Below are 57,111 nucleotides of genomic sequence, written 5' to 3'. Positions count from 1 at the left end.
CTCGGTGGGGGGCGGCGGCGGGGGCGCAGGCGGTAGTAGGGGGGCTGGTGCCTGCTTGGCGGGGACTCGCCGTCGGCGTTGCGGAGGCGTCATACGGTCTGCCCGGTGTGGCGCGGCGGACTGGTCAGGTGTGAGCCGATGCGGACGACGAGGTCCCGCATCATGGCGCTCATGTGGCCGGGCTCGCAGCGCACGTCGGCGAGGACGGCGAGGTAGGCGTTGGCGCCGGCCGCCATGAGGTAGAAGTAGCCGCCGTTCATCTCGATGACGACGAGCTTCATGTCGCCGTCGGTGGTGGGGATCTCCTGGGCGACCGCCTGTGCGAGGCTCTGCAGTCCGGCACAGGCCGCGGCGACCCGGTCGGCGGCGTCCGGGTCACCGGCGTAGCGGGCGATGCGCAGTCCGTCGGCCGACAGCACCACGATCATCTCGATGCCCGGGACTCCGTCGTAGAGCTCCCTGAGCAGCCAGTCGAAGTTGGCGCGCTGCTGGATCACGTGAGGTCCCCCTCGTCGTCGGCCTCGGTGCGGGCCTTGTCCTTGTCTTCGATCAGGTGCAGGTACTTGGTGGGATTGCGGGTGAAGTCGGTCGGGTCCTCGGCGGGGTTGTCCTTCTTCAGGCCCTCCCAGAAGGCCTCGACCCACAGTCCGGGCGCCCGCTCCTCCTGCTCCGGCCGGGGCTCCGGCTCGGCACGCTGCTCCTGCCGCTTGGCGGCCTCGTCCCACATGTCCTCCTCGCCGCGCTTGGCGCGCTCCTGGGCGGCGTACGCCTCCCGGTAGCGGTCGGCGATCGAGACGGTGGCCTTGCTGCGTCGCTGCGGCAGCCCCTCCGGGGTCCACTCGGTGACCACGGGGACGTCGTCGTCCATGTTCACGTCGAGGGGGATCCTCGGGTTGGTGGGCCGGCGCTTCTTGGGCTTGCGCTGCGGGATGTCGGTGTCGGGCGGCAGCGTCTGGGTGGGCAGCGAGGCCGCCCCGATGCCGTGGGCGTAGATCGAGGTGGGACCGGCGGTGAGCATCTCGGTCGGGACGACCAGGACGGCGCGCACGCCGCCGTAGGCGGACTGGCGCAGCGCGACCTGCATGTTGAACGCCGTGCACAGCCGGCCGACGACGGCGAGGCCGAGGCGCGGGGTGTCGTTGATGTCCTGCATGTCGACGCCCTGCATGGCGTCCTCGATCATGCCCTCGACCTTGGCGCGGGTCTCCTCGCTGAGGCTGACGCCGGCGTCCTCGATCTCGATGGCGACGCCGGTCTGCACCTCGACGGCGTTGACGTGGACCTTGCTGGCCGGCGGCGAGTAGCGGGTGGCGTTGTCGAGGAGTTCGGCGCAGGCGTGGATCACCGGCTCGACGGAGATGCCGCGGATGTTGACCTTGGCGATGGAGTCCAGGTTGATCCGGCGGTACTCCAGGATGCGCGACATGGCGCCGCGCAGCACGCTGTACAGCGGCACCGGCGCGGGCCACTGGCGGCTGGGCCGGCCGCCGCCGAGGACGCCGATGGAGTCGGCGAGACGGCCGATCAGGGCGGTGCCGTGGTCGATGCGCAAGAGGTCGTCGAAGACCTCGGGGTTGCGCCCGTGGTCCTCCTCCATCTCCCGCAGCTCCTTGTTCTGCTGGTGGACGATGGCCTGGATACGGCGCGCCACGCTGACGAAGGAGCGCTGGGAGGAGTCACGCAGGTCCTGCTCGTGGTCGATGACCTTCATCAGGGCGCGCAACATGGCGACCTGGGAGTCGTCGAGTTCACGGAACTGGGCGTCGGTCCGCGCGATCTCCCGGATCACGTCCTCGGGGGACGCCCCGTTGCGCAGCGGGGGGACACACGCGGGCACGTAGACGTCCGCGATGCGCCGGTTGCGGGCGGTGTAGCCGGCGAGGCGGCCCTCCAGCTGGGCGAGACGCTGCTCCTTCTCGGCGCACTGCCGGCGCATCCGGCGTCCTCGGCGCACCGCTCCGGTCACCGTGGCCAGCACCACGGCGGTGGCCACGGCGCCGCAGACACCTACGGCGAGCCGGGTGGCCACCGGCACCAGGGCGGTGGCCGCCCCGGTCGCCGCGGCCATCAGTATCGCCGGCGGCAACAGCACGCGCGCGTAGGGAAGTTCACGGCGACCGCGTGGGGACTGAACACTCACCATGTGGGCCCTCTGTCGGGTTCGGTTCGCATCTTCTGTATGGGGGAACACTCAGGACATTGGATGGACTACGGGGAACAAACGCACGAATAACCTCAACTCGGTGCGCTGCGGGCGAGCTTAGTCCGACCGGATCATCGCTGTGTCATATTCAGCAACCGCCTGAAAGCCACCTCGCGCCTGCAGTACCCTCGGAAGCATTTGCACGCAGCGATCTCGTTCGAAGACAGAGAGTGATGACGTACGGGCGTACGAAAGGGGCGCGGGAAGAGTCCCGCGCCCCTGATCGTGCTCCTGTGCCTCAGCCCACCGACGAGTACGCCACCACGCCGCGCAGCAGCCCGTCGACGGCCTTGCGCGCGGCCCTGGGCACGGTGGAGCCCTCGGCGGGCGCCGCGGCCTGGATCTGCCCGAGGACGTCGATGACCTGCTTGCACCACCGGACGAAGTCACCCGCCGGCATCTCCGCCTCGCGCAGCACCTCGTCCAGCCCCTTGCCGGAGGCCCACATGTACGCCGCCCAGGCGAAGCCCAGATCGGGTTCGCGCTGGCCGACGCCCTCGGTCTGGCTGATGCGGAAGTCCTCCTCCAGAGCGTCCAGCCGGCCCCAGATCCGCACCATCTCGCCGAGCGCCGCCTTCGCCTTGCCGGACGGCAGCTTCGGGGCGAGCGCGTCGTCCGCGGCCCGCGCCTCGAAGACCAACGCCGAGACGCACGCGGCCAGTTCGGCAGGGGCGAGGTCCTCCCAGACTCCGGCCCGCAGGCACTCGCTGGCCAGCAGGTCCAGCTCGCCGTAGAGCCGGGCGAGCCGCTTGCCGTGCTCGGTGACCTCGTCGCCGCGCAGGTAGTCCAGTTCGGTCAGCAGCGCCACGATCCGGTCGAAGGTCCGCGCGATGGTGTTCGTCCGGCCTTCGATACGGCGCTCCAGCTGGGAGGTGTCCCGCAGCAGCCGGTAGTAGCGTTCGGCCCACCGGGCGTGGTCCTCGCGGTCGTTGCACCCGTGGCAGGGGTGGGCCCGCAGTGCCTTGCGCAGCCGGGCGATCTCCCGGTCGTCGGCCGCCTCGGCACGCCGCTTGCGGTGCCGCTCGGGCGCGATGTGCCCGGCCTTGGTGCGCAGCGCGGAGGCGAGGTCGCGGCGGGACTGCGGCGAGCGCGGGTTGAAGGACTTGGGGATCCGCATCCGCTCCAGCGGCTCCACGGGGACCGGGAAGTCGATCGACGCCAGCCGCTTGACCTGACGCTCGGCGGTGAGCACCAGCGGGCGCGGCCCGTCATGGTGCTCGAAGCCGCGGTGGCCGTTGACCCGCCCGGCGGGCAGGCCCGGGTCCAGGACCAGCGCCAGCCCCGCGTACTTGCCGGTCGGCACATGGATGACATCGCCCGGCTTGAGCCGCTCCAGGGCGACCGCGGCCTCCGCCCGGCGCTGCGCCGCGCCCTGCCGGGCCAGCTCGGTCTCCCGGTCCTTCAGCTCGCGCCGCAGCCGCGCGTACTCCTCGAAGTCGCCGAGGTGGCAGGTCATGGACTCCTTGTAGCCCTCCAGCCCCTCCTCGTTGCGCTGCACCTGCCGGGAGATCCCGACCACCGAGCGGTCGGCCTGGAACTGGGCGAAGGAGGTCTCCAGCAGCTCGCGCGAGCGGTGCCGCCCGAACTGCTCGACCAGATTGACCGCCATGTTGTACGACGGCTTGAAGCTGGACCGCAGCGGGTACGTGCGCGTGCCGGCGAGACCGGCCAGGTGGTCGGGGTTCATGCCGCGCTGCCACAGCACCACCGCATGGCCCTCCACGTCGATGCCCCGGCGGCCGGCCCGGCCCGTCAGCTGGGTGTACTCGCCCGGGGTGATGTCGGCGTGCTGCTCGCCGTTCCACTTGACGAGCTTCTCCAGGACCACCGAGCGGGCGGGCATGTTGATGCCCAGCGCCAGTGTCTCCGTGGCGAACACGGCCTTGACCAGGCCGCGGACGAACAGCTCCTCGACGACCTCCTTGAACGTCGGCAGCATGCCCGCGTGATGGGCGGCGATACCGCGCTCCAGGCCCTCCAGCCACTCGTAGTACCCGAGGACGTGCAGGTCCTCGGCGGGGATGGCGGCGGTGCGCTCCTCGACGAGCGCGCGGACCCGCTCCCGGGCCTCCTCGTCGTTGAGCCGCAGTCCGGCGTACAGACACTGCTGGACGGCGGCCTCGCAGGCGGCGCGGCTGAAGATGAAGGTGATGGCGGGCAGCAGACCCTCGGAGTCGAGCCGCTCGATGACCTCGGGGCGGCCCGGCGTCCACGCCCGCGAACGCTGCCGGCGCTCGCGCTCGCGGTCGGCCTCGCGCATGGACCGGCCGCGTCTGCGGTCCTGGTACGAGGGGCGGCTGGCCTCCATGCGGGCCAGCCGGGCCAGGTCGGGGTTGACCGCCCGTCGGTGGCCCTCCCCCTCCTCGAACAGGTCGTACATCCGCCGCCCGGCCAGGACGTGCTGGAACAACGGGACCGGGCGGTGCTCGGAGACGATCACCTCCGTGTCACCGCGCACGGTGTCCAGCCAGTCGCCGAACTCCTCGGCGTTGGACACGGTCGCCGACAGGGAGACGAGGGTGACCGACTCGGGGAGGTGGATGATCACCTCCTCCCACACGGCGCCGCGGAACCGGTCGGAGAGGTAGTGGACCTCGTCCATGACCACGTACCCCAGCCCGATCAGGGTCTGCGAACCGGCGTAGAGCATGTTGCGCAGCACCTCGGTGGTCATCACGACCACCGGGGCGTCGGAGTTGACGCTGTTGTCACCGGTGAGCAGGCCGACCTTCGCCGCTCCGTAACGGCGGCACAGGTCGGCGTACTTCTGGTTGGACAGCGCCTTGATCGGCGTGGTGTAGAAGCACTTCTTGCCCTGCAGCAGGGCGAGGTGGACGGCGAACTCGCCCACGATCGTCTTGCCCGAGCCGGTGGGCGCGGCCACCAGGACGCCCTTGCCCGCCTCGAGCGCCTGGCACGCCTCGATCTGGAAGGGGTCGAGGCCGAAGTCGTACATCTCGCGGAACGACGCGAGCGCGGTGGCCTGCTCGGCAGCGCGCCTGCGCGCAGCCGCGTACCGCTCGGCCGGTGAGAGGTCCTGTGTCATCGTGCTTTCGAGCGTACCGGGCCGCACTGACAACAGGACGATCATTATCCCGATCCATCCCGTACGAACCCGGGATCCACGCAGCTCAGCGACGTGCGGCAGCCAGGGCTCGGAGAACCGGGGGCACCTGCGTCCCGGAGCCGCGGTGCACGGTGCGGGACCCGCCCGGCCGAGTGCGGGCCCCGCACCTCACGGACCGATGACCCGAGCAGCGCCGGGCACGCAGCGGGCGGTCAGCGGAAGCGCGCCCAGCGGCTCCCCGTCGGCGTACCCCGTGATGCCGGGCGCCTCGATCTCCACCTGCGCGGCCCGGTACACGGTGACCTTGGGGTGTTCGACGTGGGTGCCGCGGTAGACGCGCGGGAAGACGCGCAGCAGTGTCGCGCGCGAGCAGTCTCCGACCACGGTGACGTCGAACAGCCCGTCGGTGGGATCGGCGCCGGGGCAGATGCGCATACCTCCGCCGTACGAGGAGCCGTTGCCGATCGCTACCAGTGTGGCCTCGATCTCGCGCACCTCGCCGCCGTCCAGCCGGATGCGGTACGCGAAGGGCCGGAACGCGGCCAGCTCGGCGAGCATCGCCAGGTCGTACTTGGTCCGCCCGGCGGGCCGACGCATGCGGTTGCCCCGGTCGTTGACGCGGGAGTCGAAGCCGGAGGCCAGGACGGTGCCGAACCAGCGGTCGCCGACCCGGCCGAGGTCGATGTCCCGGACGCGGGAGCCCTTGAGCGCGTCGGCGACCGCCCGGCCGGCGGCGGCCGGGTCGCGCACCGGGAGACCGAGGGCGCGGGCGAAGTCGTTGCCGGTGCCCACGGCGACCACTCCGAGCGGGGTGCGGGTGCCGGCCACGGCCTGCAGGGCGAGGTTGACCAGTCCGTCGCCGCCGACGGCGACCAGGGCGCCGGTGCCGTCGGCGACGGCGTCCCGCGCGCGGGCCAGGGCGTCGGGGGCGTCCACGCCGACCACCGTGCGCACGCGGTGGCCGGCGTCCCGGAGAGCGCAAGCGGCCGGCCGCGCCGCGTCGGCGCCCCGGCCGCGGCCCGCGGTGGGGTTGACGAAGAGGGTGATCTCGCTGGTCACGGGAGTGACCCTAAGAGTTCCCCGACGTCCCTCAGGTCACGTCGTCATAACCGTTGACCCGGTCCGTGCTCGACTGCTCGGGCAGGGAGCGGCTGGTGGTGACCGCCTCGACCTCGCCGATGTCCTCGGGGGTCAGGTCCAGCTCGGAGGCCTCGTCGTCGGCGGGTCCCAGGGCGTCGCGGCGGCGCCGGCGCCGGTCGTTCAGCAGCGAGAAGGCGACCGCGCCGAAGTACAGCACCCAGATCGGGCCGGCGAGCGCCAGCATCGAGATCGGGTCGGTGCTGGGCGTGGCGACGGCGGCGAAGACGGTGATGCCGATGATCATCGCGCGCCACCAGCCGAGCATCCGCTTGCCGGTGATGACGCCGGTGAGGTTGAGCATGACCAGCAGCAGGGGCAGCTCGAAGGAGAGGCCGAAGACGACGACCATGCGCGTCACGAGCTGGAGCAGGTCGTCGAGCGGCAGCAGGTTGTCGACGCCCGCGGGGGTGAACTCGATCAGCACGCTCGCGGTGGTCGGCAGGACGCGGTAGGCGAAGTAGGCGCCGCCGAGGAAGAGCGGCACACCGGTGCCGACGAACGCGTGGGCGTACTTCTTCTCGTGCTTGTGCAGACCGGGGGCGACGAACGCCCACAGCTGGTAGAGCCAGACCGGGGAGGCGAACACGACGCCGGCCATCAGCGACACCTGGAGGGCCAGCGTGAACGGCGTGAGAAGGCCGTTGATGGTGATCCGGGCGCACTGGTCCTCGCCCGAACTCTTCGCGAGCTCCTCGAAGCTCTTCGCACAGCCGACCGAGTCCAGGATCGGCTGGGTGAGGAAATTGATGATGTCCTTGTAGAAGAAGGCCGCGACGATCGTGACCAGGACGATGGCCAGCAGCGCCTTCGCGAGCCGGTTGCGGAGCTCACGGAGGTGTTCCGCGAGGGGCATCCGCCCCTCGGGATCCTTCTCCTTGTTGCGGGCAGGCTTCAGCAACCCACGTTCCCATCTCGTGCGGCGGGCCGGAGGTCACCGGCCCTGCGTCAGCGCTTGGTGGTGTCCGTCGGCTCGGTGACCGGCCGGGAGCTGGTCACGTCGCCGGGGGCGGCCTGGATGGTGCGCTGCGCGGGGGTGTCCTCGCCGGGGTTCGGGGGGCCGGCCGGGGCGGAGGAGGAGTTGCCGCCCTCGTCCTTCATCGCCTTGGCCTCGCTCTTCAGGATGCGCGCGGACTTGCCGAGGGAGCGGGCCATGTCCGGAAGCTTCTTCGCGCCGAACAGCAAGATGATGACGACGAGGATGAGAATGATCTCGGGAGCACCGAGCTTTCCGAACATAAGTCTTTACCTTCTCACCGAGGCGGCTGGGTGGGGGCGCTGTCCGAGCGGTCGGACATGCGTCCGAACGATCGTGTTGTCAGCGATCGTAACGCTCCGGGGTGAACGTGAGGCAATCCCCGTGCGTACTCCCGTCAGCGGCCCGGGCCTCGTTCTCCGGGCCGCGATCAGCAGCGTACCTGTCGCGCGCACCCGCCCGGGAGGGCGAAAGTCACCCAAATCGCTTTCCGGACAGGACTCACAGGGCTCTCTTACCGCGCGGCTCAGAGCGAGTCCGCCGCGCGCGCCGTGCTCACCGCCGCCCGCTCCAGATCGTCCGCCGCCCGGTTGATGCGCCGGGCGGACTCCGTGACCTGGAGGGCCAGCCGCCGCGCCTCCAGGAACACCCGCACGGCGAGCACCCCGAGGACGGCGAGTCCCACAAAACCCATGGCTACCGCGAACATCGCCCAGAACATGACGTCGAGCCTAGACCCTGCGCCGCAGGCCCTCGTGCCGGCCCGGCTCAGACGGTGGACCGCAGCCGCAGGGTCCGCACGCCGCCCCGCGTGAGCAGCTCCACGATCCGCTCCCCCGCCGGCTTGCGCACGGCCACGCCGCACTCCGGGCAGGTGAAGGAGTAGAAGGTGGTACGGCTCGTGGCACCGATGGCCAGCCGCAGCGCACTCGCCGCGAGCTCGAAGCGGCCCCGGCAGTCCGGGCAGCCGGCACGGAACACCACCGGGGCCACACTGCGCATCCCCGCGAACGCGGAGGCCACCGAGATACCCCGCCCACCGGACCTCGCCGACTCGCTCACAACCCCAGCTCCTGTCCCTCGAACCGTCCGACCGGCCCGGCCGGCGAAGCCGGCGCCGTACCGGGCCCCGTCCCCGCGTCCGCGGTCGTCCCGGTGCCGGCCGGGTCGAACGCGGGGCCGCCGCCGCTGCTGCCCAGCGACGGCCGCGCCGACGTGCCGTCGTAGGCGGCGAGCGCCTCGCGGGCCGCCCGGCGGGCGCTTTCGGCGAGCTCGCGCGGGGCGACGATCCGCCCGTCGCGGCCGAGCCGCAGCGCCAGCCGTCTGAGCGAGGCCGGGTCGGGTGTGCGCAGGCTGATCCGCAGCCCGCCGTCCGGCAGCTCCTCGGCGCTGTCGTGGGGGTAGTACTCGGCGACCCACCGGCCACCGGGCCCCACCTCCACGACGACCTCCGGGTCCTCGGCGGCCGGCTGCACCAGGCCCTCCGACAGGTCCCGCAGCTCCACCTCCGGCGGGGCGGACGGCTCGTCGAGGATCTTGATCTCGGCGACCCGGTCCAGCCGGAAGGTACGGCGCGCCTCGGAGCGGCGGCACCAGGCCTCCACATAGGTGTGCCCGACGCTGACCAGGCGGATGGGGTCGATCTCGCGCTCGGTGACCTCGTCCCGGGCGGGCGAGTAGTAGCGGATCCACAGGCGCCGCCGCTCGGAGATGGCGCGGTCGACATCGGCGAAGACGCCGCCCTCCGACTCGAAGGTCACCGACAGCCGGGAACTGGCGCCCGCCGCCTCGCCGGCCGCCGTCTCCACCTTCGCGGTGGCGCGCAGCAGGGCCTGCCGGTCGCTCTCGCGCAGCCCCGGCAGCGTGGCCACCGCCCGCGCCGCCACCAGCAACGCGGTCGCCTCGTCGGCGGCCAGCCTCAGCGGCTCGGCGGCCTCCGCCCCCAGCGCGGCCGGGTTGTGCCACCAGATGCGCTCACCGTCGGTGTCGATGTCGAGCAGATCACCGCCACGGAAACTGGTGCCGCACATGGGCAGCACGTCGAGGTCCGAGACCAGCTCGTCCTCGGTGATCCCGAAAGCGCGCGCGACATCCTCGATCCGTGCGCCGGGCCGCTCCCTGAGGTACGTCACCAGGGACAGCATCCGCCGCGTCTGGTCGATCGCGTTCGCCGGCCTGACCGGTTTGCCTGCCACTGTCTCGCTCCGCTCCCCCTCAGCCGTTGGCCACGGCACTCAGCCGGTCCACGACGTCCGCCCGCAACTCCGCGGGCTCCAGGACCACCACGTCCGGCCCGAACTCCACCAGCCAGGCATCCAGCCCGTGTCCGTACGGGATGTCCAACTCGTCCCAGCCGTCGCCGAGTTCCCGGACGACGGTGGCTTTCGCCCGAAGGGGGTAACCGGCACCGGCGCGCAGCCGGATCCGCGCGCTGCGGTCCGCGGTCTCGCCCGCCCAGCTCGCCACGGTCTCACGGACGGTGACGACATCGGGGACCGGCACGGTGAAGCGGCCGCCGCGCGAGCGGACCTTGCCGGTGATCCGGGACAGCCGGAACACCCGCTCGGCGCCACGGTCACGGTCGAAGCCCGCCAGATACCAGTGGCCCCGCCAGCACTCCAGGGCCCACGGCTCTACGTGCCGGGGCTCCGGGTGCGCGGCGTTGGCCTTGCGGTAGTCGAAGACGACCGGCCGACGGTCCCGGCAGGCGAGCATCAGCGGTTCGAACGCCACCTCGTGCACGGGAATCCGCGGCTCCAGCGCACCGTGCGCGCCGTACGGGTCGACGTCCTCGGGCAGACCGGCGGCGCGCAGCTTCTGCAGGGCACCGGAGGCGGCCCCGGCGAGCCGGGCCTGCTGCCACACCTTGGCGGCCAGGCCCAGGGCGGCGGCCTCCTCGGCGTCCAGGGTGATCGGCGGAAGGCGGTTGCTGTCCCGGCGGGCGAGATAGCCGACCTCACCGTCGATGCTCTCCACCGTCTCGATGACCAGGCCGAGCTCGCGCAGATCGTCCTTGTCCCGCTCGAACATGCGGTTGAAGGAGTCGTCCCCGGAAACCCCACGGTCGGACCCGGAGGCCGCACCCTTTCCGGGCCCGGAGGCGGCACCTCTGCCCGGCCCGAAGGCCGCGCCTCTCCCCGGCCCGAAGGCCGCGCCTCTCCCCGGCCCGAAGGCCGCGCCTCTCCCCGGCCCGAAGGCCTCGACGTATGCCTCGATGGATTCGCGCAGCTCCCGCTTGCTGAGAGGCCGGCGCGTCCCGAGCAGGCACAGCGCCAGGTTCATCAGCCGCTCGGCCTTGGCAATGGCCATCGACGCCCTTCGCCTTCCCTATGGTGCTTACGAACGATGACCGTACCGTCCCGAAGTCACGCGGCAAAAGCCGAGGGCCCATGCCCGGACAGGCATGGACCCCAGATGATCGACTCCGGTCGGCTACAGCTCAGACGCCGAGCAGGTCGACCACGAAGATCAGGGTCTCACCCGGCTTGATCGCCGGGGTGGGGCTCTGGTTGCCGTAGGCGAGGTGCGCCGGGATGGTCAGCTGGCGGCGGCCGCCGACCTTCATGCCCTGCACACCCTGGTCCCAGCCCTTGATGACGCGGCCGCCACCGAGCGGGAAGCGGAACGGAGTACCGCGGTTCCAGCTGGCGTCGAACTCCTCGCCCGTGCTGAAAGCGACACCCACGTAGTGGACGGTGACGGTCTGGCCCGCCTTCGCCACCTCGCCGTCGCCCTCCCAGATGTCCTTGATCTCGAGGTCCGCCGGAGGCTGGCCGCCGGGGAAGTCGATCTCGGGCTTGTCGATGCTCACGTGTCTAGCTCCTGCTTGTTGTCGGAAAGGCAACACGCACAGTCTTGCATCCCGGCCCCGTCACAGCTTCGCGAGGATGTCCACGGTGAACACCATCGTGGAGTCCTTCTCGATACCGCTGCCGCTCGGCGGGTTGTCTCCGTACCCGAGCTCCGGCGGGATCACGATGAGGACCCGGCTGCCGACCTTCTTGCCGGTCAGGCCCTGTGCCCATCCCTTGACGACCTCACCGAGCCCGAACGAGGCCAGCGTGTCGCGGGCGTAGCTGGAGTCGAACTCCTTGCCGGTGTCCCAGACCACGCCCTTGTACTGCACCAGGGCGCTGCTGTCGGCGGTCAGCTCCTCGCCGTCACCCTCCAGGACGTACGTCGCCACCAGCTTCTTCGGCGGGTCGGTCTTGGGGATCTCGATGGACGGCGCCTTGCCGTCGGTGTTGGTGCCGGCCTTGGGCAGCTGGGGGTCGTCCTGGGCCACCTTCTCGCCCTTGGCCGAGCTGTTGGTGGGGAACGTGTCCTTCACGTCGACCACGAACACCAGCGTGTCGGTGCCCTTGATGCCCGCCTGCTCGTTGCCGGTGGGGCCGTAGCCCCAGGTCGGCGGGACCGCCATCTCGACGCGGCTGCCCGCCTTCTTCCCCGCCAGCGCGTACCGCCAGCCGTCGATGATGCTGCCCTCGGCCAGCTGGATCGCCAGGCGGGCGTCGCGGTCGTAGGAGTTGTCGAAGACCTTGCCGCTGTCCCAGATCTGACCGAGGTAGTTCGCGACGACGAAGTCCTTCTCGGCGATCGTGCGGCCGCCGCCCGCGATCAGGGTCTTCACCGCGAGCTGATCGGACGGCTGCCCGCTGCCCTTGGCGACCGTCGGCTTCTCGTCGAACTTCGTGCCCGCCGTGACCGCCGGCAGCGGCCCGTCGACGATCTTCGGTGAGGGCGCCGCCGACGTCGCCGCAGCGGAGGGCGACGCGCTCTCGCTCCCCGTGCCGGAGTCGGACTTCTCGTCACCGCATCCGGCGAGCGTGGCCAGTCCTACGGGAACGGCAGCGAGGAGGAGGGAGCGTCGGCGCACGGTGGGGGCCTCGTAATCGGTCGATCTTGCAGATGGGAGTGCGCGCAACTCTACGGCGTGAGAAGGGCGCCGTACGGAGAACGTACGGCGCCCGTGTTGCGTTCCGGGACTCGGTGCCCGTTCCGCCGAACGGCTGGTCTCACATGCCCGCGATGAGCTTCTCCACCCGGTCGTCCACCGAACGGAACGGGTCCTTGCACAACACGGTCCGCTGTGCCTGGTCATTCAGTTTGAGGTGGACCCAGTCGACGGTGAAGTCGCGGCGCTGTTCCTGGGCCCTGCGGATGAAGTCGCCGCGCAGCCGGGCCCGAGTGGTCTGCGGCGGCACGGACTTGCCCTCGAAGATCTTCAAGTCGTCGCAGACCCGGGCCGCTTGCCCCTTCTTCTCCAGCAGGTAGTACAGGCCACGACGCCGGTGGATGTCGTGGTAGGCGAGGTCTATCTGCGCCACCCGCGGATGCGACATGGTCATGTTGTGCTTGGCGCGGTAGCGCTCGAGCAGCTTGTACTTGATCACCCAGTCGATCTCGGTGCCGACGCGGTCCAGGTCCTCCGTCTCGATCGCGTCCAGAGTGCGGCCCCACAGCTCCAGCACCCGCTCGACGGTGCCGGTGCGGATGCCGCGGCGCTCGCAGAAGTCCACGGCCTTCTCGTAGTACTCGCGCTGCACCTCCAGCGCGGAGGCCTCGCGGCCGCTCGCCAGCCGCACCTTGCGCCGCCCGGTGATGTCGTGGCTGACCTCGCGGATCGCGCGGATCGGGTTCTCCAGGGTGAGGTCGCGCATCACCGTGCCCGCCTCGATCATGCGCAGCACCAGGTCGGTCGCGCCGACCTTGAGCAGCATGGTCGTCTCGGACATGTTGGAGTCACCGACGATGACGTGCAGCCGCCGGTAGCGCTCGGCGTCCGCGTGCGGCTCGTCGCGGGTGTTGATGATGGGGCGCGAGCGGGTCGTCGCCGAGGAGACGCCCTCCCAGATGTGCTCGGCCCGCTGGCTGACGCAGTAGACGGCCCCGCGCGGCGTCTGCAGCACCTTGCCCGCACCGCACAGCAGCTGCCGTGTCACCAGGAACGGGATCAGGATGTCCGCGAGCCGTGAGAACTCCCCGTGCCGGGCCACCAGGTAGTTCTCGTGGCAGCCGTAGGAGTTGCCCGCCGAGTCGGTGTTGTTCTTGAAAAGGTAGACGTCGCCCGCGATCCCCTCCTCGTGCAGGCGGCGTTCCGCGTCGACCAGGAGCCCTTCGAGAATGCGCTCGCCGGCCTTGTCGTGGGTGACCAGTTCGATCACGTTGTCACATTCGGGTGTCGCGTATTCCGGGTGCGAGCCGACGTCCAGATAGAGACGGGCTCCGTTCCGCAGAAACACATTGCTGCTGCGGCCCCATGACACGACACGGCGGAAGAGGTACCGCGCCACCTCGTCAGGCGACAGACGGCGCTGTCCCCTGAACGTGCACGTGACGCCGTACTCGTTCTCCAGCCCGAAAATGCGGCGGTCCATGAGTGAACATTACGCCCGATCCCCGGAACTGAAACGGGGTTCGACGGCTCGGTTTGGATCATTTTCCGATGAAGACGCAACAACCGTGTGTGCGACGGGCGCTGCCATTACCCGCCCCGTGGCCAGCAGAACCAGCAGCGACACGCCGCCCGCGACACTCGGAACCGCGAAACCCCACTGCGCCCCGCCCGCCTCCACGACCGGCCCCGTCAGCCCCGTCCCCACCGACGCGCCGACCGTGAAGGTCGTCACCAGCCAGGAGAACGCCTCGGTGACCGTGCCGGCCGGCGCGTGCCGGTCCACGATGACGAACGCGCAGGCGATGGCCGGCGCGAGGAACACGCCGGCGAGCGCGGTCAGCGCCACCATGGCCGGCGCGCCCGGCATCAGCGTCAGCGGCACGTAACACACCGCCAGGAAGGCCACCAGGAACCGCAGTCGCCGCTCCGGCACCCCCGGCCAGGACCGCGCCCCGTACACCAGCCCGCCGGCCAGCGCGCCCAGGCCGAGGGCCGCCATCAGCCAGCCGTAGACCGCGTCCCCGCCGTGGTCGTCCGCGTACGGCACGGAGGCGACCGTGATCGAACCGAGCGCCATGCCCACGAACAGGAAGGCGCCGAGCAGCGCGAGCAGGCCCGGTGAGCGCAGCGCGCCGAGCCAGTGCGCCTCGCGCGGGGCGGAGCGCCACGCGCGCGACGGAGGCGACACCACCACGGTCAGCGCGCCGAGCACGCCGAGCGCGTTGAGCACCAGCAGCGCGGCCTGCGCCGACCACAGCGACACACACAGCGTCACCAGCAGCGGGCCGACGGTGAACATCACCTCCTGGGCCACCGCGTCCATGGCGTACGCCGTGTGCACCTGGTCCTCGCGGCGCAGCACGGACGGCCACAACGCCCGCAGACCGCCCTCCAGCGGGGGCGTGAACAGGCCGGCGGCCGCGACGGCCGCATGGGCGACGAGCAGCGGCTGCGGCCCCGTGAACGCGAAGACGGCCATCGCGAGCGCCGAGGCCAGCGCGGCGGGCAGTTGGACGCGCGGCTGGCCGCGCAGATCGACCAGTCGCCCGAGCAACGGCTGCCCGACGGCGTTGGCGACGCCGTACACCGCCGCGAGCGCTCCGGCGAGGCTGTAGCTGCCGCCCTCCGCGCGCACGAAGAGCACGATCGCGATGGCGGCCGTGGCGTTCGGCAGTCGGCCCACCAGAGTGCCGGTGAGCAGCCGTGCCGCGTGCGGCGCCTTGAGGATCTCCAGGTAGCCAGCGGCCATGGCCTTGCCTCCATCGGCTCGCCGGGGCTCTCGCCCACCCCGGAGTTTTACGTATAACGTCCACCGTCATACGTACCATGGCCGCTGTTCACCAGTCCAGACGCGCGCCGTCCGGTGCATCCCTTCTCCGCGCACCACCAGGACACCCGCGACCCACACGAAAGAGCAGGCCCCCGGTGCCACCAGGCAGCACCCGCCCCACCAGCCGTGATGTCGCACAGGCCGCCGGAGTCTCCCAGGCCGCCGTCTCCCTGGTCCTCGGCGACAAGTGGCGCGGCCGGGTCTCCCGGACCACCGCGGAACGCGTGCGCGAAGCCGCCCGGGAACTCGGCTACCGGCCGAACCTGGCCGCGCGCAACCTGCGCCTGGGCCGCACCCGCACCGTCCTGCTGGTGGTACCCGCGCTGACCACAGAGTTCTTCGCCGGCGTCTACACCGGCGCCGCCCGTGTCGCCGCCGACCACGGCTTCGGCGTCGTCCTCTACCCCTCACCCGAGGGCATCGGCCCCGCCCGCGACCCCTTCGCCTCCGCCCCGGCCGCCCTCGACGGCGTCATCGCCTCCTCCATGGCCGCCGACGCCCTCACCGCCATCCGCGGCGACCAGCTCCCCCTGGTCATGCTCGACAGCGATCCCGCCGGCAGCCTCGGCGCGGCCACCGTCAACCTCGACATCACCGACGGCGTCCGCCGGACCGCCGAACACCTGCTGGACCTCGGCCACCGCCGCTTCCTCCACGTGGCGGCCGACATCCCCTCCTGGACCTTCGAGGTGCGCGCGCGGGAACTCGCCGCCCGCCTCGCCGCGGTCCCGGGCACCACACTGCGCACCGCCCGCACCCCGATGAGCATCGACGGCGCCTTGTCCGCCGCGGAGGCCGCCCTCACCACCACCGGCCCCCTGCCCACCGCGGTCGTCTGCGACGACGACAAGCTGGCCGCGGGCGTCTACAAGGCCGTACGCCGACGCGGACTGCGCATCCCCGACGACATCTCCGTGACCGGGGTCGACGACATCGCTCTGGCCGCCGCCCTCGACCCCGAACTGACCACCGTCCGCCTGGACGCCGAGCTGTTCGGGGAACGCGGCATGCACGCCCTCCTGGCGGTCCTGGACGGCCGTACGCCGGACGCCGGGGACATCCCCGTCGACCTGGTCGTCCGAGGCTCCACCGGGGCGCCCAGAGCCTCCTGAGACGCTTCGTGCCCCAGCCGCAGAGACGGCCGGGGCACGACGGATGGAAGCGGACGGAAACGGTCGGGCGGCGGCGCCCCCTCCGGCCGGCCTCAGTCCTCCCCGGAGCCCTCCTCCTCGGAATCCTCCGCCTCGGACGCCGCGCCGCCGGACTCCAGCAGCCGCGACAGCCGCGCGCCGACGATCCGCTTGAACTTGCGCTTCTGCGGCCGCGTGCGGTCCAGCACCGCCACCTCCAGGCGCTCGGCGGGGATCTCCCGCTGCGTGCCGTTGGTGTCGCGCGAGAGTGCCTGCACCGCCAGCTTCAGGGCCTCGGCCAATGTCATGCCGTCCCGGTGCCGCTGGTCCAGATAGCCGCTGATCTGCTCGGCGTTGCCACCGACCGCCACCGAGCCGTGCTCGTCGACGATCGAACCGTCGTGCGGCAGCCGGTAGATCTGGTCGCCCTCCGGGGTCTCCCCCACCTCGGCCACCACCAGCTCCACCTCGTACGGCTTCTCCGCCGCCGAGGAGAAGATCGTGCCCAGCGTCTGGGCGTACACGTTGGCCAGGCCGCGAGCCGTGACATCGTCGCGGTCATAGGTGTAACCACGCAGGTCGGCGTAGCGGACACCGCCGATGCGGAGGTTCTCGTACTCGTTGTACTTGCCGGCGGCGGCGAAGCCGATCCGGTCGTAGATCTCGCTGAACTTGTGCAGCGCGCGGGACGGGTTCTCGCCGACGAACACGATGCCGTCGGCGTACTGCAGCACGACCAGGCTGCGGCCACGGGCGATGCCCTTGCGCGCGTACTCCGCGCGGTCGGCCATCGCCTGCTGGGGTGAGACATAGAACGGCGTCGACACCGGTTATCCGTCCCTTTCTGTGGAAGTCACTGGATCACCTTGCAACAGGGGCGGCCGGCTACAGCAGGGCGGCCCGCGGACCGTCCGGCTGCTCCAGCCGGCGCTCCAGCACCGAGCGGGCGATCTCGGAGGCCTCCTCTTCGGTGAGCCGGCGGAAACCGTCCTCGGTGATCACGGTGACGATCGGGTAGATCCGGCGCGCGACGTCGGGACCACCGGTCGCCGAGTCGTCGTCGGCCGCGTCGTACAGCGCCTGCACCACGAGCGTGGTGGCCTCGGACTCGCTCAGGTCGCCGCGGAACAGCTTCTTCATGGCGCCCCGGGCGAAGATCGAACCCGAGCCGGTGGCCGCGTAGCCATGCTCCTCCGACCGGCCGCCCGTCACGTCGTACGAGAAGATCCGCCCCTTGGCGCGGTCCACGTCGTACCCGGCGAACAGCGGCACGACGGCCAGGCCCTGCATCGCCATGCCCAGGTTGGACCGGATCATGGTCGACAGACGGTTCGCCTTGCCCTCCAGGGACAGCTGGGCGCCCTCGACCTTCTCGAAGTGCTCCAGCTCCAGCTGGAACAGCTTGACCATCTCGACGGCCAGGCCGGCGGTTCCGGCGATACCGACGGCGGAGTACTCATCGGCGGGGAACACCTTCTCGATGTCCCGCTGCGCGATCACGTTCCCCATGGTCGCCCGCCGGTCACCGGCCAGGACGACGCCCCCCGGGAAGGTCACCGCCACGATCGTCGTCCCGTGCGGCGCCTCGATCACCCCCTGCGTGGGCGGCAGCTGCCGGTTGCCGGGCAGCAGCTCCGGCTGGTGCTCCGACAGGAAGTCCATGAAGGACGAGGACCCAGGCGTCAGGAAGGCAGCTGGTAGACGCCCGGTGCTACGAGTGTTGGCTTCCACGCGATTCCTTCCAAGTATGCGGCGGCCCGGCGGGCGGCGTCGGGGTCGTCCCCCAACTTGCCGATGGCCGAATTGCAGTTGAAGCACATTACGCCACGGACCCTACCCGTCTCGTGGCAGTGATCCACATGAACGGCCGGGGCTCTCAGACAGATCACACAGAGCCCCTTCTGAGCGGCGACCATCTCGTCGCGCTGGGCTTCGGTGAGGCCGTACTGACGCTCCAAGTGGCCCGCTCGGCCCTCTGCGGCTCGGCAGGCCTTGCAGCGCGTCGACAGCCCGTCCGAGGCGGTCGCGTTGCGGTGCCACTCGCTCCACGGCCTGACCTCGCCGCACTTGAGAGTGACGCTTCCGGTGATAGTCCGACGCGCAATCCCGGCAGTGTTGCTGCAGACCATCCAGATTGGACCGCCTGCGGTGGAAGGCTGCGCGCGGCTTGTACTCACCACACCGCACACAGCACTTCAGGCCTTCTTCGCTTGCCAACTCAAGCGCCCCCGTTACCTTCCATTCGAAGGCTACTCGCCGCCTTTTTGAACGAAACTTCGAACGAAGTCCTCGGCGTTCTCCTCCAAGACGTCATCGATCTCGTCCAGGACGGAGTCCACGTCGTCGCTCAGCTTCTCCTGCCGCTCCTTGAGGTCCTCCGAAGCCTGCGCGTCCTGCGCCTGCTCCTCGACCTCCTCGGTGGAGCGCGTCGCCTTCTGCTGGCCGCCGCCGGTGTCCTTGGTCGCCATAACCCTCACCCCGCTCAGTTAGCCCGACATGGTCGACAGGTCGGCTTTCCTGCCGATCGGTGATGATCAGACCCTACAAGCCCGGTCTGACATCGGCCCCACGGTTGCTGCAACGCGTGGGGTTCCTCTCCATGATTCCCGGGCACGAGGGTTTCCACCCTGCGCGCCCGGACCGGCCGCGTACCCGTTCAGCCTCCCGACAGCACCCTGACCAGGTCTTCTGCCGTACGGCACCGGTCGAGGAGCGCTTTGACGTGATTTCGCGTTCCGCGAAGCGGTTCGAGGGTTGGAACGCGCTGGAGCGAGTCGCGGCCGGGGAGGTCGAAGATCACGGAGTCCCAGGAGGCCGCGGCCACGTCGTCGGCGTACTGCTCCAGGCAGCGGCCCCGGAAGTAGGCGCGGGTGTCCTCGGGCGGCGTGGTCTTGGCCCGCTCGACGTCCTCCTCGTCCAGCAGGCGCTTCATCCTGCCGCGTGCGGCGAGCCGGTTGTACAGGCCCTTCTCCGGCCGTACGTCGGCGTACTGGAGGTCTACGAGGTGCAGGCGCGCGGCGTCCCAGTCGAGTTCGTCGCGGCGCCGGTAGCCCTCCATGAGCTCTCGTTTGGCGACCCAGTCGAGTTCGCCGGCGAGGCTCATGGGGTCGTTCTCCAGGCGGGTCAGGGTGTCCTCCCAGCGCGCCAGGACGTCCTTGGTCTGGTCGTCGGCGTCGGCTCCGTAGCGCTCCTCCACGTACTTGCGGGAGAGCTCGAAGTACTCCATCTGCAGTTGCACCGCGGTGAGTGTGCGGCCGCTGCGGAGGGTGACCAGGCGCTTGAGGGAGGGGTCGTGGGAGACCTGGTGCAGGGTGCGCACGGGCTGTTCCACGGCCAGGTCGACGGCGATGAAGCCGTCCTCGATCATGGCCAGGACCAGGGAGGTCGTGCCCAGCTTGAGGTAGGTGGAGATCTCCGACAGGTTGGCGTCGCCGATGATCACGTGCAGGCGGCGGTACTTCTCCGCGTCGGCGTGGGGTTCGTCGCGGGTGTTGATGATCGGCCGTTTGAGGGTGGTCTCCAGGCCGACCTCGACCTCGAAGTAGTCGGCGCGCTGGCTGAGCTGGAAGCCGTGTTCGTGGCCGTCCTGCCCGATGCCGACGCGACCGGCGCCCGCGAAGACCTGGCGGGAGACGAAGAAGGGCGTCAGGTGGCGCACGATGTCCGAGAAGGCGGTCTCCCGCTTCATCAAATAGTTCTCGTGCGTGCCGTAGGAGGCGCCCTTGTTGTCGGTGTTGTTCTTGTAGAGGTGGATGGGCTGGGCGCCCGGGAGCGCGGCGGCCCGCTCGGCGGCCTCGGCCATGATCCGCTCGCCGGCCTTGTCCCAGAGGACGGCGTCGCGGGGGTTGGTGACCTCCGGGGCGCTGTACTCGGGGTGTGCGTGGTCGACGTAGAGGCGTGCCCCGTTGGTCAGGATGACGTTGGCGAGGCCGATGTCCTCGTCGGTGAGCTGACTGGCGTCGGCGGCCTCTCGGGCCAGGTCGAAGCCCCGGGCGTCCCGTAGCGGGTTCTCCTCCTCGAAGTCCCAGCGGGCCCGGCGGGCCCGGTGCATCGCCGCCGCGTAGGCGTTGACGATCTGGGACGAGGTGAGCATGGCATTGGCGTTGGGGTGGCCGGGGACGGAGATCCCGTACTCCGTCTCGATGCCCATTACTCGCCGTACGGTCATGCGGCCCTCCTTGCCCGGCGGCACCCTCGGTCGTGGGCGCCGCTCACGTACCGCTCGTGCTCGAGCGGCAGTGCGGTGCCCGTCCCCGCACTGCGCGACCCGGCGGTACGAAAGAGCCTAGAACGCCTTTGCGCTGGTGGGGAGATCATTTGCGTCATTGCGTCGGTCGCCCTTGGTCCGGTCGTGGCCGGAAAAACAGTCGGCTGCGGGTACCCGCTGAGGGCACCCGCAGCCGCCCGTGTCCTACAGGTACTGTCCGGTATTGGCCACCGTGTCGATGGAGCGTCCGGTGTCCGCGCCCTGCTTTCCGGTGATCAGGGTGCGGATGTAGACGATCCGCTCGCCCTTCTTTCCGGAGATCCGGGCCCAGTCGTCCGGGTTGGTGGTGTTGGGCAGGTCCTCGTTCTCCTTGAACTCGTCCACGCATGCCTGGAGGAGGTGGGAGACGCGGAGGCCCTTCTGGTTCTTCTCCAGGAAGTCCTTGATCGCCATTTTCTTGGCGCGGCCCACGATGTTCTCGATCATGGCGCCGGAATTGAAGTCCTTGAAGTAGAGGACTTCCTTGTCGCCGTTGGCGTAGGTGACCTCCAGGAAGCGGTTCTCCTCGGATTCGGCGTACATCTGTTCCACTGCGGTCTGGATCATGCCCTGGACCGTGGATCCCTTGTCGCCGGCGTGCTCGGCGACGTCGTCGGAGTGGAGCGGGAGGCGCTCGGTGAGGTACTTGCCGAAGATGTCCTTGGCGGCCTCGGCGTCCGGGCGCTCGATCTTGATCTTGACGTCGAGGCGGCCGGGGCGCAGGATCGCGGGGTCGATCATGTCCTCGCGGTTGGAGGCGCCGATCACGACCACGTTCTGCAGGCCCTCGACACCGTCGATCTCGGCGAGCAGCTGGGGGACGATGGTGTTCTCCACGTCCGAGCTGACGCCGGAGCCTCGGGTGCGGAAGAGGGACTCCATCTCGTCGAAGAAGACGATCACGGGGGTGCCCTCGCTGGCCTTCTCGCGGGCTCGCTGGAAGACCAGGCGGATCTGGCGCTCGGTTTCGCCGACGTACTTGTTGAGGAGCTCGGGCCCCTTGATGTTGAGGAAGAAGCTCTTGCCGGCGGCCTGGCCGGTGACCTCGGCGACCTTCTTGGCCAGCGAGTTGGCGACCGCCTTGGCGATGAGCGTCTTGCCGCATCCGGGGGGACCGTAGAGCAGGACGCCCTTGGGCGGGCGCAGTTCGTGCTCCTTGAACAGGTCGGGGTAGAGGTAGGGGAGCTCGACGGCGTCGCGGATCATCTCGATCTGGTTGCCCAGACCGCCGATCTGCTCGTAGCCGATGTCGGGCACCTCTTCGAGGACGAGTTCCTCGACCTCGCTCTTGGGGACGACCTCGTAGACGTAGCCGGAGCGGGGTTCGAGCAGCAGGGCGTCGCCGGCGCGGATGGTGACGTCGAGCAGGGGCTCGGCGAGCCGGACCACCCGTTCCTCGTCGGTGTGCCCGAGTACCAGGGCTCGCTCGCCGTCCTCGAGGATCTCCTTGAGGGTGACGATGTCCCCGACGCGCTCGAACTTCATGGCTTCGACCACGTTGAGCGCTTCGTTGAGCATGACTTCCTGGCCGCGGCGCAGGTCGTCGAGGTCGACGCTGGGGCTGACGTTCACCCGCAGTTTGCGGCCGCCGGTGAAGATGTCGGCGGTGCCGTCCTCGTTCGCCTGCAGGAAGACACCGAAGCCGGCCGGTGGCTGGGCGAGCCGGTCGACTTCCTCCTTGAGGGCCACGATCTGGTCGCGGGCCTCGCGGAGCGTGTTGGCGAGTCGCTCGTTCTGGGCGGACACGCCGGCCAGGTTGGTCTGCAGCTCGACGATCCGCTCTTCGAGAATCCTCGTGTGTCGCGGAGAGTCGGCGAGCTTGCGTCGCAGGACGGCGATCTCCTGCTCGAGATAGGCGATCTGCCCGGCCGGGTCGTCGGACCCGCGTCCCGGGCGGATGCCGCGGTTCATGTCGTCGTCGTGGGCTGCCACGGTCCTCACCTCCTCCAAGGGGAGCTGGACGCTTCCAGACCCTACCTGGGTGGGTGTCGATTGAAACCCCTAGATCACAAAGACTGTCGGGGTGTGTCCGATCTTCACCCTTGCGCTCTCCCTCACGCCAGGGGAATACCCACCGAACATGGTGGGGAAGCGGCCGAGGGTAGGGTCGAAGTGTTCAACACCCGTCAGAGCCTGCTTCGTTCCCGTGGGGCTCGACCGTAAACGGCAGGAGACATGAGCGTGCAGCAGGAGACCGGGGCCGGCGGTGAGGCGCTGGAGGTCTGGATCGATCAGGATCTCTGTACCGGTGACGGTATCTGCGCCCAGTACGCGCCGGAGGTGTTCGAGCTGGACATCGACGGTCTGGCGTACGTGAAGGGCGCCGACGACGAGCTTCTGCAGGACAGGGGGGCGACGACGCCGGTGCCGCTGCCGCTGCTGACGGACGTGGTGGACTCGGCGCGGGAGTGTCCGGGCGACTGCATCCATGTGCGGCGGGTTTCGGACAGGGTCGAGGTGTACGGCCCCGACGCCGGGTGACGGGACGGGCACGCTCGGTGACGCTTGTCTGATTTCTCACACCCTGTCTCGTTCGTCACATTCGCCGTTCACCGCATTCGCCGAGCTTCAGACGGCGTGGGTGCCCGCGGGGGTCGAGCGGACGAACGTGCCGTGCTGCCACCGCCACTGGACGGTGTCCTCGGTGTCCGGGCAGCAACTGGGCACGTCGGCCGACGAGTAGCCGAGGAGGGTGGCCCGGACGGCTCCGTCGGTGACGGAGAGTTCCGTGACGGTGGAGCGGTCCCCGGGGTCCACGAGGGTGGCGACCACGCGCGCGTGGACGGCGCCGTCCCCCCGGGTGAGCACGTACACGCCGTCGGGTGGGGTGCCCATGGGTGCGTCGCAGTGGACGACGGCGACCGTCTCGGGGCGGCCGTCGCCGTCGAGGTCGCCGGAGGCGGTGCGCATCACCAGGGCCTGGACCGGGCCGCACTCGACGGGGAAGTCGACTCCGGTGGTGGCGGGGGCGGCGGCGGGGGCGGGCGCCGACTTGGTGTGCGGGGCGTTCGACTGGGCGGCGCGGGCGGGGTCGGGCTGCAGGACCGAGGAGAGGGCCACCACGCCGGCGACCGCGGCCGCGGTCGCGACCCAGTGGATGGGCCGGGCGTGGGTGTGCGCCAGTTCCGGGACGACGGAGTGCTGCACTAGGCGTGTCTCCTGTGAGGGCGGTGCCGGTGGTGGGGGTGGCCAGCATGGTGCCACACGTCACAGGTCGTGGGAACGCCGGGGGTGCCAGGTCGGGCCGGGAACGCGGGGGTTCGGTCGGGTGCCCGGTGCGGCGTCGGGCGGTGTGCCGCGGCTGCGCGGGCGGGCGGTCAACGCTTCGACGCCGTGGCCGAGTTCCGCGGGGGTCCGGGAACTCGGCCACGGCGTCGTGTCGTTGCCGTGGTGTGCGGTGGGTGGGGGCGCGTCAGCGGCCCATGCCACCGTCGGCGTTGGGGCCGGAGTAGTCCTCGCCGTAGGCGCCCTTGGCGGGGCGGCGCCGGCGCATGGGCGGCTCGACTCCGTCGGCGAGGCGGCGGGCGGTGAGGAGGAAGCCGGTGTGGCCGATCATCCGGTGGTCGGGGCGGACGGCCAGGCCCTCGATGTGCCAGTTGCGGATCATGGTCTCCCAGGCGGTCGGCTCGTTGAAGCAGCCGATCTCGCGGATGGACTCCACGGTCCGGGCGAGCTGGGTGGTGGTGGCGACGTAGCAGCACACGATGCCGCCGGGGACGAGCGCCTTGGAGACGGCCTCCAGGCACTCCCAGGGGGCGAGCATGTCGAGGATGACGCGGTCGACGTCGGTGTCGGAGAGGTTGTCCTGGAGGTCGCCGACGGTGAGCTGCCAGGCGGGGTGGGGGCCGCCGAAGTAGCGCTCGACGTTCTGCCGGGCGATGTCGGCGAAGTCCTCGCGGCGCTCGTAGGAGTGCAGCATGCCCTGGTCGCCGATGGCGCGCAGCAGGAAGCTGCTGAGCGAGCCGGAGCCGACGCCGGCCTCGACGACGCGGGCGCCGGGGAAGATGTCGGCGAAGGCGAGGATCTGCCCCGCGTCCTTCGGGTAGACGACGGCTGCCCCGCGGGGCATGGACAGGACGTAGTCGGGGAGCAGGGGGCGCAGCGCGAGGTAGGCGACGTTCCCGGTGGTGCGGACAACGCTGCCCTCGGGAGCGCCGATCAGTTCGTCGTGCGGGAAGGAACCCTTGTGGGTGTGGAAGTTCTTCCCGGCCTCGAGCGTGAACGTGTAGTGGCGGCCCTTGGGGTCGGTCAGCTGTACCTGGTCCCCGACCTTGAAGGGCCCGCGCCTGCGGGCGGCACCGGTCGGTTCGGACATGTGACCAGAGTACCGGGGTTTGCGGGGGTGGCCGACCACGCGCGGGGTCAGCTGGGGCGGGCCATGGCCTTGACGAAGGCCCGCTCGACGTCGGCGGCGGACAGGACGCCGTAGATCTCGCCGGTCTCCTCGACGACCAGGTACTCGGTGGCGGGGGTGGCGCGCAGGGCGTCCAGGAGGTCTTCGCCCGCGAGTTCGGCGGAGACGCGCATGCCGTCGGTGAGGTCCGCCGCGAGACCGCTGACGGCGACCCAGGGCCGCCGGTGTTCCGGTACGCCGACGATGGCGGCCTCGCGGACGAGGGAGACGGGTTCGCCCTGGGCGTCGACGACGACCAGGGCGCGTGCGCCGGCGTCGTTGGCGCGGCGCAGGGCCTCGGAGAGGGGGGTGTGGGTCCCGACCGGTACGGCGCGGCGGGTGAGGTTGCGGGCGCGCAGTTCGGGGAGGTGTTCGCGCAGGCGGGCCATGCGCAGGCTGTTGCCGGCGCCGGTCCAGATGATCGCGGCGAGGATGGCGGCGAGCAGGGCGTCGGTGACGGTGTCCATGCCGACGCTGTCCTCGGCCGGGGAGCCGAGGGCGCCGGACTGGGTGAGCAGCGGCAGGCCGATCAGGACGGAGACGGCGAGCGCGCGGCCGACCCAGGCTGCGGCGACGGTGCCGCTCATGGGCCTGCCGGTGATCTTCCAGACGACGGCGCGGAGCATCCGGCCGCCGTCCAGGGGCAGGCCGGGGAGCAGGTTGAAGACCGCCACGATGAGATTGGAGATCATCAGGCCGGCGAGCAGTACGCCGGGGACGGTGCCGGGTTCCACGGGGCGCAGGGCGAGGTAGAAGAGGCCGGCCAGCAGGAGGGAGAACAGGGGGCCGACGAAGGCGAGCACGAACTCGCGTCCCGGGGTCTCGGCCTCCTTCTCGATCTCGGAGACGCCGCCGAAGAACTGCAGCTGGATGCGGCGGACGGGGAGCTTGAAGCGGAGGGCGGCGATCGTGTGCGCGAGTTCGTGGACGAGGACGGAGGCGTAGAACGCGACCGCGAAGAAGAGCGAGACCAGGTAGCGGGCGGCGCCGAGTTCCGGCAGCACCCGGTCGAGCTGGCCGCCGAAGACCCAGGTGATCAGCGCGGCGACGAGGAACCAGCTGGGGGCCACGTACACGGGGACGCCGAAGGGCCGTCCCATGAGCAGCCCGCCGCGCGGTTCGGGGGCCCGCTGCGGGGGCCGCGGTCTGGCCGCCGTCGCCTCGTCGCCGGCGCCGTGGGGGCGCGCGGGGGTGTGTGCGGGCGTGTGGGCGAGGGTCCGGTGGTGGTCGCCGGTGCGCTGGTGGTCGCCGGGGGCGGGGGCGGTGCCCGGGGCGGTGGGGCCGTCCGGTGACGGGTGGTCCGCGGGGGCCGGCGGCGGGTGAGGTGGGTCGGCGGGCCGCGGGGCGTCGGCGGCTGCGGTGTCGGGGTCGGAGGGGGAGTCGGCCGTGTCCGGATCGTGCTCACGGGGGGCGTCGGGGCCGGAGGCGTGGTCCTCGGTCGGCCGGGGTCCGGGCGTGGTGGGACCGGACCCGGTCGTCGTGTCCGCCGGCGGCTGCTGGGTGGGGCGCTCGTCCGCCGGGGGCTGGCCGGGTGTGCCGGTCGGCTGAGCCGCGGGCTCTGTGGGATGCCCGGTCGCCGGCTGTTCGTCGGCCCGGCGTGGCCGCCCGCTCCCGCCGCTTTCCACCACGGTGTCCCCTCGTTCGAAGCAACTCCCGCTCCTGCCGGGCGGAAGGGTCTTTGACCGATGGTATGCGGCGCTCGGGCGGTGTTCCGCCCGGCACCCCCCGTGTCTCACCGGCCGCCGCCCCGGTCGTGGCCCGTGGCCGGGTCACTGTCAGTGGCGACCCGTATGGTCTGTGGCATGGAGAGCAGCAGCGAGGAGATGACCGCGCCGGCCCCGGAGACGGTGCCGGGGTCCGGCGGGACGGCGGTGGACCCCGGCTCGGCGGGCGCCGTCGGCACCGCGACCGCGGCCGGTGCCGAGGCCGGCGCCGACGCGGTCAACGGGACCACCACCGACGCCGACGCCGACGCCGGCACCGGCACCGACGGCCTCCCCGTCTCCCCCGGGCCCTCCCCGTCGGGCGGTGCCCCGGCGATACGGCCCGCCTCGCTGTCCCCCTCCCGTGCCAGTGACTTCATGCAGTGCCCGCTGCTGTACCGGTTCCGGGTGATCGACCGGCTGCCGGAGAAGCCGAGCCCGGCGGCGACCAGGGGCACGCTGGTGCACGCGGTGCTGGAGCGGCTGTTCGACGCTCCGCCGGCCGAGCGGACCGTGCCGCGCGCCAGGTCGCTGGTTCCGGCGCAGTGGGACCGGCTGCGGGAGACCCGGCCGGAGGTGAGGGAGCTGTTCGCCGACGATCCGGACGGCGAGCGGCTGGCGACCTGGCTGAGCGAGGCGGAGCGGCTCGTGGAGCGCTGGTTCTCGCTGGAGGACCCGACGCGGCTGGAGCCGGCCGAGCGGGAGCTGTTCGTCGAGGCGGAGCTGGAGTCGGGGCTGACGCTGCGCGGCATCATCGACCGGGTGGACGTGGCGCCGACCGGCGAGGTCCGGATCGTCGACTACAAGACCGGAAAGGCGCCCCGGCCCGAGTACGCCGAGGGCGCCCTGTTCCAGATGAAGTTCTACGCGCTCGTCGTGTGGCGGCTGAAGCGGGTCGTCCCGCGCCGGCTGCAACTGGTCTACCTGGGCAGCGGTGACGTGCTGACGTACGACCCGGTGCCGGCGGACCTGCGGCAGGTGGAGCGCAAGTTGCTCGCGCTGTGGGACGCGATCCGGCTGGCGACGGAGACCGGGGACTGGCGGCCGCGCCCGACGAAGCTGTGCGGCTGGTGCGACCACCAGGCGCACTGCCCGGAGTTCGGCGGCACTCCCCCGCCGTATCCGCCGGCGTCGAGGGCGGCCGGGTCCGCGGAGGGTGCGCAGGGCAGAATGGGGCCGGACTAGCGAAGGAGACTTACGTGGCCATCCGTGTCCTACTGGTCGACGACCAGCCGCTGTTGCGCACCGGCTTCCGGATGATCCTGGAGGCCGAGCAGGACATCGCGGTCGTCGGCGAGGCCGGGGACGGCCTCCAGGCCCTGGACCAGGTGCGGGCCCTGCAGCCCGATGTGGTGCTGATGGACATCCGCATGCCGCGGATGGACGGGGTGGAGGCGACCCGGCAGATCACCGGCCCGGGCCGGGACGGCCCGGCGAAGGTGCTGGTGCTGACCACCTTCGACCTCGACGAGTACGTGGTGGAGGCGCTGCGCGCCGGTGCCAGCGGTTTCCTGCTGAAGGACGCGCCGGCCCATGAGCTGGTGCAGGCGATCCGGGTCGTGGCGGCCGGGGAGGCGTTGCTGGCGCCGAGCATCACGCGCCGGCTGCTGGACAAGTACGCCACGCATCTGCCGTCGGGTGAGGAGCCCGTGCCGGACACCCTGCACACGCTGACCGAGCGTGAGGTCGAGGTGCTGAAGCTGGTGGCCCGGGGCCTGTCGAACGCCGAGATCGCCGCGGACCTGTTCGTCAGTGAGACGACCGTGAAGACGCATGTGGGGCATGTGCTGACCAAGCTGGGTCTGCGTGACCGGGTGCAGGCGGCGGTGTACGCCTACGAGAGCGGGCTGGTGCGCCCCGGGGCGCAGTAGCGGCCGCCGGCCGGCCTCCGCACGGCGCGGGGCGCCCTCCCCTGAGGGTGGGCGCCCCGCGGACCGGCCGGGGGTGGCGTGGCTCAGATCTTCTTGAGCTCCCAGAAGCGGAACACCGTGGAGGCGTCCAGGCAGTACTCGAGGCCGCGGACGCCGTCCCGGACGACGGCGTACTGCTTGGCCTGCCAGATGGGCAGCACGGGCAGTTGCTCGGCCACGATGTTCTGCAGCTCGGCGAAGTCCTTGTCGGTGGAGGCGCGGTTGCTCTGGGCGGCGGTGCGCGGGATGAGCGTGTCGGTGATGGTGCGGTTGCTGTAGTTGTTGCTCAGCACGTTGCCCTCGCCGAAGAAGGGTGCGGTGAAGTTGTCCGCGTCCGGGTAGTCCGGGACCCAGCCCTTGACGTACACGCCGTACTTGCCGTCGGCGATGTCCTTCTCGTACTGGTCGTAGGCGACGGACTGCACGTCGGCGGCGAACAGTCCGCTGGCGTTGAGCTGGGCGGCGATCGCCTTCAGCGCCTGGTCGGTGGCGGGGCCGTAGCGGGACGGCGTGGACCACAGGGTGAGCTTCACCTTCTCGGTGATGCCCTCGTCCTCCAGTGCGGCGGCGGCCTTGGCCTTCGACGGGGTGTCGCCGTAGCGGTCGAAGAAGGCGGTGTTGTGGCCCGCGATGCCCGCCGGGATGATCGAGTAGAGGGGCTCGGCGGTGTCCTCGTAGACGTCCTTGATGAGGGCGCCGCGGTCGATGAGGTGGGCGACGGCCTTGCGGACGCCGAGCTTGCCGGCGACCGGGTCGTCCATGTTGAAGACGAGGTGCTGGACCTCGGCGCTGCTGCCCTCGACGACCTCGATGCCCGAAGCGCCGCCGTCCTTCTCCAGGTCGGCGATGTCCCCGGCCGTCAGGCCTCGGTAGGCGATGTCGACGTGGTTGTCCTGGACGGCGTCCTTCAGGGCGGTCTGGTCGCCGTGGAAGAACTTCAGGGTGACGCCGGAGTTCTCCACCTGGGCGCTGCCCTTGTAGTGGTCGTTGACGGTGAAGACGGCCTCGTCGTCGCCGAAGGAGTCGAGCTTGTAGGGGCCGGAGCCGACGGCCTTGCCGTCCTTGCGCAGGCCGTCGGCCTCGTACTCCCGGTGGTCGACGATGGCGCCGGCGCCGGAGGCGATCTTGCTGGGGAAGGTGGCGTCGGGCACCTTCAGGCGGAAGACGACGGTCTTGGCGTCCGGGGTCTCGACCTTGTCCAGCATCGGGAACATGATCGCGGGGCCGTTCTCGTCATTGATCTTCAGCATGCGATCGAAGGAGAACTTGACGTCCTCGGAGGTGAGGTCGTCGCCGTTGCTGAACTTGAGGCCGTCCTTGAGGGTGCACCGGTAGACGGTGGCGCCGGAGTCCGCGAAGGAGCACTCGCGAGCGGCGTCGGGCTCCGGTTCGGTGCCGCCCTTGGGGAAGCTGAGCAGCGACTGGAAGACGTTGTTGAACAACAGCCACGAGCCGGGGTCGTACCCGGAGGCGGGGTCGGTGGCGAGGACGTCGTCGGACATCCCCATCACCAGGGTGCCCGCGTTGCCGGAAGTCCCGGTCTCCGTGCCGCATCCGGTCAGCAGGCCGGAGGCCAGCCCCGCCACGATCGGCAGGACCGGCCACTGGTTGCGCATGTTCACGTGCTTGTGCCTTGTCGTCGGTTCTCGTGATCCCGGGGCCGTCTCCCGGGCGCCGGGGGCCGGGCCCGAGGGCCCGGAAGGTAGCGTCAGCCGCTCACACCGCGGCCGAGCTCCCAGAGCTGGAGCGTCGAGGAGGAATTCAACGCGTAGGCGGTGCCGGTGACGGTGTCCCGGGCGGCGACGTAGTCCTTGCCCTGCCACAGCGGGAGGACCGGGACGTCCTCGGCGACGATGTCCTGAATCTCCGTCAGGCTCTTCTCGGCGGCCAGCCGGTCGGCCTCGCGACGGGACTCGGGGATCAGCGTGTCGATGATCTCGCGGTTGGCGTACGGCGACTTCAGGAAGTTGTTCCTGCCGAGGAACGGTGCGAGGAAGTTGTCCGCGTCGGGGAAGTCGGGGAACCAGCCCATGCCGTAGGCGGCGTACTCGCCCTTGCGCTGGGCCGGGACGAACTTCGACCAGGGGGTGCCCTGGACGGTGACGTCGAACAGGCCGGTCCCGTTCAGCTGTCGGCGCAGTTCCTCGAACTCCTGCTTGGTGCCCGAACCGTAGTGGTCGGTGGTGTAGTGCAGGGTCAGCTTGACCGGGGTGTCGACGTCCGCCTTCTTCAGCAGCGACTTGGCCTTGCGGACGCTGGGGTCGCCGTACTTGTTGAAGAAGGAGTTGGAGTGTCCGGTGACCGAGGCGGGGACCAGCGAGTAGAGCGGTTCGGCCTGGGTGCCGTAGACCTTGGAGACCAGCTTGGTGCGGTCGATGACCTGGGCCATGGCCTGGCGGACGGCCTTGGTGCCGACGGTCGGCGCGTCGGTGTCGAAGGCGAGGTAGCGGATGCTGAGGCCGGGCACGTCGACCAGGTCGATGTCGTTGTCGGTGGACGCGCCGGTGACCATGGTGCGGATCTGGTCGGGCGTCATGGTGCGCGCCATCAGGTCGATGTCGCCCTGGTCGAGAGCCTCGCCCATGGCGCCGGCGTCCGCGAAGGAGACCAGCTCGACCTTGCTGTTGTTCACCTTCAGCGCACCCTGGTAGTGGGGGTTCTTGGTGAAGACCGCCTTGGTCATCTCCTCGCCGTCGACCTCGGCCCTGAGCATGTAGGGGCCGGAGCCGTCCACGGCGAACCCGTCGCGCAGCTTGTCCTTGGCGTAGTCGTCGGGGTTGACGATGCCCGCGACCGGGGTGGACAGCTTGTAGGGGAAGGTGGCGTCGGCGGTGTTGAGGTGGAAGATGACCTCGCGGTCGCCCTTGGTCTCGACGGTGTCGATGGTGTTCAGCAGTTCGGCGACCTCGGAGTCCGCCTTGATGGCGAGCGTGCGGTCGATGGAGAACTTCACGTCCTCGGCGGTGATGGGGTCGCCGTCGGAGAACTGCAGGCCCTTCCGCAGTGTGCAGGCGTAGCGCTCGTTGCCGGTGTCGGTGAAGGAGCAGCTTTCCGCGGCCTCGGGGACGGGCTGGCCGTCGCCCTTGGGCTGGATCATCAGGGTCTGCACGGTCTGGCGCAGGACGTTCCAGGTGTTGACGTCGTAGGCGTAGGCCGGGTCCAGCGGTGCGGGGACGTCGTCGGTAGCGGTGAACCGGTCGGTGGTGCCGACCACGATGGCGTCGCCGCCACCGCTGCCGCCGTCGGACCCGCCGCAGGCGGCGAGTACGGGCGCGAGCAGACCGAGGACGGCCGGCAGCACCAGGGTTTTGCGGTTCATGCTCGTGATTCTCCAGAGCGTCGGTCCGTGTATCCGGCACGCAGGGGTGGCGCGGCCGGTCACGGGGGCAGTGCGATGTTCTCGCGACGAGATTAGTGCGCGCCGGCAGGGGGTTTCGTACGCCCGAGAGTTGAGTGCCCATCACGCAGTGGAACCGGCTGCGGACGGTCCGAAAACCCGACAGCGGAAGGATTCGTGCAGGCATCCATGAATCGGGACACAAGGGTGCGCCGATCACCCCCGAACGGGGGTGGACAGGGCACTGACAGCCACTCCGGGCGTCTGCGGGGAGTGGTGAACGTCACATTCCGTGACGGGGGTGCGAGGGATGGAATTCGGCCGTGGGTGACGCGGGGAATTCCCCTGGCGGGACGGCGCCGAATTCCGCTCCTAAGGGGGATGCGGTCCCTCGCTAACGGGGGTGCACGCTGGGTGAACGCCTATCGCATTTCCGTCATCAGGTCGCGCAGAAATGTCACGTCGACCTGTTCCAGGGAGGTCACGACGGTGCGGCGGGTGGCCGGGGTGATGGGCGCCACGGAGGGTACGGCCACCACGTGGCAGCCGGCGGCCTCGGCGGCGGCGACGCCGGTCGCGGTGTCCTCGATGACGGCGCATCTGGCCGGATCCACTCCCAGCCCGGAGGCGGCCAGCAGGTAGGGGTCGGGGTGCGGCTTGGTGCGCGAGACCTCGTCGCCGGCGACGGTGAGGGTGAAGTGGTGGGCGCCGATCGAGGTGAGCACGCGGTCGATGATGCGCCGGTGCGAGGCGGACACCAGGGCCGTGGGCATCTGGTGCTCGGCGAGTTCGGCGAGCAGCCGGGCGGCGCCCGGCATCAGGGGCAGGGTGCGTCCGATGCGGTGCTCGAAGCCCTCGTTGAGCAGGACGCTGAGTTCGGCGAGGGTGACGTCGGCGCCGGTCGCCTCGATGAGGAAGCCCGCGCTGCGGCTCATGGGGCCGCCGACCACGACATGGCGCCAGGATTCGTCCAGGGTGTGGCCGAGTCCGGCGAAGACCTCGACTTCGACGTCCCACCAGAAGCCCTCGGTGTCCACCAGGGTGCCGTCCATGTCGAGGAAAACGGCCTGCAGGGCCGAGCCTTCGGCCGTGCGGGTTCCGAGTGCGGGGACCGTGCTGGTCATCCACGTACCTCCTTGGGGGACGAGCAGGCCGGTTGCACCATTCCACGAAGGGGGCAACCGGCCTGCGGTGGACCGACCAGTGTACGACTCGCGCGTCCGAAGCGCCTCGTTTGAAATCTCCGCCGGGGGGGGCACCCGGCGGATGGCGCCGGGGGCTCCTTCAGCGTGCGTTGAAGTACTTGGCCTCGGGGTGGTGGATCACGATGGCGTCCGTGGACTGCTCGGGGTGGAGCTGGAACTCCTCCGAGAGGTGGACGCCGATCCGTTCGGGCTGGAGGAGTTCGGCGATCTTGGCGCGGTCCTCCAGGTCGGGGCAGGCGCCGTAGCCCAGGGAGAAGCGGGCGCCGCGGTACTTCAGTTCGAACATGGCCTCGATCTCGGTGGGGTCCTCGCCAGCGAAGCCCAGCTCCGAACGCACCCGCGCGTGCCAGTACTCGGCCAGCGCCTCCGCCAGTTGCACGGACAGGCCGTGCAGTTCGAGGTAGTCCCGGTAGGCGTCGGACTCGAACAGCCGGGCGGTCTCCTCGCCGATCCGGGAGCCCACGGTGACGACCTGGAGGCCCACGACGTCCCTCTCCCCGGACTCCTCCGGGCGGAAGAAGTCGGCCAGGCACAGCCTGCGGCCTCGGCGCTGGCGCGGGAAGGTGAAGCGGGTGCGCTCGTTGCCGGCGTCGTCCAGGATGATCAGGTCGTCGTCCTTGGACACGCAGGGGAAGTAGCCGTAGACCACGGCCGCTTCGAGGAGGTTGTCGGTCTGCAGCCGGTCCAGCAGGCCGCGCAGGCGGGGGCGGCCCTCGGTCTCGACCAGTTCCTCGTACGTGGGCCCCTCACCGGTGCGGGCCTGCTTCAGGCCCCACTGGCCCTTGAACAGGGCGCCCTCGTCGAGCCAGCCGGCGTACTCCTTGAGCGGGATGCCCTTGTGGATCCGGGTGCCCCAGAACGGTGGGGCGGGCACCGGGTTGTCGGTGGCGACGTCGGAGCGGACGTGGCCCTCCTGAGGGCGCTCCTCGACCTGGACGGCGGCGGCGCTCCTGACCCGGCGCTGCCGCAGCTCGGGAAGCGCGGCGCCGGGCACGCCCCGCTTGACGCCGATGAGGGCGTCCATCAGGCGCAGGCCCTCGAAGGCGTCGCGGGCGTAGCGGACCTCGCCCTGGTAGATCTCGTGCAGGTCCTGCTCGACGTAGGCCCGGGTGAGGGCGGCGCCGCCGAGGATGACCGGGAAGCGGGCGGCGAGGCCGCGGGCGTTCAGCTCCTCCAGGTTCTCCTTCATGATCACTGTGGACTTCACCAGGAGCCCGGACATGCCGATCACGTCGGCCCGGTGCTCCTCGGCGGCGTCCAGGATCGCGGAGACCGGCTGCTTGATACCGAGGTTGACGACGTTGTAGCCGTTGTTGGACAGGATGATGTCGACGAGGTTCTTGCCGATGTCGTGGACGTCGCCGCGCACGGTCGCCAGGACGATCGTGCCCTTGCCCGCGTCCTCGCCGTCGTCGCTCTTCTCCATGTGGGGTTCGAGGTGGGCGACGGCCGCCTTCATGACCTCGGCGGACTGCAGGACGAACGGCAGCTGCATCTGGCCGGAGCCGAACAGCTCGCCGACGACCTTCATGCCGTCCAGCAGGGTCTCGTTGACGATGTCCAGGGCGGGCCGCTCCCGCAGGGCCTCGTCGAGGTCGGCCTCCAGGCCGTTGCGCTCGCCGTCGATGATGCGGCGCTTGAGGCGCTCCTCCAGGGGCAGCGCGGCCAGTTCCTCGGCCTTGCCGGCCTTGAGCGACTTCGCCGTGGCCCCCTCGAAGAGCTGCATGAGCTTCTGGAGCGGGTCGTAGCCCTCGGCGCGGCGGTCGTGGATCAGGTCCAGGGCGGTGCGGACCTGCTCCTCGTCGAACCGGGCGATGGGAAGGATCTTCGAGGCGTGGACGATGGCGGAGTCCAGGCCGGCCTTGACGCACTCGTCGAGGAAGACGGAGTTCAGCAGGATGCGCGCGGCCGGGTTGAGGCCGAAGGAGATGTTGGACAGTCCCAGGGTGGTCTGCACGTCGGGGTGGCGGCGCTTGAGTTCTCGGATCGCCTCGATGGTGGCGATGCCGTCCCCGCGGGACTCCTCCTGGCCTGTGCAGATGGTGAAGGTCAGGCAGTCGATGAGGATGTCCGACTCGTGGATGCCCCAGTTGCCGGTCAGGTCCGCGATCAGCCGTTCGGCGATCTCCACCTTCTTCTCGGCGGTGCGGGCCTGGCCCTCCTCGTCGATGGTCAGGGCGATCAGCGCGGCGCCGTGCTCCTGGGCGAGCCTGGTGACCTTGGCGAACCGGGACTCGGGGCCGTCGCCGTCCTCGTAGTTCACCGAGTTGATCACCGCGCGGCCGCCGAGCTTCTCCAGGCCGGCACGGATGACGTCGACCTCGGTGGAGTCCAGCACGATCGGCAGGGTGGAGGCGGTGGCCAGGCGCCCGGCCAGTTCCTCCATGTCGGCGACGCCGTCGCGGCCGACGTAGTCCACGCACAGGTCGAGCATGTGCGCGCCCTCGCGGATCTGCTCGCGGGCGATCTCCACGCAGTCGTCCCAGCGGCCCTCCAGCATGGCCTCGCGGAACTTCTTGGAGCCGTTGGCGTTGGTGCGCTCGCCGATCGCGAGGTAGGAGGTGTCCTGGCGGAACGGGACGGTCTGGTAGAGGGAGGCGGCGCCCGGCTCGGGCTGGGGGCTGCGCTCGGCCGGGGCCAGGCGGTGGGCCCGCTCGACGACCTGGCGCAGGTGCTCAGGGGTGGTGCCGCAGCAGCCGCCGATCAGGGAGAGGCCGTAGTCCTTGACGAAGTTCTCCTGGGCGTCCGCCAGACCCTCGGGGCCGAGCGGGAAGTGCGCGCCGTCCTTGGTGAGGACGGGCAGGCCGGCGTTCGGCATGCACAGCAGCGGGATCCTCGAGTGGCGGGCGAGGTAGCGCAGGTGCTCGCTCATCTCGGCGGGGCCGGTGGAACAGTTCAGGCCGATCATGTCGACGCCGAGCGGTTCCAGCGCGGTGAGCGCGGCACCGATCTCGGAGCCGAGCAGCATGGTGCCGGTGGTCTCGAACGCCATGGAGACCAGCAGCGGGACGTCGACGCCGGTGGCGTCCATGGCGCGGCGGGCACCGAGGATGGAGGCCTTGGTCTGCAGCAGGTCCTGGGTGGTCTCCACGATCAGGGCGTCGGCCCCGCCGGCGAGCAGGCCCTCGGCGTTCTGCTGGAAGCCGTCGCGGATCGTGGCGTACGGGACGTGGCCGAGCGTGGGCAGCTTGGTGCCGGGGCCGATGGAGCCCAGCACCCAGCGCTGCCGCCCGTCGCGCGCGGTGTAGGCGTCGGCGGTCTCGCGGGCGACGCGGGCGCCGGCCTCGGAGAGCTCGTGGACGCGGTCGGCGATGTCGTACTCGGCCATGGCCGCGTGGTTGGCGCCGAAGGTGTTGGTCTCGACGCAGTCCACACCGGCGTCGAAGTACGCCTCGTGGACGGAGCGCACGATGTCGGGCCGCGTGAGGTTGAGGATCTCGTTGCAGCCTTCGAGCTGCTCGAAGTCCTCGAGCGTGGGCTCCTGGGCCTGGAGCATCGTGCCCATGGCTCCGTCGGCCACGACCACACGGGTGGCAAGGGCCTCACGGAGCGCGGACACACGGGTCCGGCTGTCGGCGGAAGGGGTCAGCGGCACAGAGGCCATGAAAGGGCTCCCTCGGGTGCGACGGCTGTCGGCTTTGCGGTCCCCCGGAACGCGCGCGGACCGCGGCCCCGGGGAAGGGCACGCCGTCAGAGTAGCCGGGACCGAGGGCTTATGGTCAGGGCGTCCACGGGCCGGACGGGCGGCGCGGGGACCGCCGGGGCCGACCGGGTCGGCCGAAACGCATCGCCGGACCATTAGCGGGAGGTCGGCATGGACCGGTAGTGTTCGGCATTGCCGAACGATGACTCCACGGACTCACGTGGGACACGGACGGCCGGACGGGTCGAGGGGACGGAGGCAGGGGAGCGATGGCACGGAACATCCAGTCGCTCGAAAGGGCGGCCGCGATGCTGCGGCTGCTCGCGGGCGGCGAGCGACGGCTCGGCCTGTCGGACATCGCCTCGTCGCTGGGCCTGGCCAAGGGGACCGCGCACGGCATTCTGCGCACCCTGCAGCAGGAGGGCTTCGTCGAGCAAGACGAACCCTCCGGGCGCTACCAGCTGGGGGCGGAACTGCTGCGGCTGGGCACCACCTACCTCGACGTGCACGAACTCCGCGCGCGGGCCCTGGTGTGGACGGACGACCTGGCCCGGGCCAGCGGGGAGAGCGTCCACCTGGGGGTGCTGCACCAGCAGGGGGTGCTGGTGGTGCACCACGTCTTCCGCCCCGACGACAGCCGCCAGGTACTGGAGATCGGGGCCATGCAGCCGCTGCACTCCACGGCCCTGGGCAAGGTGCTGTCGGCCTACGACCCCGTGGCGCACAGCGAGGCCCTGGAGGCCGACCGCAAGGCCTTCACGGACCGGACGGTGTCCGACCTGGACGACTTCGAGCAGATCCTCGACCTCACCCGCGCGCGCGGGTGGGCCGCCGACGTGGAGGAGACCTGGGAGGGCGTGGCGTCCGTCGCCGCCCCCATCCACGACCGCCGGCGCATGCCGGTGGGGGCGGTCGGCATCACCGGCGCCGTGGAGCGGGTGTGCCGCGACGGTGAGCTGCGGCCGGAGCTGATAGCGGCGGTACGGGACTGCGCCCGCGCGGTGTCGCGGGACCTCGGTGCCGGGCGGTTCTAGACCCCCCTGCCCCTTTCTCCGGCCCGCTCCCCCGCCGCCCCGCCCTCCGCCACCCTCTCCCGTCCCTTCCGGCCTCCTCCGGCCTCCTCCGGCCCACACCGGGGCGCCCTACGGCGCCCCGGTTTTGCGTTGCCCGCTTGGTCATTTGGGGCGAATCTGTACACATCCCCAGCCGACCCACTGGCAGATCAATAACCCGCATCGATCAGTAACGATCAGGTTTTCGATAACAGAACTCTTGACGCACGTGTGACGCCGCGACAAGACTCCCGTCCATCGGTCGGCATTGTCGAACACCTACCGGCAATACGCGCTAGAGTGTGACAACGCCAAGGGCCGGCATCGCTCTCACCCCCGAGGGCGCCAGACCCCCGGAGGGACCCGGGGTTCGGTTACCCCTGGACGAAGGACAAAGGAGTCGCGGGTGTCCAGCTCCGACATCTTCATCGGCGAGACCATCGGTACCGCCATACTCATCCTGCTCGGCGGCGGCGTCGTCGCCGCTGTCGTACTCAAGGCCTCCAAGGCACGAAACGCCGGTTGGCTCGCCATCACCCTCGGGTGGGGCTTCGCGGTCATGACGGCCGTCTACATCTCGGCGCCCCTGTCCGGCGCCCACCTCAACCCGGCCGTGACGCTCGGCATCGCGATCAAGGACGGCGAGTGGAGCAACGTCCCCACCTACCTGGGCGGACAGCTGCTCGGCGCCATGATCGGCGCGACCCTCGTCTGGCTCGCCTACTACGGCCAGTTCCACGCACACCTGACCGACAAGGAGATCGTCGGCGGTCCGGGTGCGCAGGACACCAGGGCCAAGGCCGTCGAGGCCCAGGAGGAGGGCGCCGGCCCGGTCCTGGGTGTCTTCTCCACCGGCCCCGAGATCCGCAACGTGGCACAGAACCTGGCCACCGAGATCATCGGTACCTTCGTGCTCGTGCTCGCGGTCCTCACCCAGGGCCTGAACGACCAGGGCAACGGCCTGGGCACCCTGGGCGCCCTGATCACCGCTTTCGTGGTCGTCGGCATCGGCCTCTCGCTCGGCGGTCCGACCGGCTACGCCATCAACCCGGCGCGTGACCTCGGCCCGCGCATCGTCCACGCCCTCCTGCCCCTGCCCAACAAGGGCGGCTCCGACTGGGCCTACGCATGGATCCCGGTGGTCGGTCCGCTGATCGGCGGCGCCATCGCGGCAGGCATCTACAACGTCGCTTTCGCCTGAAGCAGCCGCTTTTAGCCCTGAGCACCAGTAGAAACAGTCCCCCCGACCACGGAACCCAGGAGCACACAGTGACCGACGCCCACGCCGGTATCTCCTCCCACGGGCACGGCCCGTTCATCGCAGCCATCGACCAGGGCACCACCTCCAGCCGCTGCATCGTCTTCGACCGGGACGGCCGCATCGTCTCCGTCGACCAGAAGGAGCACGAGCAGATCTTCCCGAAGCCGGGCTGGGTCGAGCACGACGCCAACGAGATCTGGGCCAACGTCCAGGAGGTCGTCGCCGGAGCCGTCGCCAAGGCCGGCATCACCCGCGACGACATCAAGGCCATCGGCATCACCAACCAGCGCGAGACCACGCTGCTGTGGGACAAGAACACCGGTGAGCCCGTCCACAACGCCCTCGTCTGGCAGGACACCCGCACCGACGCCCTCTGCAAGGAGCTCGGCCGCAACGTCGGCCAGGACCGCTTCCGCCGCGAGACCGGCCTGCCGCTGGCCTCCTACTTCGCCGGCCCCAAGGCGCGCTGGCTGCTGGACAACGTCGAGGGCCTGCGCGAGCGCGCCGAGGCCGGCGACATCCTCTTCGGCACCATGGACACCTGGGTCATCTGGAACCTGACCGGCGGTGTCAACGGCGGCAAGCACTACACCGACGTCACCAACGCCTCCCGCACCCTGATGATGAACCTCCACACGCTGGAGTGGGACGACAAGATCTGCGAGTCCATCGGCGTGCCGATGGCGATGCTGCCCGAGATCCGTTCCTCCGCCGAGGTCTACGGCGAGATCACCGGCGGCAAGCTGGGCGACCTGCTCGGCGGCATCCCGGTCGCCTCCGCGCTCGGCGACCAGCAGGCCGCGCTGTTCGGCCAGACCTGCTTCGCCGAGGGTGAGGCCAAGTCGACGTACGGCACCGGCACGTTCATGCTGATGAACACCGGTGAGAAGATCATCAACTCGTACAGCGGCCTGCTGACCACGGTCGGGTACCGCATCGGGGACCAGGCGCCGGTCTACGCCCTGGAGGGCTCGATCGCCGTCACCGGTTCGCTGGTGCAGTGGATGCGCGACCAGATGGGCCTGATCTCCACCGCCGCCGAGATCGAGACGCTCGCGCTCTCCGTCGAGGACAACGGCGGCGCCTACTTCGTGCCGGCCTTCTCCGGCCTGTTCGCGCCGTACTGGCGTCCGGACGCGCGCGGTGTGATCGCCGGCCTGACCCGGTACGTCACCAAGGCGCACCTCGCGCGCGCCGTACTGGAGGCCACCGCCTGGCAGACCCGGGAGATCTCCGACGCCATGACGAAGGACTCCGGCGTCGAGCTCGCCGCACTGAAGGTCGACGGCGGCATGACCTCCAACAACCTGCTGATGCAGACGCTCTCCGACGTCCTGGACGCGCCCGTGGTGCGCCCGATGGTCGCCGAGACCACCTGCCTCGGCGCCGCCTACGCCGCCGGTCTCGCCGTCGGCTTCTGGACCAGCACCGACGACCTGCGCGCCAACTGGCGGCGGGCCGCCGAGTGGACCCCCCGCATGGACGCGGACACCCGCGACCGTGAGTACAAGAGTTGGCTCAAGGCCGTCGAGCGGACCATGGGCTGGCTCGAGGACGACGAGAGCTGACGACAGCCTACGAACGCTCTTCTAGGCGAGCTCTGATGAGGAGTACAAACCCGACATGACCAGTCAGTCCACCCTGCAGTCCATACCTGCCCTGGGCACGCGCCCGGCCTCCGGCTCCCTGCCGAGCCGCGCCGAGACCCGGGAGCGGCTCTCCAAGGCGTCGTACGACCTTCTCGTCATCGGCGGCGGCATCCTGGGCATCTCCACCGCCTGGCACGCCGCGCAGTCCGGTCTCAGGGTGGCACTGGTCGACGCCGGCGACTTCGCCGGCGCCACCTCCTCCGCCTCCTCGAAGCTGCTCCACGGCGGTCTGCGCTACCTGCAGACCGGCGCGGTGAAGCTGGTGGCGGAGAACCACTTCGAGCGCCGTGCGGTCTCCCGCCAGGTGGCCCCCCACCTGGCGAACCCGCTCACCTTCTACCTCCCGGTGTACAAGGGCGGGCCGCACGGCGCGGCGAAGCTCGGGGCGGGCGTCTTCGCCTACTCCGCGCTCTCCGCCTTCGGTGACGGGGTGGGCCACCTGCTCTCCCCCGCGAAGGCGGCGCAGGACGTGCCCGAGCTGCGCACCGACAACCTCAAGGCCGTCGCCGTCTACGGCGACGACCAGATGAACGACGCGCGCATGGCGCTGATGACGGTCCGTGCGGCCGTCGACGCCGGTGCCGCCGTCCTCAACCACGCCGAGGTCACCGGGCTGCGCTTCACCCGCGGCCGGGTGACGGGCGCCGAGCTCCGGGACCGCCTGTCCGGCGACGAGTTCGGCGTCGACGCGCGGCTGGTGCTCAACGCCACCGGCCCCTGGGTCGACCACCTGCGGCGCATGGAGGACCCGAACGCCGCGCCGTCGATCCGGCTGTCGAAGGGCGCCCACCTGGTCCTGAAGCGGACCGCCCCGTGGCGGGCCGCGCTGGCCACGCCGATCGACAAGTACCGCATCACCTTCGCCCTCCCCTGGGAGGACATGCTGCTGCTCGGCACCACGGACGAGGAGTACGAGGGCGACCCGGCCGAGGTCGCGGTCAACGACAAGGACATCGCCCAGATCCTGGACGAGGCCGCCTTCTCCATCCGCGACCAGCAACTGGACCGCGACCTGATCACCTACGCGTTCGCCGGTCTGCGGGTGCTGCCGGGCGGCCCCGGCGACACGGCGAAGGCCAAGCGCGAGACGGTGGTCACCGAGGGGCGGGGCGGCATGCTGTCCGTCGCGGGCGGCAAGTGGACCACCTTCCGGCACATCGGCCGTACGGTGATGCAGAAGCTGGAGTCGCTGCCGGGCCACCCGCTCGGCGACGACTTCGAGCCGATCTCCTCGCTGCCGAAGAAGCTGCCGCTGCCCGGTGTCGCCAACCCGCGCGCGGTCGCCCACCGGCTGCTGGTCGACAACCCGGCGCCGGGCCCGCGGATGGCGGCCGACACCGCGAAGCACCTGGCGACCCACTACGGCTCGCTGGCCTTCGACATCGCGCGCCTGGCGAACGAGCACCCCGAGCTGAGCGAGCGCGTCCACCCCGACGCGCCCGAGATCTGGGCGCAGGTCGTCTACGCCCGCGACCACGAGTGGGCCGAGACGGCGGACGACGTGCTGCGCCGCCGTACGACGCTGACGATCCGGGGTCTGGCCACGGACGAGGTCCGTGCGAAGGTCCAGGACCTGCTCGACAAGAAGTGACGGCGCCTGCCGGCCCACCTCCCTGACCGGGGCCGGCATCGCGAAGGGGGCGGCTCCCCGCCGGCGGAGCCGCCCCCTTGGCACGCCCGGGGCCGTGCCCGCGGCCTGGAACGGCGACGTGGTCGCCGCACGGCCCGTCCCTGCAGCCTCCATAATGACCTGATACATCCGATGTCTGAGTCAGCGGGAGGCCCGTCATGGCAGTCACCGACGAGGCGATCGAGAAGATCAAGGGCATGATCGTCTCCGGCGCGCTGCGCCCCGGCGACCGGCTCCCCAAGGAGAGCGAGCTCGCCGCCGACCTGGGCCTGTCCCGCAACTCCCTGCGTGAGGCCGTACGGGCTCTGTCGCTCATCCGCATCCTGGACGTGCGCCAGGGCGACGGGACGTACGTGACCAGCCTGGACCCCCAGCTGCTGCTGGAGGCGCTGAGCTTCGTCGTGGACTTCCACCGCGACGACACCGTGCTGGAGTTCCTGGCGGTGCGCCGCATCCTGGAGCCGGCCGCCACCGCCATGGCGGCCCTGCGGGTCAGCGAGCGGCAGCTGGACGCCCTGGACGCCCGGCTGGACCGGCTCGGCGAGCGGCCGTCCGTGGAGGAACTGGTCTCCGCCGACCTGGAGTTCCACCGGGACATCGTGCGCGGCGCCGGCAACTCGGTGCTCTGTTCGCTGCTCGACGGTCTGTCCGGCCCCACCACGCGGGCCCGGATCTGGCGGGGTCTCACCCAGCGGGACGCGGTCGCCCGCACTCTGAGCGAGCACCGCGCGATCCTGGCCGCCCTGCGTGACCGGGACGCGGAGGCGGCGCGCTCCTGGGCGACCGTGCACATCGCGAGCGTGGAGCGGTGGCTGCGCGGCTCGCTGGGAGCGGCACCGTGATCGTCGGGGTGTCCGGGGGTGGCGAGCGGGGCAGTGATCCGTTCACTCCCCCGCGCAAGGGGGATGCGGGCGCCCCCGCGCCACGCCGTAAGGTTGGGTGGTCAAGCGAGGGCACGTCGGAAGGAGGCGCTGGGTGATCGAGCTGGAGGGGGTTCCCGAGCTGATCGACCCAGTCATGGTGGCCGCGTTCGAGGGCTGGAACGATGCCGGCGACGCCGCCTCCACCGCGGTCGCGCACCTGGAGCGGGAGTGGAAGGGCGAGGTGTTCGCCGCGCTCGACGCCGAGGACTACTACGACTTCCAGGTCAACCGGCCCACGGTGTGGATGGACGCCGGAGTACGCAAGATCACCTGGCCGACGACGCGGTTGTCGGTGGTGCGGGTCGGCGGCGACAAGCCGCGCGACCTGGTGCTCGTCCGCGGGATCGAACCGTCGATGCGCTGGCGTTCGTTCTGCAACGAGCTGCTGGGCTTCGCGCACGAGCTGGGCGTGGAGCTGGTGGTGGTCCTGGGCGCCCTGCTCGGCGACACCCCGCACACACGTCCGGTGCCGATCAGCGGCACCACGTCCGACGCGGACCTGGCCCGCCGCATGGACCTGGAGGAGACCAAGTACGAGGGCCCCACGGGCATCGTCGGCGTCCTCCAGGAGGCCTGCACCCATGCCGGCGTGCCGGCCGTCAGTCTCTGGGCGGCCGTGCCGCACTACGTCTCGCAGCCGCCCAACCCCAAGGCCACGCTGGCGCTGCTCAACCGGCTGGAGGACCTGATCGACGTGCGCATCCCCCTGGGCGAGCTGCCCGAGGACGCGCGCGCCTGGCAGGTCGGCGTGGACCAGCTGGCCGCGGAGGACAGCGAGGTCGCCGAGTACGTGCAGACGCTGGAGGAGGCCCGGGACACCGCGGAGCTGCCGGAGGCCTCGGGCGAGGCCATCGCCCGGGAGTTCGAGCGGTACCTGCGGCGCCGGGACGGCGGCGGCCCGCCCGGCGGCCACGCCACGGCCGACGGCGAGGGCACCTCGTACCTGCGGGACACCCCCGGCGAGCGGAGCCGGCCGCCGAAACCGCCCAAGCCGAGCGGCGAGGACGAGGATTCGTCGGAGGACTGAGCAGGAGGGGCGCGCTTCCCGGGTCGGGAGGCGCGCCCCTCGCTGTGGGTCCGGCGTCGCTACAGCGCCACGCCCAGGAGAGCGTCGACGGCGCGTGAGACCACGCCGGGCGCGCTGATGTCGGTACCGCCCCGCTCCTCCTGGAGGGCGACCCAGCGGTCCACGGCGGCGAGGGCGGCCGGGGCGTCGAGGTCGTCGGCCAGGGCCTCGCGGATCTCCTCCACGAGGGCGTCGGCGGACGGGCCGTCGGGCCGCGACACGGCGGCGCGCCAGCGCCCGAGTCGGGCGACCGCGTCGGCCAGCACCTGGTCGGTCCACTCCCAGTCGGCCCGGTAGTGGTGGGCGAGCAGGGTCAGCCGGACGGCGGCGGGGTCGACGCCGTCGCGGCGCAGCGTGGAGACGAAGACGAGGTTGCCCTTGGACTTGGACATCTTCGCGCCGTGCAGGGCGACCATCCCGGCGTGCACGTAGGCCTTGGCCATGGGGAACGCGCCGGTGAGGACCTGGGCGTGCGAGGCGCCCATCTCGTGGTGCGGGAAGGCGAGGTCGGAGCCGCCGCCCTGGACGTCGAAGCCCATGCCGAGGTGGTCCAGCGCGATGGCGACGCACTCGATGTGCCAGCCGGGCCGGCCGGGGCCGAGAGAGGCGCCGTCCCAGCTGGGCTCGCCGGGCCGGGCGGCCATCCACAGCATCGGGTCCACCGGGTTCTTCTTGCCGGGCCGGTCGGGGTCGCCGCCGCGCTCGGCGGACAGCAGGCGCATGGCGGCGGCGTCGAGTCCGGAGACCCTGCCGAAGTTCGGGTCGGACTCGACGGAGAAGTAGATGTCCCCTTCGAGTTCGTAGGCGGCACCGAGATCGCGCAGTCGTTCGACGAGCGGCACGATGCCGGGTATCGCCTCGACGGCGCCGACGTAGTGCTGGGGCGGGAGCATCCGCAGAGCGGTCATGTCCTCGCGGAAGAGGGCGGTCTCCTTCTCGGCGAGGGCCACCCAGTCGAGGTCGTCGCGCCGGGCGCGTTCCAGCAGCGGGTCGTCGACGTCGGTGACGTTCTGGACGTAGTGAACCTGCCGCTTGGTGTCGAGCCACACGCGCTGCACGAGGTCGAACGCGTTGTACGTCGCCGCGTGCCCCATGTGGGTGGCGTCGTACGGGGTGATGCCGCACACGTAGATGCGGGCGACCGGACCGGGGTCGAGAGTGACCAGGCCGCCGGTCGCGGTGTCGTGGATCCTCAGGTCGCGGCCCTGACCGGGCAGGGCGGGGACCTCGGAAGCGGGCCAGGCATGCATGTCATGAGCCTAACCGGACCGGAGTTCGGTATACGAACCGGAGTGGGCCGAGTTGGCCGGGAAGGCCCTCTTGCGGGTTTCCGGGTGGTGTGCGGTCCACTCGCCGGCCGGACGGGCGGTGGGCCCCTCAGACCGGCGGCCAGGGGATGGCGGGCCACTCACCGCTCGGCTCCGGATGGGTCCCGGTGGTGAGCAGCGCGTCGACACGCGCGCGTGTGGCGTCGGTCTCGGCGGCGGTGATCAGGGGGGCCAGGGCCGCCGTCAGCTCCCCGCCGGGCTCCAGGGCCTCCCTGAGGCCCCTGAGGACCGTCAGGGCCTCCGCGGTCAGGGGCTCCCCCGCCCAGCCCCACAGCAGGGTGCGCAGCTTGTTCTCGACGTTGAAGGTGACGCCGTGGTCGATGCCGTAGAGCCGCCCGTCACCGGCGGGCAGCAGATGGCCGCCCTTGCGGTCGGCGTTGTTGATCACCGCGTCGAGGACGGCGAGCCGCCGCAGCCGTTCGTCGTCGGCGTGCACCAGCAGCGCGGTGCGGCCCTCCCCGACCTCGGCGAACCCGACCGCCTTCCAGCCCGGCGCGGGCTCCTCGCCGTCGACGAGGGCCAGCAGCTCGCCGCCGGGCTCGGCGTCGATCCACAGCTGGCACATGCCCTCGCCGTACGGGCCGTCGCGCAGCACGGTGGGCGGCACCAGGCCCCAGCCGGTCGCCTCGGAGACCGCGTGGGCGGCGGCCTCACGGCCGGCCAGCGTGCCGTCGGGAAAGTCCCACAGCGGCCGCTCGCCGGCGACCGGCTTGTAGACGCAGGCGGCCTCGCGGCCCTCGTACGCCACCGTGCAGTACAGGGCCGCGTTGGAGGCTTCCCGGATGCGCCCGCGCACGGTGAGCACGCCCTCGGCGAGCAGTCGCGCGGCGCTCACGCGCCGCGGCGGTATCCGTTCTGGCGCGGACATACGTGTCCTTCCGGGTCGAGCGGCAGACTGCACAGCGGGCACGGCGGCCGGCCGGCGTTGACGACGTCGAGGGCGCGTTTGGCGAAGGCCCTGGCCTGGGCGCCGGTGAGGCGGACCCGCAGCATCGGCGGGCCGTTCTCCTCGTCCTGCAGCAGCCGCTCCTCGGCCGCGGCGAGGTCCTCCTCGGTCTCGACGTCGAGCTCCACGAGGGCCTGCGCCTCGACGATCATGCGCTGTTCCTCGCCGTCCCAGGCGAGGGCCATGGTGCCGACCCGGAACTCCTCCTCGATCGGGGTGTCGAGGGGAGCGGTGTCGGTGATCTCCGAGGGGGCCACGGCGGGCACGGAGGCACTGCCCCCGCTGCGCCGCACGACCTCGTCCAAAAGCTCTTCCATGCGCTCCGCGAGCGCGGCGACCTGGGTCTTCTCCAACGCCACGCTGGTCACTCGGGGACCGGCCGTGGCCTGGAGGAAGAAGGTACGGCGCCCGGGCAGTCCGACCGTACCGGCCACGAAGCGGTCCGGGGGGTCGTAGAGGAACACCTGACGGGACACGTCCTGTCTCCATGGGATTCGTGGGTGCGTGCGGGGTTGGTGCGGCCGTCCATGCGGGCACGCGCGGGTGCGGACCGCTTCACCCTACTGCGGGACGATCACGGTGCGCCCGCGCCGCCCCCGACCGTGGCGTCCTCGGCGGGCGGCTCCTCGCGCGGCGCGAGGGAGGCGAAGTCGCCGGTGTCGCCCAGCCGCAGCAGAAAGGGGCGGGTCCGGGTGTAACGGATCGCTGTGATGGAACACGGTTCCACTGACACCCGCTGGAAGAGGTCGAGATGCAGTCCGAGCGCGTCCGCCACGAGCGACTTGATGATGTCGCCGTGCGAACACATCAGATAGACGGCGTCGGGGCCGTGGTCACGCTCCACGCGCGCGTTCCACTCACGCACCGCCTCGGCGGCGCGGGTCTGCATGGCCCGCATGGACTCGCCGCCGGGGAACGCGGCAGCGGACGGGTGCGCCTGGACGACCTGCATGAGCGGTTCGTCGTTCAGCTCGGCGAGTTTGCGGCCGCTCCAGTCGCCGTAGTCGCACTCGGTGATCCCCTCCTCGGTGTGCGGGCGCAGTGCCGGACGGGCGTCGAGGAGGGGCCCGATGGTCTCCCGGCAGCGCTGCAGGGGGCTGGTGACGACCTCGGCCAGAGGCAGGGCGGCGAGCCGTCCGGGCAGCGCGGCGGCCTGGGCGGCGCCGCGTTCGTCGAGGGCGACGCCGGGCGTACGGCCGGCGAGCACGCCCGAGGTGTTGGCGGTGGACCGGCCGTGCCGGACCAGGATCAGCGTGGGCATGCCGCCCAGGGTAGGCACACTCCCGGGTGCGGAGGCGGCCGGTCGGCGGGACAATTCGCTCCGTGATCGTCGACTGTGCCCTCTACCGCGAAGGACACCGCGCCGAGGCGGCCGGGGACCTCTCGGCCGCGCTGGCGGCGGCCCGGGCCACCGGCGGCTTCGTGTGGATCGGCCTGCACGAGCCGACGGAGCCGGAGTTCGACCGGGTCACCGAGGAGTTCGCGCTGCACCCGCTGGCCGTCGAGGACGCCCTCAAGGCGCACCAGCGGCCGAAGCTGGAGGTCTACGAGGACTCGCTGTTCCTGGTGCTCAAGCCGGTCGTGTACGAGCCGCACAGCGACACCGTGTCCTCCGGCGAGGTCATGGTGTTCCTCGGTGACTCCTTCGTGGTCACCGTCCGGCACGGAGAGGGGGCGCCGCTGGCCGCCGTGCGGCGCCGGCTGGAGGCCGACCCCGACATGCTCGCCGAGGGGCCCACGGCCGTGCTGTACGCGATCAGCGACGCCGTGGTCGACCACTACCTGGAGGTGGCGCGCGAGCTGCAGACCGACCTGGAGGAGCTGGAGGCGGAGGTGTTCTCCCCGGAGGTGGGCGGGTCGCGGAACACCGCCTCGCGGATCTACGGCTTCAAGCGGCAGGTCCTGGAGTTCCGCCGGGCGACCGGCCCGCTGGGGATGCCGCTGACGCGGCTGGCGGGCGGCGGGGGCCTCGGCGGTGCGGTGCCGTACGTGCGGGACACGGCGCGACCCTTCTTCCGGGACGTGCACGACCACCTGAACCGGGTCAACGACTCGGTGGAGGGCCTGGACCGGCTGGTCTCCGACGTGCTCTCGGCGCATCTGGCGCAGACCGGCGTACGGCAGAACGACGACATGCGGAAGATCTCCGCGTGGGCGGCCATGGCCGCGGTGCCCACGATGCTGGCCGGCGTCTACGGCATGAACTTCGAGCACATGCCGGAGCTGCGCTGGCCCTGGTCGTACCCGGCGCTGATCGCGCTGATGGCCGCCCTGGAGGTGCTGCTGTACCGGACCTTCAAGAGCCGGGGCTGGCTGTAGAGCCGGGGCCGGCCGTAGGTCAGACGAACTTGGCGGCCGGTGCCACAGGGCGGCCGAGCGGGTCGCGGCGCTCGGGCATCTCCAGGGACACCATGCGCCGCCAGCCCGCGAAGCGCTCCCACGCGTACACGGCGCGGACGCCGGCCGCGAGCACCGCCGACTTGGCCCGGGGCCAGCCGAGGAGGCGGCCCATGTGAGCGGTGACGGCGAGGCTGACGTCCCGGTAGACGCGGATCTCGGCGAGCGCGCACGCGCGCAGGGCGCCCTGGACGGCGCGGCCGTGCCCGGCGTGCGCGAGGCGCAGCAGTTCCTCGTGGCAGTAGGCGAGGTGGTTGTCCTCGTCGGCGGAGATCATGCGCACCGCGCGGCCGATGTCGGGGTGGTCGGCGAAGTGCTTGCGCAGCAGTTCCATCTGCTCCGAGGCGCGCTGTTCGGTGACCCTGCTGTGAGCGAGGTAGGTGACGATGTCCTGGACGGTGAGCGGGTGGTCGGCCCTGAGCCTCTCGTGCGCGAGGCCGATGCCCGCCCGTTCCAGGAGCATGGTGTAGTCGGTGTCGGGCGGGACCGGGACGGGTTCGAGACCGCGCTTCTTCAGCAGTGCGTTGAAGATGCGCCCGTGCTTTTCCTCGTCGGCGCCGTGGCGGGCGATCCTGGGGGCGAGGTCGCGCTCGTCCGGCGGGACGAGGGCGGCGATCCGGGCGTTCTCCCAGCCGCCCTGGGCCTCACCGCCGGCGGCGATCGAGCAGAACAGCGCGAAGGACTCGTCGTGGTCGAGGATCTCCTGGAACAGGCTCTTGGCCGACAGCATGGTGGGCACCTCTCTGCGTTCCGCAGGCTTCCGCGAAGACCGAGTCAAATGCGGCGGGGCGGGCCCTGCAACAGCAGGGTGCCGGCGGCTGGGCCGAAAGAAGGACGTGCCGGGTGCCGTCGGGGCGTAACCGGGCTCGCCCGGGCGCGTTGTTCCCGGTGACGGCCGTGGCGGGGAAGACCCCCGAGCCCCCACCACGGCCGCAGTGACCTTCCTCCCCGCTACGCCAGTCCGGCGCGCTCCAGCGCCGTCACGCCCGCGCGCAGGGAGGCGAGCCGCTCGTCGAGCGTGAAGCCGGCGGGGGCGAGGGTGAGGGTGGTGACGCCGGCCGCGGCGTAGGCGGCCATCCGGTCGGCGATCCGGTCGACCGAGCCCAGCAGCGTGGTGGCGTCGATCAGGTCGTGCGGTACGGCGGCGGCGGCGCCCTCCTTGTCGCCGGACAGGTACTTCTCCTGGATGTCGGCGGCGGCCTTCTCGTAGCCCATGCGACGGGCGAGCTGGTTGTAGAAGTTCTGCTTGAAACTGCCCATGCCGCCGACGTAGAGGGCGGTGTAGGGCCGGAAGGTGTCGGCGAGCCGCGCCACGTCCTGGTCGTCGCCGACGGCGAGCGGGAGCGTCGGGCAGACGTCGAAGCCTTCCATCGTCAGGCCCGCCTTCTCCCGGCCGGCCCGCAGGTGCTTCAGGGCGGTGTCCTCCAGGTGCTCGGCAGACGGGAAGATCAGCAGGGCTCCGTCGGCGATCTCGCCGGTCTGCTCCAGGTTCTTCGGGCCGATCGCGGCGATGTACAGCGGAATGTGCTCGCGCTGCGGGTGCACGGTGAGCTTGATCGGCTTGCCCGGCCCGCCCGGCAGGGGCAGCGTCCAGTGCTCGCCCTCGTGGGACAGGCGCTCGCGGGCCATGGCCTTGCGGACGATCTCGACGTACTCGCGGGTGCGGGACAGCGGCTTGTCGAACTTGACGCCGTACCACCCCTCGGAGACCTGCGGCCCGGAGACGCCGAGGCCGAGGCGGAAGCGGCCGCCGGAGAGGGAGTCGAGGGTCGCCGCCGTCATCGCGGTCATGGCGGGCTGGCGGGCGGGGATCTGGAAGATGGCCGAGCCGACGTCGATCCGCTCGGTCTGGGCGGCGACCCAGCTGAGCACGGTGGCCGCGTCCGAGCCGTAGGCCTCGGCGGCCCAGCAGACGGCGTACCCGAGGCGGTCGGCCTCCTGGGCGACGGCGAGGTTGTCCGCGTCCATCCCGGCACCCCAGTAGCCGAGGTTGATCCCTAGCTGCATGGCCGATTCCCCTTACTGATCAGTAACGACGCTGTCGTTCCGCACCCTAGCGCGGGCGGCTCCCGGGGACCGGCCCGGTGCGCCGCAGCGGGGCCCACCGGGCGGGAATTCCGTTGTCCACAGGCAACCCACGGCGCATATCTGGCCAGTAATCTCGGCGTTCATGGAGCAGAGGCATCTCGGCCGGACCGGCCTGCGCGTGTCCCGCATCGGGCTCGGCACCCTCACCTGGGGCCGGGACACCGACGAGCATGACGCCGCGGACCTGTTGAAGACCTTCTGGGAGGCCGGCGGCACCCTCGTCGACACGGCGGACGTGTACGGCGACGGGGAGGCCGAGTATCTGCTCGGGCGGCTGATCGACGGGCTGGTTCCGCGCCGGGAGGTGGTCATCGCCACCAAGGCGGGCAGCGTGCCCGACCCGGACCGCCGCGTCGACGGCTCCCGCGGGCATCTCCTCGCGGCCCTGGACGCCTCGCTGGACCGGCTGGGCACGGACCACGTCGACGTGTGGCACGTGCATGCCTTCGATCCGCACACCCCGTTGGAGGAGACCCTCCAGGCGCTGGACATAGCGGTCGCGAGCGGCCGCGCGCGCTACGCCGGCGTGTCCGGCTTCTGCGGCTGGCAGCTCGCCAAGGCGGGCACCTGGCAGCTGGCCGCGCCGGGGGCGCGGACCCGGCTGGCCAGTACGCAGATGGAGTACTCGCTGCTGCAGCGCGGCGTGGAGCGCGAGGTGCTGCCGGCCGCGCGGGACCTCGGGATCGGGCTGCTGCCGTCCTCCCCGCTGGGCCGGGGCGTGCTCACCGGGAAGTACCGGGGCGACGCCCTGCCGCCCGACTCGCGGGGCGCCTCGGAGCACTTCGCGCCGTTCGTGGAGCCGTATCTGGACGACACCGCGAGCCGGATCGTGGACGCGGTGACGACCGCGGCGGACGGGCTCGCGGTCACCCCGCTGCAGGTCGCGCTCGCCTGGGTGCGGGACCGGCCCGGAGTGACCGCCCCGGTCGTCGGCGCGCGCAACGCGCAGCAGCTCACGGCGGCTTTGTCAGTGGAGGCGCTTAGTCTTCCTGACGAGATCTGCCGGGCGCTCGACGATGTGTCGGCGCCCGTGCACCGCTATCCCGATCACGACTGGAGCACGCTGTGAGCACGGAACCGGAGACCACGCGGGACACGGAGCCGGAGGCCCCGGGGCTGCCGGAACCCGCGACCGGCGGCGGCGACAGGGCTCCGAGGGACACGTCCGACGCGTCGGACTCGGCGGACTCGCCGGACGCAGCGGACCCGCCGGAGGAGCCCGGCGCGGCGGGGACAGCCGGCGCGGCGGGCGCCGGGTCGGCCGCGGGGGACGGCGGCGCGGCGCAGCTCTCCGAGGCGGAGGCCGAACTCGCCGCCCAGCGGCTGGAGCGGGAACGCATCGAGCGGCGCAAGGCCGAGAAGGCGGGGCCCATCGCGAGCGGGACCGCACTGAGCGGGACGGCCGCCGATCTGCTCGCGGCCGTGCGGGCCGTGGAGAGCGGGGCGAAACCGCCGAGCACCGTGTTCGCCGAGCCACAGCCCGCGCCGCGCCGCCCCGCCCCCGCGCCGGAGCCGGCACGGCGCCCGCAGCCGGTGGCCGCCGGAGCCGCGGCCGCCCCCGCGCCCGCCGCGCAGACCGTCGCCGCGGTACGGGCGGTGCTGGCGTCCGGCGGAGCACCCGAGGCACTGGCCCCGCAGGTCGCCGCCGCGCTCGGTGATGGCGCCGACGACGCGCTGCGGTCGGACCCCTGGCAGTTGCTGCGGGTCGCCGGTGTGCGGCCCGAACAGGCCGACGGGTTCGCGCGGGCCCTGCTCGGCGCGGAGTGCCGCCCGGACGACGAGCGCAGGGGCCGCGCGGTGACGGTGTGGCTGCTGGAGCAGGCGGCCCTCGCCGGGCACACCGCGCTGGAGCTGCCCGCGCTGACCGCCGCGCTGGGCCGGCAGGGCGTTCCGGACGCCGACGCGGCCGTACAGAGCACCCTTGCGGAGGGCGAGGCGCTGGTCTTCCAGGACGCGCTGGACGAACCCGGTACGCCGACCGCACCCGCCCCGCGGCCGTCCGAGGGCTCCGAGCGGCCCGGGGACCGCGAACGGACCCCCGTCGGCGGAGGAGACGGAGGCGACGCGGGCTACGAGGGCGACACGGACCACGAGGACGGCGAGGACGGCGAGGCCCGCCCGGTCCGGGTGCTGGTCGGTCTGGAGCGGTACGCGCTCGCGGAGGAGAGCCTCGCCGACGGCCTGACCCGGATCGCCAACTCGCTCAGCGAGGAGGACACCGCCCGGTGGGAGCGGGCGGCGTCCGACGCGTCCGGCAGCGCGGCGGAGCTGATCCGGGCCGTCGCCGGACACGGCCTCGTGCTGCACACCGGCGGCGAGGCGGCGCGTGCCGAACCGGCCGCGCTGGTCGCCGCGGCCCGTTCCCTGGGCCTGCGCGCGGTCGCGGCCTGCCACACCCCGGACGGCGCGCGGCGGCTCACGGATCTGCTCGACGGGGCCGAGGACGGCACCGTCGTCACCGTGCACGACCTGCTCTCCGGAGCCGAGGGACCCGGCCGGGACGCCGACGGGGCGCTGGCCGTGGACCTCCTGGTGGTGCTGGACGCGCCCCAGCTGGACGTGGAGGGCGCGGCCGTGATCGCGGAGTCGCTGCCGGACGGGGCCCGGCTGGTGTTCAGCGGGGACCCGGCGCTGCTGTGGTCGGCCGGTCCGGGCCGGGTGTTCGCCGATCTGCTCACCGCGCGCGCGTGCCCGCAGATCGCCTCCCGCACCCCCGACCCGGGGCCGGTCGGTGAACTGGTCTCCGGGATCGGCGTCGGTGAGCTGAACCAGGTGGCGGCTCCCGGCAAGGAGATCGTGATCGTGCCGGTGCGGGACGCCGGTGAGGCCGTGCACCGGACGGTGCAGCTCGTTGCCGACTCGGTGCCCCGGGCCCTCGGGGTGCCACCGGAGCAGACGGTGGTGATCACGCCGGGCCACGGAGGCGCGGCGGGCACCCGGGCGCTCAACGCCGCGCTGAAAGAACGGCTGAATCCCGGCCCCGGCCGGTTCGCCGGCTTCGACCCCGGCGACCGGATCGCCTACTCCCCCGCGCCGGGCCGTACGGTCCCGGGTCAGGTCGTGGGGGCCGACGCGGAGGGACTGCGCCTGACGTGCGCGGGGACCTCCGTCGTCGTACCGAAGGAGCGGGTGGAGCAGTCCGTGCGGCACGGGTGGGCGCTGACCGCGCACCAGGCGGTCGGCGGCCGCTGGCCGGCGGCCGTTGTGGTGCTGCCCGGCGATGCGGCCCCGTTGCTGTCCCGCCCCTGGGTGTACACGGCCTTCGGCCGCGCCGAACGCCATCTGTCCGTCGTGCACGGTGTCGAGCAGGCCCTTGCCGCGGCGGTCGCCGGAGTTGCGGCCAAGCCCCGCACCACCCGCCTGCCGGCCCTTCTGCGCACCCAGCCCTGAGAGAAAGACCGGGAGCGCCCCTTCCGGGGCGCCCCTCGCGCCTACGGCTCCTCGACGTCCGCCACGTCCTCGCCGTCCACGGCGTCCTCGTCGTCCAGGGCGTCGCCGTCGTCCTCGGTGTCCGCCTCGTCCCCGTCCTCGTCGTCGAGGGCCCGCTCCAGCCCGTCGTCCGCGTCGTCGAACACCGCGCTGACGTCGAACCGGCAGATCACGCGCTGCGGATCGAGCTGTTCGAAGGGCGTCTCCAGCCACTCGCCGGGCTCGGCGGCCTCCTCCGCGGCGAGCACCCAGAGAGTGGAGTCGCCCTCCTCCAGGCCGAACTCCTTGTGCCGGGAGGCGATCTCGTCCGGCTCGTACTCGCCGAAGAGCACCCCCAGCGCCCCGGGCACGGTGTCCGTGTCCGCGCCGTCCTCGTCGTCCGCCGCCTCCACGCGCTGCGCCTGGGCCAGCAGGCGCTGCGGTTCGCCCACGGTGTAGTCGCGGCGGATCAGGACGCTCAGCGCACTCGGTTCCTCGGGCCCCGCGTAGGGCGGCAGCGCGTCCTCCGCCGCGGGGATCTCGAAGGGCGTGACCTCGTCGTACCGGTCGTAGAGGAGCTCGTCGTACACCTCGGCGGCCGCGGCCAGCTCGTTGAACGCCTCGTAGACGGCCGGGTCGTCCTCGCCCGACCGGCGTTCGACCGCGGCCAGGTGGCGGTCGAGCGCGGTCTTGACCGCCTCGGCGGCGGCGCGTACCTCGGCAGCGGTGGGCTGCGCAGCATCAGACATAGTGCAGACGCTATCCGTACCGGGGGCCGGCCCGCACAATAGATGCGATGCCGGAATACGAATTTGTCGACGTGTTCGTACCGCGCGGGGTCTCCCGCAAGGAGGCGACACGTCTGCTGACGGACCATGCGGAGTACGGACACTGGGAGTTGCACCGTCTGAGCCTGCTGCGCGACGGCAGCCGCAAGGTGCGGTTGCGCCGGCGGATCATCCGCCAGGTGCGCGCCACGTGGTGAGCCGAGACGGGAGCGGGGCCCGGCCGAAGTGGCCGGACCCCGCTTCGTCGTGTGCCGTGCTACACGGACTGGCGGGCCCGGCGGTAGAGGATCGTGCCCGCGAGCAGTGCGCCCGCGCCGGCGGGCAGGACGAGCCCCAGCGGGACGTCGCCGCCGGTGTGCGCGAGCTGCTCCGGACCGGTCTCCCGAGCCGCGGAGGAGGCACCGGTGGGCGTCAGATGCCGGGGGGCGGGGGCGTCGGCCTGGACCGGCTCGCCCTGGCTGCCGACTCCGCCGGGGGCGTCGTGACCGCCCGGGGTGCCGGGCTGGTGCTTCGAGCCGCCCGGCGGCGTGCCGTGGTGGACGCCCGGGCCGCTCTCGCAGTCGTTGCCGAACGCCCCGTTGCCGACGCCGACCACGTTCACGCTGTTGCCGCACACGTTCACCGGCACGTCGATCGGGGCCTGGACGTGGTTTCCGGAGCCGATGCCGGGGGAACCGCCGGTGTGTCCGCCCGCCTGCGCGCCCCCGGAGCCGCCGTGCGCCCCGGAGCCGCCGTGCGTGCCTGAGCCGCCGTGCGTGCCTGAGCCGCCGTGCGTGCCTGAGCCGCCCTGCTCACTCTGGCTGCCGGAGCCGCTGCCGGAGCTGCCGGATCCGCTGCCGCCGGTGCCGGTGTGCGCCGAGCCGGTGTTGGCGCACGAGTTGCCGACCGCCGGGTTGAGGATGCCGACGACGTCCACGGTGTTCCCGCAGACGTTGACCGGGGCGTTCACCGGCGCCTGCACGGTGTTGCCGGAGAGCACGCCGGGGGAATCCGAGGTGGCCCCCATGGCACCGGAATCGGCCTGGGCGTATCCGCCTGCGGCGGCGATCACCCCCGTGGCCGCCGCCATCGTCATAAGGCCTTTCCGGGTGACCTGTCGCATATGCTGAATCCCTGCTTCCGTCCGTCCTCGACACTCACGGAAATGTTCGTGACATCAGTTTCTGAAAAACCGGCGGCCCCGGAGCGCATGGCGCACGCCCCGGGGCCGCCGATGTGGACGACCCCCTCAGCGGGCGTACGTCACTGGTTGACGCAGGTGTTGCCGAAGGCGGGGTTCAGCAGCCCGATCACGGAGACCGTGTTGCCGCAGACGTTCACCGGGATGTGCACGGGCACCTGAACGACGTTGCCGGAGGCGACGCCCGGGGAGTGCACGGCGGCACCCTGAGCACCCGCGTCGGCAACGGCCAGGCCCGCGCCCGCGAGAACCAGCCCACCAGTGGCAGCCGCAGCAGCGACGACCTTCTTGATCATTATTCCTCCTTGTTGGCAATGCGATCCCAAGCAGCGGACCACGTCACCAGTAACGAGGAGGGGATATTGGGGCTACGAGCCCATGGTCGCATTCACTCTCCCCAGTCATTTTCCGTACACGCGACCGAATAACTGAAGTCCCTTTCCCGAGGGAGAATTCAGACCGGCGGGCGGTTCAGGAGGCGTCGATGAAGCGGTCGAGCACCCGTACGCCGAACCGGAGTCCGTCCACCGGCACCCGCTCGTCGACACCGTGGAACATGCCGGCGAAGTCCAGCTCCGGCGGCAGCTTCAGCGGGGCGAAGCCGAACCCGCGGATGCCGAGGTCGTCGAAGGACTTGGCGTCGGTGCCGCCCGAGAGCATGTACGGGACGGCCTTCGCGGTGGGGTCCTCGGCGAGCAGCGCGGACTGCATGGCGTCG

51 protein-coding genes and 1 pseudogene (2 of these 52 running past the window's edge) are annotated in these 57,111 nt (G+C 71.4%); 14 read left to right on the top strand and 38 right to left on the bottom strand.

Annotated features, from left to right (window positions below):
- The 15 genes from ACSLTV_RS09870 to ACSLTV_RS09800 form a co-directional block, all read right to left on the bottom strand.
- Positions 1-93, bottom strand: the 5' end (the start) of a protein-coding gene (locus tag ACSLTV_RS09870) for a DUF742 domain-containing protein (RefSeq protein ID WP_432134527.1). The gene continues 348 nt to the left of window position 1, outside the view; only the first 93 of its 441 coding nucleotides appear in the window; it begins with the start codon at positions 91-93; the stop codon falls past the left edge of the window.
- Positions 90-497, bottom strand: a complete 408-nt coding sequence (locus ACSLTV_RS09865; RefSeq protein WP_432134528.1) for a roadblock/LC7 domain-containing protein — start codon at positions 495-497, stop codon at positions 90-92. The genes ACSLTV_RS09870 and ACSLTV_RS09865 overlap by 4 nt, the downstream gene beginning before the upstream one ends.
- Positions 494-2,143: an ATP-binding protein gene (locus ACSLTV_RS09860; RefSeq protein WP_432134529.1), complete on the bottom strand. Its 1,650-nt coding sequence runs from the start codon at positions 2,141-2,143 to the stop codon at positions 494-496. Before ACSLTV_RS09860 ends, ACSLTV_RS09865 begins: the two co-directional genes overlap by 4 nt.
- Before the next feature lie 298 nt (positions 2,144-2,441).
- Complete coding sequence (locus tag ACSLTV_RS09855) at positions 2,442-5,294, bottom strand: DEAD/DEAH box helicase (protein WP_432134530.1); 2,853 nt, start codon at positions 5,292-5,294, stop codon at positions 2,442-2,444.
- A gap of 144 nt (positions 5,295-5,438) precedes the next feature.
- Positions 5,439-6,329 carry a diacylglycerol kinase gene (locus ACSLTV_RS09850; protein ID WP_432155691.1) on the bottom strand — a complete coding sequence of 297 codons (891 nt, stop codon included), beginning with the start codon at positions 6,327-6,329 and terminating at the stop codon, positions 5,439-5,441.
- A gap of 31 nt (positions 6,330-6,360) precedes the next feature.
- Positions 6,361-7,308, bottom strand: coding sequence for a twin-arginine translocase subunit TatC (gene tatC / locus ACSLTV_RS09845; RefSeq protein WP_432134532.1), 948 nt, complete (start codon positions 7,306-7,308; stop codon positions 6,361-6,363).
- A gap of 47 nt (positions 7,309-7,355) precedes the next feature.
- Positions 7,356-7,646 carry a Sec-independent protein translocase subunit TatA gene (gene tatA, locus ACSLTV_RS09840; protein WP_432134533.1) on the bottom strand — a complete coding sequence of 97 codons (291 nt, stop codon included), beginning with the start codon at positions 7,644-7,646 and terminating at the stop codon, positions 7,356-7,358.
- Between the two features lie 263 nt (positions 7,647-7,909).
- Positions 7,910-8,104: a hypothetical protein gene (locus ACSLTV_RS09835; RefSeq protein WP_432134534.1), complete on the bottom strand. Its 195-nt coding sequence runs from the start codon at positions 8,102-8,104 to the stop codon at positions 7,910-7,912.
- A gap of 47 nt (positions 8,105-8,151) precedes the next feature.
- Positions 8,152-8,445 carry a hypothetical protein gene (locus tag ACSLTV_RS09830; RefSeq protein WP_432134535.1) on the bottom strand — a complete coding sequence of 98 codons (294 nt, stop codon included), beginning with the start codon at positions 8,443-8,445 and terminating at the stop codon, positions 8,152-8,154.
- Positions 8,442-9,578, bottom strand: a complete 1,137-nt coding sequence (locus ACSLTV_RS09825) for a helix-turn-helix transcriptional regulator (protein ID WP_432134536.1) — start codon at positions 9,576-9,578, stop codon at positions 8,442-8,444. The genes ACSLTV_RS09830 and ACSLTV_RS09825 overlap by 4 nt, the downstream gene beginning before the upstream one ends.
- Before the next feature lie 19 nt (positions 9,579-9,597).
- Positions 9,598-10,692 (bottom strand): WYL domain-containing protein, encoded by a 1,095-nt coding sequence (locus ACSLTV_RS09820; RefSeq protein WP_435611981.1) that lies wholly within the window; start codon positions 10,690-10,692, stop codon positions 9,598-9,600.
- A 130-nt stretch (positions 10,693-10,822) separates the two neighbouring features.
- Positions 10,823-11,194 carry an FKBP-type peptidyl-prolyl cis-trans isomerase gene (locus ACSLTV_RS09815; RefSeq protein ID WP_432134538.1) on the bottom strand — a complete coding sequence of 124 codons (372 nt, stop codon included), beginning with the start codon at positions 11,192-11,194 and terminating at the stop codon, positions 10,823-10,825.
- A 60-nt stretch (positions 11,195-11,254) separates the two neighbouring features.
- Entirely contained in the window at positions 11,255-12,259 is a 1,005-nt protein-coding gene (locus ACSLTV_RS09810) for an FKBP-type peptidyl-prolyl cis-trans isomerase (protein ID WP_432134539.1), read from the bottom strand.
- A 139-nt stretch (positions 12,260-12,398) separates the two neighbouring features.
- On the bottom strand, positions 12,399-13,760 hold the full coding sequence (pafA, locus tag ACSLTV_RS09805) for a Pup--protein ligase (protein ID WP_432134540.1): 1,362 nt from the start codon (positions 13,758-13,760) through the stop codon (positions 12,399-12,401).
- A gap of 9 nt (positions 13,761-13,769) precedes the next feature.
- Complete coding sequence (locus ACSLTV_RS09800; RefSeq protein WP_435611980.1) at positions 13,770-15,029, bottom strand: MFS transporter; 1,260 nt, start codon at positions 15,027-15,029, stop codon at positions 13,770-13,772.
- Positions 15,030-15,205: 176 nt separating this feature from the next.
- On the opposite strand from ACSLTV_RS09800, the gene ACSLTV_RS09795 reads away from it, so the two are divergent.
- Positions 15,206-16,222 carry a LacI family DNA-binding transcriptional regulator gene (locus ACSLTV_RS09795; RefSeq protein ID WP_432134542.1) on the top strand — a complete coding sequence of 339 codons (1,017 nt, stop codon included), beginning with the start codon at positions 15,206-15,208 and terminating at the stop codon, positions 16,220-16,222.
- Between the two features lie 92 nt (positions 16,223-16,314).
- Here the strand turns inward: ACSLTV_RS09795 and prcA are convergent, their stop codons facing one another.
- The 6 genes and pseudogenes from prcA to arc all read right to left on the bottom strand — a co-directional run bounded on the left by prcA (position 16,315) and on the right by arc (position 22,418).
- Positions 16,315-17,067 (bottom strand): proteasome subunit alpha, encoded by a 753-nt coding sequence (gene prcA, locus ACSLTV_RS09790; protein ID WP_435611979.1) that lies wholly within the window; start codon positions 17,065-17,067, stop codon positions 16,315-16,317.
- Positions 17,068-17,125: 58 nt separating this feature from the next.
- Positions 17,126-17,971 (bottom strand): proteasome subunit beta, encoded by an 846-nt coding sequence (gene prcB, locus ACSLTV_RS09785; protein ID WP_432134544.1) that lies wholly within the window; start codon positions 17,969-17,971, stop codon positions 17,126-17,128.
- Positions 17,923-18,457 (bottom strand): annotated as a pseudogene (locus tag ACSLTV_RS09780) (endonuclease VII domain-containing protein). Before ACSLTV_RS09780 ends, prcB begins: the two are co-directional and overlap by 49 nt.
- Positions 18,458-18,489: 32 nt before the next feature.
- Positions 18,490-18,708, bottom strand: coding sequence for a ubiquitin-like protein Pup (locus ACSLTV_RS09775; RefSeq protein WP_011027899.1), 219 nt, complete (start codon positions 18,706-18,708; stop codon positions 18,490-18,492).
- Positions 18,709-18,896: 188 nt separating this feature from the next.
- Positions 18,897-20,408, bottom strand: coding sequence for a depupylase/deamidase Dop (dop, locus tag ACSLTV_RS09770; RefSeq protein ID WP_432134546.1), 1,512 nt, complete (start codon positions 20,406-20,408; stop codon positions 18,897-18,899).
- A 243-nt stretch (positions 20,409-20,651) separates the two neighbouring features.
- Positions 20,652-22,418, bottom strand: coding sequence for a proteasome ATPase (gene arc, locus ACSLTV_RS09765; RefSeq protein ID WP_432134547.1), 1,767 nt, complete (start codon positions 22,416-22,418; stop codon positions 20,652-20,654).
- Positions 22,419-22,661: 243 nt separating this feature from the next.
- Between arc and ACSLTV_RS09760 the strand changes: the two genes are divergently transcribed.
- A complete protein-coding gene (locus tag ACSLTV_RS09760; RefSeq protein WP_432134548.1) occupies positions 22,662-22,967 on the top strand; it encodes a ferredoxin in 306 nt (101 codons plus the stop codon).
- Between the two features lie 87 nt (positions 22,968-23,054).
- Here the strand turns inward: ACSLTV_RS09760 and ACSLTV_RS09755 are convergent, their stop codons facing one another.
- From ACSLTV_RS09755 to ACSLTV_RS09745, 3 genes are all read right to left on the bottom strand, one after another.
- The gene (locus ACSLTV_RS09755; RefSeq protein WP_432134549.1) at positions 23,055-23,633 is read right to left on the bottom strand and encodes a hypothetical protein; all 579 of its coding nucleotides are present in this window, start codon (positions 23,631-23,633) and stop codon (positions 23,055-23,057) included.
- Positions 23,634-23,898: 265 nt separating this feature from the next.
- On the bottom strand, positions 23,899-24,801 hold the full coding sequence (locus tag ACSLTV_RS09750) for a tRNA (adenine-N1)-methyltransferase (protein WP_110627054.1): 903 nt from the start codon (positions 24,799-24,801) through the stop codon (positions 23,899-23,901).
- A gap of 47 nt (positions 24,802-24,848) precedes the next feature.
- Positions 24,849-26,507 (bottom strand): site-2 protease family protein, encoded by a 1,659-nt coding sequence (locus ACSLTV_RS09745; RefSeq protein WP_435611978.1) that lies wholly within the window; start codon positions 26,505-26,507, stop codon positions 24,849-24,851.
- A gap of 174 nt (positions 26,508-26,681) precedes the next feature.
- Between ACSLTV_RS09745 and ACSLTV_RS09740 the strand changes: the two genes are divergently transcribed.
- On the top strand, positions 26,682-27,767 hold the full coding sequence (locus ACSLTV_RS09740; RefSeq protein ID WP_435611977.1) for a RecB family exonuclease: 1,086 nt from the start codon (positions 26,682-26,684) through the stop codon (positions 27,765-27,767).
- 14 nt (positions 27,768-27,781) lie between these two features.
- Positions 27,782-28,453 (top strand): response regulator, encoded by a 672-nt coding sequence (locus ACSLTV_RS09735; protein ID WP_432134552.1) that lies wholly within the window; start codon positions 27,782-27,784, stop codon positions 28,451-28,453.
- A gap of 83 nt (positions 28,454-28,536) precedes the next feature.
- On the opposite strand, the gene ACSLTV_RS09730 is transcribed toward ACSLTV_RS09735, so the two are convergent.
- From ACSLTV_RS09730 to metH, 4 genes are all read right to left on the bottom strand, one after another.
- Positions 28,537-30,114 carry an ABC transporter substrate-binding protein gene (locus ACSLTV_RS09730; protein ID WP_432134553.1) on the bottom strand — a complete coding sequence of 526 codons (1,578 nt, stop codon included), beginning with the start codon at positions 30,112-30,114 and terminating at the stop codon, positions 28,537-28,539.
- Positions 30,115-30,200: 86 nt separating this feature from the next.
- On the bottom strand, positions 30,201-31,811 hold the full coding sequence (locus tag ACSLTV_RS09725) for an ABC transporter substrate-binding protein (RefSeq protein ID WP_432134554.1): 1,611 nt from the start codon (positions 31,809-31,811) through the stop codon (positions 30,201-30,203).
- A gap of 440 nt (positions 31,812-32,251) precedes the next feature.
- Positions 32,252-32,953: an HAD family hydrolase gene (locus ACSLTV_RS09720; protein WP_432134555.1), complete on the bottom strand. Its 702-nt coding sequence runs from the start codon at positions 32,951-32,953 to the stop codon at positions 32,252-32,254.
- A 160-nt stretch (positions 32,954-33,113) separates the two neighbouring features.
- Positions 33,114-36,638 (bottom strand): methionine synthase, encoded by a 3,525-nt coding sequence (gene metH / locus ACSLTV_RS09715; protein ID WP_435611976.1) that lies wholly within the window; start codon positions 36,636-36,638, stop codon positions 33,114-33,116.
- A gap of 308 nt (positions 36,639-36,946) precedes the next feature.
- Between metH and ACSLTV_RS09710 the strand changes: the two genes are divergently transcribed.
- The 6 genes from ACSLTV_RS09710 to ACSLTV_RS09685 all read left to right on the top strand — a co-directional run bounded on the left by ACSLTV_RS09710 (position 36,947) and on the right by ACSLTV_RS09685 (position 44,219).
- Complete coding sequence (locus ACSLTV_RS09710; RefSeq protein WP_432134557.1) at positions 36,947-37,711, top strand: IclR family transcriptional regulator; 765 nt, start codon at positions 36,947-36,949, stop codon at positions 37,709-37,711.
- A 424-nt stretch (positions 37,712-38,135) separates the two neighbouring features.
- Positions 38,136-38,930: an MIP/aquaporin family protein gene (locus tag ACSLTV_RS09705; RefSeq protein ID WP_432134558.1), complete on the top strand. Its 795-nt coding sequence runs from the start codon at positions 38,136-38,138 to the stop codon at positions 38,928-38,930.
- A gap of 89 nt (positions 38,931-39,019) precedes the next feature.
- A complete protein-coding gene (gene glpK, locus ACSLTV_RS09700; protein ID WP_432134633.1) occupies positions 39,020-40,558 on the top strand; it encodes a glycerol kinase GlpK in 1,539 nt (512 codons plus the stop codon).
- Positions 40,559-40,613: 55 nt separating this feature from the next.
- Complete coding sequence (locus tag ACSLTV_RS09695) at positions 40,614-42,230, top strand: FAD-dependent oxidoreductase (protein ID WP_432134559.1); 1,617 nt, start codon at positions 40,614-40,616, stop codon at positions 42,228-42,230.
- Positions 42,231-42,427: 197 nt separating this feature from the next.
- Positions 42,428-43,111, top strand: coding sequence for a FadR/GntR family transcriptional regulator (locus tag ACSLTV_RS09690; RefSeq protein WP_432134560.1), 684 nt, complete (start codon positions 42,428-42,430; stop codon positions 43,109-43,111).
- A gap of 133 nt (positions 43,112-43,244) precedes the next feature.
- Complete coding sequence (locus ACSLTV_RS09685; RefSeq protein ID WP_432134561.1) at positions 43,245-44,219, top strand: PAC2 family protein; 975 nt, start codon at positions 43,245-43,247, stop codon at positions 44,217-44,219.
- Between the two features lie 59 nt (positions 44,220-44,278).
- Here ACSLTV_RS09685 and mshC read toward each other — a convergent pair whose 3' ends face one another.
- The 4 genes from mshC to ACSLTV_RS09665 all read right to left on the bottom strand — a co-directional run bounded on the left by mshC (position 44,279) and on the right by ACSLTV_RS09665 (position 47,793).
- Positions 44,279-45,508: a cysteine--1-D-myo-inosityl 2-amino-2-deoxy-alpha-D-glucopyranoside ligase gene (gene mshC / locus ACSLTV_RS09680; protein ID WP_432134562.1), complete on the bottom strand. Its 1,230-nt coding sequence runs from the start codon at positions 45,506-45,508 to the stop codon at positions 44,279-44,281.
- Between the two features lie 127 nt (positions 45,509-45,635).
- Positions 45,636-46,454: an SCO1664 family protein gene (locus ACSLTV_RS09675; RefSeq protein WP_435611975.1), complete on the bottom strand. Its 819-nt coding sequence runs from the start codon at positions 46,452-46,454 to the stop codon at positions 45,636-45,638.
- Entirely contained in the window at positions 46,418-47,008 is a 591-nt protein-coding gene (locus ACSLTV_RS09670) for a DUF3090 domain-containing protein (RefSeq protein ID WP_432134564.1), read from the bottom strand. Before ACSLTV_RS09670 ends, ACSLTV_RS09675 begins: the two co-directional genes overlap by 37 nt.
- A 98-nt stretch (positions 47,009-47,106) precedes the next feature.
- On the bottom strand, positions 47,107-47,793 hold the full coding sequence (locus ACSLTV_RS09665; protein ID WP_432134565.1) for a histidine phosphatase family protein: 687 nt from the start codon (positions 47,791-47,793) through the stop codon (positions 47,107-47,109).
- A gap of 62 nt (positions 47,794-47,855) precedes the next feature.
- Between ACSLTV_RS09665 and ACSLTV_RS09660 the strand changes: the two genes are divergently transcribed.
- On the top strand, positions 47,856-48,851 hold the full coding sequence (locus tag ACSLTV_RS09660) for a magnesium and cobalt transport protein CorA (protein ID WP_432134566.1): 996 nt from the start codon (positions 47,856-47,858) through the stop codon (positions 48,849-48,851).
- 19 nt (positions 48,852-48,870) lie between these two features.
- Here ACSLTV_RS09660 and ACSLTV_RS09655 read toward each other — a convergent pair whose 3' ends face one another.
- Positions 48,871-49,659: a ferritin-like domain-containing protein gene (locus ACSLTV_RS09655; RefSeq protein WP_435611974.1), complete on the bottom strand. Its 789-nt coding sequence runs from the start codon at positions 49,657-49,659 to the stop codon at positions 48,871-48,873.
- 221 nt (positions 49,660-49,880) lie between these two features.
- The gene (locus tag ACSLTV_RS09650) at positions 49,881-50,936 is read right to left on the bottom strand and encodes an LLM class F420-dependent oxidoreductase (RefSeq protein WP_432134568.1); all 1,056 of its coding nucleotides are present in this window, start codon (positions 50,934-50,936) and stop codon (positions 49,881-49,883) included.
- Between the two features lie 163 nt (positions 50,937-51,099).
- Between ACSLTV_RS09650 and ACSLTV_RS09645 the strand changes: the two genes are divergently transcribed.
- Together ACSLTV_RS09645 and ACSLTV_RS09640 are read left to right on the top strand one after the other, a co-directional pair.
- Positions 51,100-52,086, top strand: a complete 987-nt coding sequence (locus tag ACSLTV_RS09645; protein ID WP_432134569.1) for an aldo/keto reductase — start codon at positions 51,100-51,102, stop codon at positions 52,084-52,086.
- A complete protein-coding gene (locus ACSLTV_RS09640) occupies positions 52,083-54,407 on the top strand; it encodes a helix-hairpin-helix domain-containing protein (RefSeq protein ID WP_435611973.1) in 2,325 nt (774 codons plus the stop codon). Before ACSLTV_RS09645 ends, ACSLTV_RS09640 begins: the two co-directional genes overlap by 4 nt.
- Positions 54,408-54,448: 41 nt before the next feature.
- On the opposite strand, the gene ACSLTV_RS09635 is transcribed toward ACSLTV_RS09640, so the two are convergent.
- Positions 54,449-55,174: a hypothetical protein gene (locus tag ACSLTV_RS09635; protein WP_432134571.1), complete on the bottom strand. Its 726-nt coding sequence runs from the start codon at positions 55,172-55,174 to the stop codon at positions 54,449-54,451.
- Between the two features lie 47 nt (positions 55,175-55,221).
- Between ACSLTV_RS09635 and ACSLTV_RS09630 the strand changes: the two genes are divergently transcribed.
- Entirely contained in the window at positions 55,222-55,410 is a 189-nt protein-coding gene (locus ACSLTV_RS09630; RefSeq protein ID WP_432134572.1) for a DUF5703 family protein, read from the top strand.
- 59 nt (positions 55,411-55,469) lie between these two features.
- On the opposite strand, the gene ACSLTV_RS09625 is transcribed toward ACSLTV_RS09630, so the two are convergent.
- From ACSLTV_RS09625 to ACSLTV_RS09615, 3 genes are all read right to left on the bottom strand, one after another.
- The gene (locus ACSLTV_RS09625; protein ID WP_435611972.1) at positions 55,470-56,315 is read right to left on the bottom strand and encodes a chaplin; all 846 of its coding nucleotides are present in this window, start codon (positions 56,313-56,315) and stop codon (positions 55,470-55,472) included.
- Between the two features lie 140 nt (positions 56,316-56,455).
- Entirely contained in the window at positions 56,456-56,689 is a 234-nt protein-coding gene (gene chpH, locus ACSLTV_RS09620; RefSeq protein ID WP_432134574.1) for a chaplin ChpH, read from the bottom strand.
- A 175-nt stretch (positions 56,690-56,864) separates the two neighbouring features.
- A protein-coding gene (locus ACSLTV_RS09615) for a M20/M25/M40 family metallo-hydrolase (RefSeq protein WP_432134575.1) crosses the window boundary here: on the bottom strand, positions 56,865-57,111 show its end. Its footprint extends 1,079 nt past the window's final position; only the last 247 of its 1,326 coding nucleotides appear in the window; the start codon falls outside the window, past its right edge; it ends in the stop codon at positions 56,865-56,867.

The organism is Streptomyces sp. bgisy159 (assembly GCF_965341775.1).
Classification (GTDB): domain Bacteria; phylum Actinomycetota; class Actinomycetes; order Streptomycetales; family Streptomycetaceae; genus Streptomyces.
This window is presented reverse-complemented; position numbering and strand designations above follow the sequence as displayed.

Bases quoted from the DNA above. Each gene is read 5' to 3' on its own strand.
- ACSLTV_RS09695 (WP_432134559.1), top strand. From the start codon at position 40,614: ATGACCAGTCAGTCCACCCTGCAGTCCATACCTGCCCTGGGCACGCGC.
- ACSLTV_RS09855 (WP_432134530.1), bottom strand. From the start codon at position 5,294: ATGATCGTCCTGTTGTCAGTGCGGCCCGGTACGCTCGAAAGCACGATG.
- ACSLTV_RS09860 (WP_432134529.1), bottom strand. From the start codon at position 2,143: ATGGTGAGTGTTCAGTCCCCACGCGGTCGCCGTGAACTTCCCTACGCG.
- ACSLTV_RS09725 (WP_432134554.1), bottom strand. From the start codon at position 31,811: ATGAACCGCAAAACCCTGGTGCTGCCGGCCGTCCTCGGTCTGCTCGCG.
- ACSLTV_RS09675 (WP_435611975.1), bottom strand. From the start codon at position 46,454: ATGTCCGCGCCAGAACGGATACCGCCGCGGCGCGTGAGCGCCGCGCGA.
- ACSLTV_RS09740 (WP_435611977.1), top strand. From the start codon at position 26,682: ATGGAGAGCAGCAGCGAGGAGATGACCGCGCCGGCCCCGGAGACGGTG.
- ACSLTV_RS09820 (WP_435611981.1), bottom strand. From the start codon at position 10,692: ATGGCCATTGCCAAGGCCGAGCGGCTGATGAACCTGGCGCTGTGCCTG.
- pafA (WP_432134540.1), bottom strand. From the start codon at position 13,760: ATGGACCGCCGCATTTTCGGGCTGGAGAACGAGTACGGCGTCACGTGC.
- dop (WP_432134546.1), bottom strand. From the start codon at position 20,408: ATGACCGTACGGCGAGTAATGGGCATCGAGACGGAGTACGGGATCTCC.
- ACSLTV_RS09645 (WP_432134569.1), top strand. From the start codon at position 51,100: ATGGAGCAGAGGCATCTCGGCCGGACCGGCCTGCGCGTGTCCCGCATC.
- ACSLTV_RS09655 (WP_435611974.1), bottom strand. From the start codon at position 49,659: ATGCTGTCGGCCAAGAGCCTGTTCCAGGAGATCCTCGACCACGACGAG.
- ACSLTV_RS09775 (WP_011027899.1), bottom strand. From the start codon at position 18,708: ATGGCGACCAAGGACACCGGCGGCGGCCAGCAGAAGGCGACGCGCTCC.
- ACSLTV_RS09635 (WP_432134571.1), bottom strand. From the start codon at position 55,174: ATGTCTGATGCTGCGCAGCCCACCGCTGCCGAGGTACGCGCCGCCGCC.
- ACSLTV_RS09720 (WP_432134555.1), bottom strand. From the start codon at position 32,953: ATGACCAGCACGGTCCCCGCACTCGGAACCCGCACGGCCGAAGGCTCG.
- ACSLTV_RS09710 (WP_432134557.1), top strand. From the start codon at position 36,947: ATGGCACGGAACATCCAGTCGCTCGAAAGGGCGGCCGCGATGCTGCGG.
- mshC (WP_432134562.1), bottom strand. From the start codon at position 45,508: ATGCATGCCTGGCCCGCTTCCGAGGTCCCCGCCCTGCCCGGTCAGGGC.
- ACSLTV_RS09835 (WP_432134534.1), bottom strand. From the start codon at position 8,104: ATGTTCTGGGCGATGTTCGCGGTAGCCATGGGTTTTGTGGGACTCGCC.
- ACSLTV_RS09800 (WP_435611980.1), bottom strand. From the start codon at position 15,029: ATGGCCGCTGGCTACCTGGAGATCCTCAAGGCGCCGCACGCGGCACGG.
- chpH (WP_432134574.1), bottom strand. From the start codon at position 56,689: ATGATCAAGAAGGTCGTCGCTGCTGCGGCTGCCACTGGTGGGCTGGTT.
- tatA (WP_432134533.1), bottom strand. From the start codon at position 7,646: ATGTTCGGAAAGCTCGGTGCTCCCGAGATCATTCTCATCCTCGTCGTC.
- ACSLTV_RS09650 (WP_432134568.1), bottom strand. From the start codon at position 50,936: ATGCAGCTAGGGATCAACCTCGGCTACTGGGGTGCCGGGATGGACGCG.
- metH (WP_435611976.1), bottom strand. From the start codon at position 36,638: ATGGCCTCTGTGCCGCTGACCCCTTCCGCCGACAGCCGGACCCGTGTG.
- ACSLTV_RS09760 (WP_432134548.1), top strand. From the start codon at position 22,662: ATGAGCGTGCAGCAGGAGACCGGGGCCGGCGGTGAGGCGCTGGAGGTC.
- ACSLTV_RS09630 (WP_432134572.1), top strand. From the start codon at position 55,222: ATGCCGGAATACGAATTTGTCGACGTGTTCGTACCGCGCGGGGTCTCC.
- ACSLTV_RS09750 (WP_110627054.1), bottom strand. From the start codon at position 24,801: ATGTCCGAACCGACCGGTGCCGCCCGCAGGCGCGGGCCCTTCAAGGTC.
- ACSLTV_RS09690 (WP_432134560.1), top strand. From the start codon at position 42,428: ATGGCAGTCACCGACGAGGCGATCGAGAAGATCAAGGGCATGATCGTC.
- ACSLTV_RS09665 (WP_432134565.1), bottom strand. From the start codon at position 47,793: ATGCCCACGCTGATCCTGGTCCGGCACGGCCGGTCCACCGCCAACACC.
- ACSLTV_RS09625 (WP_435611972.1), bottom strand. From the start codon at position 56,315: ATGCGACAGGTCACCCGGAAAGGCCTTATGACGATGGCGGCGGCCACG.